The sequence below is a fragment of the Streptomyces sp. NPDC052299 genome (assembly GCF_040679335.1).
GTDB lineage: Bacteria > Actinomycetota > Actinomycetes > Streptomycetales > Streptomycetaceae > Streptomyces.
On record NZ_JBFAUP010000007.1, the window covers coordinates 1 to 56,539 of the forward strand.

The 56,539-nt window shown below is 72.7% G+C and carries 52 protein-coding genes; 27 read left to right on the forward strand and 25 right to left on the reverse strand.

Annotated elements, in window-relative coordinates; translation table 11 throughout:
• Positions 1 to 90 precede the first annotated feature (90 nt).
• Together AB0L33_RS13700 and lanL are read right to left on the reverse strand one after the other, a co-directional pair.
• Positions 91 to 249 (reverse strand): VenA family class IV lanthipeptide, encoded by a 159-nt coding sequence (locus tag AB0L33_RS13700; RefSeq protein ID WP_018104907.1) that lies wholly within the window; start codon positions 247 to 249, stop codon positions 91 to 93.
• Between the two features lie 45 nt (positions 250 to 294).
• Positions 295 to 2,949, reverse strand: a complete 2,655-nt coding sequence (lanL, locus tag AB0L33_RS13705; RefSeq protein ID WP_365680845.1) for a class IV lanthionine synthetase LanL — start codon at positions 2,947 to 2,949, stop codon at positions 295 to 297.
• A gap of 220 nt (positions 2,950 to 3,169) precedes the next feature.
• On the opposite strand from lanL, the gene AB0L33_RS13710 reads away from it, so the two are divergent.
• Positions 3,170 to 3,523 carry an STAS domain-containing protein gene (locus AB0L33_RS13710; RefSeq protein WP_365680847.1) on the forward strand — a complete coding sequence of 118 codons (354 nt, stop codon included), beginning with the start codon at positions 3,170 to 3,172 and terminating at the stop codon, positions 3,521 to 3,523.
• A gap of 28 nt (positions 3,524 to 3,551) precedes the next feature.
• Positions 3,552 to 3,995, forward strand: coding sequence for an ATP-binding protein (locus AB0L33_RS13715; protein WP_365680849.1), 444 nt, complete (start codon positions 3,552 to 3,554; stop codon positions 3,993 to 3,995).
• 21 nt (positions 3,996 to 4,016) lie between these two features.
• On the opposite strand, the gene AB0L33_RS13720 is transcribed toward AB0L33_RS13715, so the two are convergent.
• From AB0L33_RS13720 to AB0L33_RS13735, 4 genes are all read right to left on the reverse strand, one after another.
• Entirely contained in the window at positions 4,017 to 4,385 is a 369-nt protein-coding gene (locus tag AB0L33_RS13720) for an STAS domain-containing protein (RefSeq protein ID WP_365680851.1), read from the reverse strand.
• The gene (locus tag AB0L33_RS13725; protein ID WP_365680853.1) at positions 4,382 to 5,452 is read right to left on the reverse strand and encodes a cobalamin-dependent protein; all 1,071 of its coding nucleotides are present in this window, start codon (positions 5,450 to 5,452) and stop codon (positions 4,382 to 4,384) included. The genes AB0L33_RS13720 and AB0L33_RS13725 overlap by 4 nt, the downstream gene beginning before the upstream one ends.
• Positions 5,449 to 7,125 carry a PP2C family protein-serine/threonine phosphatase gene (locus AB0L33_RS13730; RefSeq protein WP_365680855.1) on the reverse strand — a complete coding sequence of 559 codons (1,677 nt, stop codon included), beginning with the start codon at positions 7,123 to 7,125 and terminating at the stop codon, positions 5,449 to 5,451. The genes AB0L33_RS13725 and AB0L33_RS13730 overlap by 4 nt, the downstream gene beginning before the upstream one ends.
• Before the next feature lie 170 nt (positions 7,126 to 7,295).
• Positions 7,296 to 7,628 (reverse strand): helix-turn-helix domain-containing protein, encoded by a 333-nt coding sequence (locus AB0L33_RS13735; protein ID WP_365680857.1) that lies wholly within the window; start codon positions 7,626 to 7,628, stop codon positions 7,296 to 7,298.
• A 94-nt stretch (positions 7,629 to 7,722) separates the two neighbouring features.
• Between AB0L33_RS13735 and AB0L33_RS13740 the strand changes: the two genes are divergently transcribed.
• The 6 genes from AB0L33_RS13740 to AB0L33_RS13765 all read left to right on the forward strand — a co-directional run bounded on the left by AB0L33_RS13740 (position 7,723) and on the right by AB0L33_RS13765 (position 11,737).
• Positions 7,723 to 8,115 carry an STAS domain-containing protein gene (locus tag AB0L33_RS13740; protein WP_365680859.1) on the forward strand — a complete coding sequence of 131 codons (393 nt, stop codon included), beginning with the start codon at positions 7,723 to 7,725 and terminating at the stop codon, positions 8,113 to 8,115.
• A gap of 92 nt (positions 8,116 to 8,207) precedes the next feature.
• A complete protein-coding gene (locus AB0L33_RS13745; RefSeq protein ID WP_365680861.1) occupies positions 8,208 to 9,041 on the forward strand; it encodes an NAD(P)H-binding protein in 834 nt (277 codons plus the stop codon).
• 84 nt (positions 9,042 to 9,125) lie between these two features.
• On the forward strand, positions 9,126 to 9,596 hold the full coding sequence (locus tag AB0L33_RS13750; RefSeq protein WP_365680863.1) for a DUF2975 domain-containing protein: 471 nt from the start codon (positions 9,126 to 9,128) through the stop codon (positions 9,594 to 9,596).
• Positions 9,596 to 9,817, forward strand: a complete 222-nt coding sequence (locus AB0L33_RS13755) for a helix-turn-helix transcriptional regulator (RefSeq protein WP_365680865.1) — start codon at positions 9,596 to 9,598, stop codon at positions 9,815 to 9,817. The genes AB0L33_RS13750 and AB0L33_RS13755 overlap by 1 nt, the downstream gene beginning before the upstream one ends.
• A gap of 112 nt (positions 9,818 to 9,929) precedes the next feature.
• Positions 9,930 to 10,469: a helix-turn-helix domain-containing protein gene (locus AB0L33_RS13760; protein ID WP_365680867.1), complete on the forward strand. Its 540-nt coding sequence runs from the start codon at positions 9,930 to 9,932 to the stop codon at positions 10,467 to 10,469.
• 17 nt (positions 10,470 to 10,486) lie between these two features.
• Complete coding sequence (locus AB0L33_RS13765) at positions 10,487 to 11,737, forward strand: MFS transporter (protein ID WP_365681407.1); 1,251 nt, start codon at positions 10,487 to 10,489, stop codon at positions 11,735 to 11,737.
• A 28-nt stretch (positions 11,738 to 11,765) separates the two neighbouring features.
• Here the strand turns inward: AB0L33_RS13765 and AB0L33_RS13770 are convergent, their stop codons facing one another.
• Entirely contained in the window at positions 11,766 to 11,975 is a 210-nt protein-coding gene (locus tag AB0L33_RS13770; RefSeq protein WP_365680869.1) for a DUF4287 domain-containing protein, read from the reverse strand.
• Positions 11,976 to 12,019: 44 nt separating this feature from the next.
• Positions 12,020 to 12,835 carry an alpha/beta hydrolase gene (locus tag AB0L33_RS13775; RefSeq protein ID WP_365680872.1) on the reverse strand — a complete coding sequence of 272 codons (816 nt, stop codon included), beginning with the start codon at positions 12,833 to 12,835 and terminating at the stop codon, positions 12,020 to 12,022.
• 153 nt (positions 12,836 to 12,988) lie between these two features.
• Here AB0L33_RS13775 and AB0L33_RS13780 point away from each other — a divergent pair, with 153 nt between their 5' ends.
• Positions 12,989 to 13,597 carry a TetR/AcrR family transcriptional regulator gene (locus AB0L33_RS13780; protein WP_365680874.1) on the forward strand — a complete coding sequence of 203 codons (609 nt, stop codon included), beginning with the start codon at positions 12,989 to 12,991 and terminating at the stop codon, positions 13,595 to 13,597.
• A 12-nt stretch (positions 13,598 to 13,609) separates the two neighbouring features.
• On the opposite strand, the gene AB0L33_RS13785 is transcribed toward AB0L33_RS13780, so the two are convergent.
• The 5 genes from AB0L33_RS13785 to AB0L33_RS13805 all read right to left on the reverse strand — a co-directional run bounded on the left by AB0L33_RS13785 (position 13,610) and on the right by AB0L33_RS13805 (position 17,383).
• Entirely contained in the window at positions 13,610 to 14,404 is a 795-nt protein-coding gene (locus tag AB0L33_RS13785) for a DUF3152 domain-containing protein (RefSeq protein WP_365680876.1), read from the reverse strand.
• Positions 14,401 to 15,087: a VanZ family protein gene (locus AB0L33_RS13790; protein WP_365680878.1), complete on the reverse strand. Its 687-nt coding sequence runs from the start codon at positions 15,085 to 15,087 to the stop codon at positions 14,401 to 14,403. Before AB0L33_RS13790 ends, AB0L33_RS13785 begins: the two co-directional genes overlap by 4 nt.
• Positions 15,088 to 15,157: 70 nt before the next feature.
• Positions 15,158 to 16,237 carry a HAMP domain-containing sensor histidine kinase gene (locus AB0L33_RS13795; RefSeq protein ID WP_365680880.1) on the reverse strand — a complete coding sequence of 360 codons (1,080 nt, stop codon included), beginning with the start codon at positions 16,235 to 16,237 and terminating at the stop codon, positions 15,158 to 15,160.
• Positions 16,230 to 16,925: a response regulator transcription factor gene (locus tag AB0L33_RS13800; protein ID WP_365680882.1), complete on the reverse strand. Its 696-nt coding sequence runs from the start codon at positions 16,923 to 16,925 to the stop codon at positions 16,230 to 16,232. The genes AB0L33_RS13795 and AB0L33_RS13800 overlap by 8 nt, the downstream gene beginning before the upstream one ends.
• 233 nt (positions 16,926 to 17,158) lie before the next feature.
• On the reverse strand, positions 17,159 to 17,383 hold the full coding sequence (locus tag AB0L33_RS13805; protein ID WP_365680884.1) for a hypothetical protein: 225 nt from the start codon (positions 17,381 to 17,383) through the stop codon (positions 17,159 to 17,161).
• Positions 17,384 to 17,529: 146 nt separating this feature from the next.
• Between AB0L33_RS13805 and AB0L33_RS13810 the strand changes: the two genes are divergently transcribed.
• On the forward strand, positions 17,530 to 18,216 hold the full coding sequence (locus AB0L33_RS13810; protein ID WP_365680886.1) for a ThuA domain-containing protein: 687 nt from the start codon (positions 17,530 to 17,532) through the stop codon (positions 18,214 to 18,216).
• 107 nt (positions 18,217 to 18,323) lie between these two features.
• On the forward strand, positions 18,324 to 18,734 hold the full coding sequence (locus AB0L33_RS13815) for a Rid family hydrolase (protein ID WP_365680888.1): 411 nt from the start codon (positions 18,324 to 18,326) through the stop codon (positions 18,732 to 18,734).
• Positions 18,735 to 18,766: 32 nt separating this feature from the next.
• Here AB0L33_RS13815 and AB0L33_RS13820 read toward each other — a convergent pair whose 3' ends face one another.
• Positions 18,767 to 19,306 carry a GNAT family N-acetyltransferase gene (locus AB0L33_RS13820; protein ID WP_365680891.1) on the reverse strand — a complete coding sequence of 180 codons (540 nt, stop codon included), beginning with the start codon at positions 19,304 to 19,306 and terminating at the stop codon, positions 18,767 to 18,769.
• A 105-nt stretch (positions 19,307 to 19,411) separates the two neighbouring features.
• Between AB0L33_RS13820 and AB0L33_RS13825 the strand changes: the two genes are divergently transcribed.
• From AB0L33_RS13825 to AB0L33_RS13870, 10 genes are all read left to right on the forward strand, one after another.
• Entirely contained in the window at positions 19,412 to 20,011 is a 600-nt protein-coding gene (locus AB0L33_RS13825) for an SUKH-4 family immunity protein (protein WP_365680893.1), read from the forward strand.
• A gap of 121 nt (positions 20,012 to 20,132) precedes the next feature.
• Complete coding sequence (locus tag AB0L33_RS13830) at positions 20,133 to 23,426, forward strand: S8 family serine peptidase (protein ID WP_365680895.1); 3,294 nt, start codon at positions 20,133 to 20,135, stop codon at positions 23,424 to 23,426.
• A gap of 133 nt (positions 23,427 to 23,559) precedes the next feature.
• Positions 23,560 to 24,357 carry a helix-turn-helix transcriptional regulator gene (locus tag AB0L33_RS13835; protein WP_365680897.1) on the forward strand — a complete coding sequence of 266 codons (798 nt, stop codon included), beginning with the start codon at positions 23,560 to 23,562 and terminating at the stop codon, positions 24,355 to 24,357.
• 196 nt (positions 24,358 to 24,553) lie between these two features.
• Positions 24,554 to 28,063, forward strand: coding sequence for a S8 family serine peptidase (locus AB0L33_RS13840; protein WP_365680900.1), 3,510 nt, complete (start codon positions 24,554 to 24,556; stop codon positions 28,061 to 28,063).
• Between the two features lie 58 nt (positions 28,064 to 28,121).
• Complete coding sequence (locus tag AB0L33_RS13845) at positions 28,122 to 31,712, forward strand: S8 family serine peptidase (RefSeq protein WP_365680902.1); 3,591 nt, start codon at positions 28,122 to 28,124, stop codon at positions 31,710 to 31,712.
• A gap of 22 nt (positions 31,713 to 31,734) precedes the next feature.
• Positions 31,735 to 35,325, forward strand: coding sequence for a S8 family serine peptidase (locus AB0L33_RS13850; RefSeq protein WP_365680903.1), 3,591 nt, complete (start codon positions 31,735 to 31,737; stop codon positions 35,323 to 35,325).
• A gap of 134 nt (positions 35,326 to 35,459) precedes the next feature.
• Positions 35,460 to 35,909: a universal stress protein gene (locus AB0L33_RS13855; RefSeq protein WP_365680905.1), complete on the forward strand. Its 450-nt coding sequence runs from the start codon at positions 35,460 to 35,462 to the stop codon at positions 35,907 to 35,909.
• Positions 35,906 to 36,913 (forward strand): adenylate cyclase regulatory domain-containing protein, encoded by a 1,008-nt coding sequence (locus AB0L33_RS13860; RefSeq protein ID WP_365680907.1) that lies wholly within the window; start codon positions 35,906 to 35,908, stop codon positions 36,911 to 36,913. Before AB0L33_RS13855 ends, AB0L33_RS13860 begins: the two co-directional genes overlap by 4 nt.
• A gap of 193 nt (positions 36,914 to 37,106) precedes the next feature.
• A complete protein-coding gene (gene rph / locus AB0L33_RS13865; RefSeq protein WP_365680909.1) occupies positions 37,107 to 39,707 on the forward strand; it encodes a rifamycin-inactivating phosphotransferase in 2,601 nt (866 codons plus the stop codon).
• A gap of 39 nt (positions 39,708 to 39,746) precedes the next feature.
• Positions 39,747 to 40,634, forward strand: a complete 888-nt coding sequence (locus tag AB0L33_RS13870; RefSeq protein ID WP_365680911.1) for an NAD-dependent protein deacetylase — start codon at positions 39,747 to 39,749, stop codon at positions 40,632 to 40,634.
• A 14-nt stretch (positions 40,635 to 40,648) separates the two neighbouring features.
• Here the strand turns inward: AB0L33_RS13870 and AB0L33_RS13875 are convergent, their stop codons facing one another.
• From AB0L33_RS13875 to AB0L33_RS13885, 3 genes are read right to left on the reverse strand one after another with little or no spacing between them, the layout of a single operon-like run.
• On the reverse strand, positions 40,649 to 41,083 hold the full coding sequence (locus AB0L33_RS13875; protein WP_365680913.1) for a glutaredoxin domain-containing protein: 435 nt from the start codon (positions 41,081 to 41,083) through the stop codon (positions 40,649 to 40,651).
• Positions 41,084 to 41,094: 11 nt separating this feature from the next.
• The gene (locus AB0L33_RS13880) at positions 41,095 to 41,436 is read right to left on the reverse strand and encodes a hypothetical protein (RefSeq protein ID WP_365680915.1); all 342 of its coding nucleotides are present in this window, start codon (positions 41,434 to 41,436) and stop codon (positions 41,095 to 41,097) included.
• A 37-nt stretch (positions 41,437 to 41,473) separates the two neighbouring features.
• Positions 41,474 to 42,022 carry a hypothetical protein gene (locus AB0L33_RS13885; RefSeq protein WP_365680916.1) on the reverse strand — a complete coding sequence of 183 codons (549 nt, stop codon included), beginning with the start codon at positions 42,020 to 42,022 and terminating at the stop codon, positions 41,474 to 41,476.
• Between the two features lie 120 nt (positions 42,023 to 42,142).
• On the opposite strand from AB0L33_RS13885, the gene AB0L33_RS13890 reads away from it, so the two are divergent.
• Entirely contained in the window at positions 42,143 to 43,045 is a 903-nt protein-coding gene (locus AB0L33_RS13890; protein ID WP_365680918.1) for a DUF3626 domain-containing protein, read from the forward strand.
• A 235-nt stretch (positions 43,046 to 43,280) separates the two neighbouring features.
• Positions 43,281 to 43,529 (forward strand): DUF5133 domain-containing protein, encoded by a 249-nt coding sequence (locus AB0L33_RS13895; protein ID WP_365680920.1) that lies wholly within the window; start codon positions 43,281 to 43,283, stop codon positions 43,527 to 43,529.
• A 90-nt stretch (positions 43,530 to 43,619) separates the two neighbouring features.
• On the opposite strand, the gene AB0L33_RS13900 is transcribed toward AB0L33_RS13895, so the two are convergent.
• On the reverse strand, positions 43,620 to 43,994 hold the full coding sequence (locus tag AB0L33_RS13900) for a VOC family protein (RefSeq protein ID WP_365680922.1): 375 nt from the start codon (positions 43,992 to 43,994) through the stop codon (positions 43,620 to 43,622).
• 139 nt (positions 43,995 to 44,133) lie between these two features.
• Here AB0L33_RS13900 and AB0L33_RS13905 point away from each other — a divergent pair, with 139 nt between their 5' ends.
• On the forward strand, positions 44,134 to 45,384 hold the full coding sequence (locus AB0L33_RS13905; protein ID WP_365680924.1) for a cation:proton antiporter: 1,251 nt from the start codon (positions 44,134 to 44,136) through the stop codon (positions 45,382 to 45,384).
• Here AB0L33_RS13905 and AB0L33_RS13910 read toward each other — a convergent pair.
• The 3 genes from AB0L33_RS13910 to AB0L33_RS13920 are packed head-to-tail and all read right to left on the reverse strand — an operon-like array spanning position 45,381 to position 49,030.
• A complete protein-coding gene (locus AB0L33_RS13910) occupies positions 45,381 to 45,941 on the reverse strand; it encodes a YrhB domain-containing protein (RefSeq protein WP_365680926.1) in 561 nt (186 codons plus the stop codon). The two genes, AB0L33_RS13905 and AB0L33_RS13910, sit on opposite strands and share 4 nt — an antisense overlap.
• Positions 45,942 to 45,974: 33 nt before the next feature.
• Positions 45,975 to 48,326, reverse strand: a complete 2,352-nt coding sequence (locus tag AB0L33_RS13915) for an FtsX-like permease family protein (protein WP_365680930.1) — start codon at positions 48,324 to 48,326, stop codon at positions 45,975 to 45,977.
• Entirely contained in the window at positions 48,323 to 49,030 is a 708-nt protein-coding gene (locus AB0L33_RS13920; RefSeq protein WP_365680932.1) for an ABC transporter ATP-binding protein, read from the reverse strand. Before AB0L33_RS13920 ends, AB0L33_RS13915 begins: the two co-directional genes overlap by 4 nt.
• A gap of 244 nt (positions 49,031 to 49,274) precedes the next feature.
• Between AB0L33_RS13920 and AB0L33_RS13925 the strand changes: the two genes are divergently transcribed.
• The gene (locus AB0L33_RS13925) at positions 49,275 to 50,510 is read left to right on the forward strand and encodes a histidine kinase (RefSeq protein WP_365681409.1); all 1,236 of its coding nucleotides are present in this window, start codon (positions 49,275 to 49,277) and stop codon (positions 50,508 to 50,510) included.
• The gene (locus tag AB0L33_RS13930; RefSeq protein WP_365680934.1) at positions 50,507 to 51,229 is read left to right on the forward strand and encodes a response regulator transcription factor; all 723 of its coding nucleotides are present in this window, start codon (positions 50,507 to 50,509) and stop codon (positions 51,227 to 51,229) included. Before AB0L33_RS13925 ends, AB0L33_RS13930 begins: the two co-directional genes overlap by 4 nt.
• Before the next feature lie 146 nt (positions 51,230 to 51,375).
• On the opposite strand, the gene AB0L33_RS13935 is transcribed toward AB0L33_RS13930, so the two are convergent.
• The 4 genes from AB0L33_RS13935 to AB0L33_RS13950 all read right to left on the reverse strand — a co-directional run bounded on the left by AB0L33_RS13935 (position 51,376) and on the right by AB0L33_RS13950 (position 55,373).
• Positions 51,376 to 51,786, reverse strand: a complete 411-nt coding sequence (locus AB0L33_RS13935; protein ID WP_365680936.1) for a hypothetical protein — start codon at positions 51,784 to 51,786, stop codon at positions 51,376 to 51,378.
• An 82-nt stretch (positions 51,787 to 51,868) separates the two neighbouring features.
• Positions 51,869 to 52,654 carry a restriction endonuclease gene (locus AB0L33_RS13940; protein WP_365680938.1) on the reverse strand — a complete coding sequence of 262 codons (786 nt, stop codon included), beginning with the start codon at positions 52,652 to 52,654 and terminating at the stop codon, positions 51,869 to 51,871.
• A gap of 159 nt (positions 52,655 to 52,813) precedes the next feature.
• Positions 52,814 to 53,677, reverse strand: coding sequence for a GNAT family N-acetyltransferase (locus AB0L33_RS13945; RefSeq protein ID WP_365680941.1), 864 nt, complete (start codon positions 53,675 to 53,677; stop codon positions 52,814 to 52,816).
• 151 nt (positions 53,678 to 53,828) lie between these two features.
• On the reverse strand, positions 53,829 to 55,373 hold the full coding sequence (locus AB0L33_RS13950; protein ID WP_365680944.1) for an MFS transporter: 1,545 nt from the start codon (positions 55,371 to 55,373) through the stop codon (positions 53,829 to 53,831).
• A 206-nt stretch (positions 55,374 to 55,579) separates the two neighbouring features.
• On the opposite strand from AB0L33_RS13950, the gene AB0L33_RS13955 reads away from it, so the two are divergent.
• Positions 55,580 to 56,470, forward strand: coding sequence for a TIGR03620 family F420-dependent LLM class oxidoreductase (locus tag AB0L33_RS13955; protein ID WP_365680946.1), 891 nt, complete (start codon positions 55,580 to 55,582; stop codon positions 56,468 to 56,470).
• The last annotated feature ends 69 nt before the right edge of the window (positions 56,471 to 56,539 follow it).

Below are 56,539 nucleotides of genomic sequence, written 5' to 3' on the forward strand. Positions count from 1 at the left end.
GGGGCGGGCCGGGTCGTGAGCCGGGGGGCGCGGGTGGGGCCGGGGGGGCGGCTGTCCCGGGACAGCCGCCGGCCGGACGGTGGGCCGGTGCTAGGCGCAGCTGATGCCGATGCAGACCGTGTTGAGGACCGTCAGCAGGCCGACGCACTCACAGGTGGCGGAGAAGCCCGCTTCGGCGCCGACGGGGTCGGTCTCGGGGAGGGCGTGGAGGTGGGCGAGGAGTTCGAGGTCCTGGGTCTGGTTTTCCATGGTTCTCTCCTTCTTCTTGTGGTTCGGCGGCAGGTTCTCTGCCGCTCAGCCCGGCAGCTGGGCGAGCCAGTGCCGGGAGCTCGGGTGGCGGAGACGGAGGATGAAGGCCAGGATTCCGGCCGATCCGTCGCTCCAGCTGGTCGAGACGTCTCCGTACTCGTTGGGGAAGACCAGGTGCCGCTGGCGGCGGGCGCCTTCGGTGACGGCGAGGCGGCCCATCGCTTCGGCCATGGCGCGGTGGGAGGGCTCCCCCGTGGCGGCGCTCAGGTCGAGCAGGAAGTCGCCGTTGCCCGCGAGCCCGTGGCACTGGGACAGCGGGGCCCGGGAGGCACGTTCGGTGACGGCCGGGGCGCTGCGGCGGGCGAGGTCGCCGAACCGGTCGTCGCCGGTGACCTGCCAGAGCCGTACGAGGAAGGTGCCGATGCCGGCCGAGCCGTGGCACCAGTACGGGGCGGTGGGTTCGTCGCCGGCCTGGGCCGGCCACTGGACCGCCTCGCCGATCCGTACGGCGCTGTGCAGGAGGTGTTCGCCGACCTCCACCGCCAGCCGCAGGTGGTCCTGGCGCCCGGAGGCTGCCGCGCCGCACAGGAGGAAGCAGCCGATGCCAGCGGAGCCGTGGGCGAAGCCCAGGTACTCCTTGCCGCCCTCGCCGGATACGGCTTCGGCGGGGATTGGCCAGCTCACCGCCGACGGGCCGCGCCGCGCGGCGGTCGCCAGCCGGTCGGCCGCGTCCTCGGCCAGGGCGGCGAAGCGTGGGTCTCCGGTGCGCTGCCAGAGGTGGAGGGCGGCCATGCCGCTCCCGGCGGTGCCGTGGGTGATGTCGTGGTGGAGCGTGGACTCCTGCGGGGTCAGCGCGAGGGTGAGCGCGTGGTCGATGAGCGCCCGGTCGGCGAGGGCCCGGCCGGCTTCGTAGAGCGCCCAGGCGGTGCCGAGGTCTCCGAAGTGCAGGCCGGGGCGGGTGGTCGGCAGGTGGGTGCGGTCCGCGATCCAGTGGCCGGCCGCCGCGAGGACTTCGGGCAGGCGTGGGTCCCCGGTCAGTTCGAAGTACCGCGTCAGGACGGCCAGGGGTCCGGCTGCGCCCTGTTGCACGGTGCACGGGTTGGTCTCGCCGGCCGCGGTGGACACGGGCCAGAGGCGCCGGTCGTCGTCGGGGGTCATGGTGTCGAGCAGGTGGTCGACGAGTCCGTCCACGGCTTGGTCCAGGTCCCCGGACCGTACCGCCGGTGCGGTACGCGTGGGGCGGGCGGTATCCGGTGCGCGGAGGGCTTCGCGCGCCCGGCGCGTGTCCCAGCGGGCGGCGGGCTCGTCCTGCATCAGCCCGGTGATCATCTCGGCCAGGGCGCCCGGGGGTTCGGCGGGTCCGCAGGCGGCGAGCCAGGCGGCGAGCCGTTCCTCGCCGGTCCTGGTGGCGGGTTCCTCGGGCAGCAGGTTGGGCACCTTGCCGGTGAGGACGAAACACGCGGTGGCGCCGAGGCTGTAGTAGTCGGCCGTCACGGACACCGGCGCGTCCCTCAGGCGCTCGGGGGCACTGAAGCCGGGGGTGCCCACGCGGGTGGGCAGGCAGGAGCCCGTCTCGTCGGCGGCGAGTTCCAGGTCGATGAGGCGCAGTTCGCCGTCGGGGCGGACCATGACGTTGCCGGGTGTGAAGTCGCGCAGGACGCAGCCGTGGGAGTGGGCAGCCGTGACGAGCTCCACGAGCCGGGCCACCAGGGCCCGTGCCTCACGGCGGTACTCCTCGCCCCCGAGGTCGCGGAAGCGCTCGGCGACCCAGGTGCGCAGGCTGACGCCGGGGATCTCGCTCTGGGCCAGGAACAGGTGCCGGCCGTGCTCGAAGAGGGCGAGGGCGTCCGGGGCGAGCCCGGTGCCCTTCAGCCTGTCCAGCATCCGGGCCTCGGCACGCAGCCAGTCGCGGACGTCGCGCCCGGAGGCGTCGGCCTCCACATGGGGCCGGGTCTCCTTGATGACGACGGGCGCGCCGGTGGAGACGTCGGTGCCGCGGTAGACGCCGCCCTTGTTGGTGTGCCGGATGGCCTCCCGTACCGCGAAGCGGCCGCCGAGCAGGACGGGGTCGCTCGCCGCCTCCGCCGCCGGGGGCGGCAGGGGCACCGTGGCGGGGAACGGACAGACGGCCCACGGGGGCGGTGCGTAGTGGCCGCTGCGCTCGTCCTCCACGGGGTTGCCGTCGGGGTCCTCGATGTACCAGATCAACAGGCCCTGGTCCGAGAGCCGTTGCCGCCCGGTGAAGGCGCCGTAGCGGTAGTGCACCAGGCTGTACGGGGCGTAGGGCTGGTCGGAGAGGATGCGCGGGCCGGCGAGTCCGGCCGTCGCCGTGTGCAGTTCGCGTGCGAGGCGGACCGCGTCGGCGTCGGAGCGCGGGTAGACGGTGAGGAACTTCCCGGAACTGCCCCGGGGCGTCGCGCGGGAGTTGAGGGTGCTCACCTGGTCGAGGGACCGGGCGAACTTGAACGCCGAGGTGTCCGGCAGCAGGACGTCCAGGGCCCTGACGAGGACGGTCGGTGCGGAGGCGGCCGTTGCCGAGAGGTGGAGCTTCCAGCCCTGGTCGCGCCGGGTCGCGGAACGGGGGGCGACGCGGCACCATGCCTCGTCGGTCCGGGTCGTCCAGCAGTCGCCGGTGCGGGTGGCCTGAAGTGCTCGGTTCAGAAGGCTTTCGAGTGCGGCTTCGGTCGCGTGGCTCGTCATGTGGGGTGTCCCTCCAACGGTGAGTACCGCTGGTCGGAAATTGCCCATGTCACGTGAGCTCGGAACGCGCCCGAGCCGGAATCACCTGCTCCAGCGAGCGTGGGGGGTCGCTGCTGACCGGGTCCGGCGGCGCCCGGCGCATGTGGAGGCGCACGCCCGGAGAACCGTCTCCCGACCCCCGGGCACCGGTCCGGGGGCGTGGCATAGGAAGATACGGCTCATGGCGGAAGACGAGCGGTCGGTCGGCTCCGAGAAGCGGGCCGACGACGTGGTACTGATCCGGGTCCGGGGCAACCTGGACGGGTGGTCGGGCAGCGGCGAGCTGTCGGCGGCGCTGACCGGGGCGGTGGCGGACGGGGGCGTGCGTACGGTCGTCGACCTGTCCGCGGTGACGTTCGCGGACTCCGCGGCGCTCCACTCGCTGCTGGGCGGTCAGCGGGAGCATGTGAAGGCGGGCGTGCCGCTCGTCCTGGCCGGTCCGCTGCAGTCCGGAGTGCGCAGGCTCTTCGAGGTCACGGGCACCGTCGGCGCGTTCCGGTTCGCGGACGACGTCGAAACCGCGCTCACGTGCTGAGGGCGCCGGTCCGCCGGATCGGGGGCGTATGCCGGTGGCGGTAGAAGCGGGCGGGGAAGCGGAAGGGCTGCTGGCGGCCGTTCCCGGGAACGCGGCGGCGGCGCGGGCGATCGTGACCGAGCTGCTGGCCGGGCACTTCGGGGCCGCGCTCGACGCGTGGCCGCCCCATGTGGTGGACGACACGCTGCTGGTGACGTCCGAACTGGTGACCAACGCCTTCCGGCACGGCGGCCGGCTGACCGCGTTCGAGGCCGAGGTCACCGGGGACGGGCTGCGCATCACCGTGGGAGACGCCAGCAGCGAGAGCCCGGCGGAGCTGCCCGCGACGGAGCCCCGGGTGCGGGCGGAGGCACCCAGGATCGGTGGCTACGGCTGGCCGCTGGTGCGGATGCTCGCCAGCCGGGTGTCGGTCGGCGTCCACCCGGGCGGCAAGCGGATCACGGTGGTGATGGCGCTGCCCGCGCCGGCGTGACGGGGCGCGGCCGGAGGGCTGTCAGTCGGTCGTCTCGGTCAGTCCGTCCGCACCTCTCGACTCCTCGGTTCGCGGGGCGAAGAGGTGCCGTGTTCCGGTGATCCTGAGCATCCGCTCCATGGCTGGCGGCGGGTCGTCCAGAACGAGGGTGATGCCGCGCGCGGCGGTGCGGCGGTGGACCATCAGCAGGGTGGCGAGCCCCATCGAGTCGCAGAGCCGGAGCCCGGAGCAGTCCAGGCGCAATTCGGCCGGTCCGGGGTCGGCGTCCACGCAGGCCGTGGCTCGTGTCCCGAACGCGTCGCTGGTGTCGTAGTCGAGCACTCCCGCGAGGCGCAGCCGGGTGGTTCCGCCGTCCGTTTCGACGGTGAGGCTGAGGGACGGGACGCTCATGCGGGTGCTCCGGGGTGTGCTGCGGTGGCGTCGGCCAGTGCGGCCCTCGCCCGCTCCAGCGGTCGGACGGCCCGGGGGAAGTCCTTGAGCTCGGCCGCCAGGATGTCCAGGACGGGCCGCAGGGAGTGGGCGGGGACGCGGCGGGCGGTGAGGATGCCCGCGGTCCACGTGATGAAGGTGGTGAACAGTTCGTCGTCGTCGGTGTAGATGGCCACGGTCAGGAATTCCACGATGTGCGCGATGTCCTCGGCGGTGCGCTCGCGCTGCGCATCGGTGTACGTGGCCATGGCGGGGACCAGCTCGTCCAGTCGCGTCAGCACCTGCTTGACCAGTTGTCCCTGCGACCGCGCGACCAGGGTGTACTCCTGGTCGACCAGATGCGGCAGGTCGTCGATCTGCTGCCGTACGTCGGCCGGGGCCGGCGGGACGAGCCCCGCGGCCAGCAGGTCCGCAGCGGTGCGGGCGTCGGGGGCCCAGGCGTTCGCGCCGAGCATGCGCGCGAAACGGCCGTCGGGCCCGAAGGCCGCCCCTCCTGCGAGGACGGGCACTCCTACGGACTGGCAGGCGGTGATCGCCGCATGGGCGGAGGGCAGCCGGGTGGGGAGGGAGGACGAGAGGGCGACGACGTCCGCGCCGGTGTCGTGGAGGTGGGCGACGAGATGAGGGGTGGGGACCTGGGCCCCCAGGAAGTCGACCTGCCAGCCCCGCAGGGTGAGGACTTCGGCCAGCAGGCGGGCGGGCAGGGAGTGCCATTCCCGCTCCACGCAGGCGACGGTGACCTTCCCGTGCCGGGGCGTGGCCCGGGCGGCCGGGTGGTGGGCGAGCGCGGTGATCACCCGCTCCACTATGGCGCTGGCGGCGTGCTCCTGGGCCACGGTGAGGCGGTTGGCCGCCCACTCGGTGCCGACCCGCGCCTGTACGGGCGCGATGAGGTCCAGAAGTACCGTTTCGACGGGCATCCCGTCGTCGAGGGCGCCGGTGACGAGTCCGGCCGCGGCGAACTCGTCACGGTCGAGGGCGGCTGCGGCGAGGAGGCGGTCACGGAGTCCGGGCAGGCATGTTGTCATGCGGTGTACCTGCCCCGGGTGTGCCCGTCCACCGCGCTGAGGTGGGTGGTCCGGGGCGCGGTGATCGCGACGACGGCCATGTCGTCGTGGCCGCCGCCCCGCACCCACTCGGCGGCGAGCATCTGGATGCGCTCGACCACGGCCTCGCCGGGCATGTCCGCGCATTCCGACAGCGCCCGCTTCAGCCGGGCCTCCCCGAACATCTCGTCGCCGAGCGGGCCGCCCCGGGCCTCGGTGAATCCGTCGGTGTAGAGCAGGCACGTCTCGCCGGGTCGCAGGACGGTTTCGGCGGTGCGGGACTCGATGTCGGGCAGCGCTCCCACCAGGGTGCCCCGGGTCCGGATCTCCTCGACCCGTCCGTCCGCCCGCACCACCAGGGGTACGGGATGCCCGGCGGCCGTGAGCCGCAGGCGCACCAGGTGCTCCGTCCGCCGGACCGAGGCCAGGACCATGGTGGCGAAGCGGGTGTGGTGGGAGTTGAGGAGCGCGTCGTTGAGGAGCCGCAGCACTCGCTGGTGGTCGTCCGCCATGGGGATGAGCGCCTGGAGGGTGTTGCGGATCTTGCCGGTGAGCACGGCCGCGTCGAGCCCCTTGCCGCACACGTCCCCCAGGACCACCAGCGAGGAGCCCTCCTCTTCGGCGCCAGCCGGGTGGACGTCGTAGAAGTCTCCCCCGACGCGCTCGCGGGCGGCGGCGGGGCGGTAACCGCCGGCGAACTCGACGCCGTGCACGCGGTGCAGCCGGGGCGGCAGCAGGTCCTGCATCAGGGTGCGGGTGATGGCGCTCTGCTCGGCGTACAGGTGGGCGGCCGACAGGGCGGCCCCGGCGCGCGCGGCGAACATCCGCGCGACGCCCTGCTCGTCCTCGGTGAACTGGCCGCCGCTCCGCAGCAGCACCAGGGCGCCCGCGGGAACGCCCTGGCCGGGCAGGGGCGCGACGGCGACCGAGGTGATCGTGCCGGTGTACCCCTCGGGGATCACCCACGCGGGAAGCGACGCGGGGTCGATCCAGCGCGAGGGTACGGGCGGGAAGCCCTGGAGCGCTTCGTCCAGCCCGGGCACCTCGGACGGGTCGGCCGCGACGAGGGCGCGCACGGTCTCGCGGCCGGCGACCGCGTGGGCCAGGGGCAGCTTGTCCCCCTTCGCGGGAGAGACGACGACCGCCGCCTCGGCGAGGTACTGGGAGGCGAGCCGGGCCGTCGCGGAGACGCACCGGTCGGTGTTCAGCGAGGCCAGCAGGACGTTGGACGCCTCCGCGAGGAACGCGGTCCTTTCGCGCTCGGTGGCCAGTGCCTCTTCGGCGAGCCGGCGGTCGGTGTCGTCCACCAGCCACCACACCGCGTCACCGTTGTCGCCGGGGCCGGCGTGTGCCTGGTAGCTGCGTCCGGCGATCCACCCGGACGCGGGCGGGGCCGTTGCCGCGTGAGGGCCGGCGGACGTGCCCGCCGTCGGATCGCGCAGCTCCCGGTCGGCCCGTGCGAGCCAGGCCGGGACCGCGTCGGCCATGGTGGCCCCCGGACGTGCGTCCGGGAGGAGCCGGGAGGCCGCGGGGTTCAGCCCGGTCAGCACCCCGTTCGCACCGCTCTCGAGCACCGGGTACGGGGCCGTGGACCAGGCGCCGGATGCCGGGCGTTCGTCGGTTTTCGTAACGGGATTTCCCTGGGGAGGAGCCATGAGGGGGGACCCGCCTGCGGCGAGCCGCACCACCTTCCAACTGGACGGACAAACATTGCCTTGCGGCAACTATCACGCAGGGCCGCCCCCGATGGCAATCGACCCGGTCGCCGCGCAGGTGACGCAGCGTCACACCTCTACCGTCCGCGCACGCCCTCGGTACGTGACGTTCACGACGCCTTCACCGGTTCCCTGCCGCGGTCCGTCTCGTCCTGCACGAGGAGGGTGAGCAGCGAGGCCACGGACAGACCGGCCTCCGCGGGGTGGCGCAGCACCTTGTCCGGCTCGATGCGGTACGTGTTCGCGCGGCCCTCTCGCGTATGGGAGAGGTATCCGTCCTGTTCGAGGTCCGCGATGATCCGCTGGACCGCGCGCTCCGTGAGCCGGCAGCGCGCGGCGATGTCACGGATCCGGACGGTCGGGCCCTCGGCGATGGTCGCCAGTACGCGTGCGTGGTTGGTGATGAACGTCCATCCGGCGTGGGATTCGGGTACTCCAGACATGCCTCCATCTAAGCGCGGCCCCTTGCCCGACCTCAACTACATGACATACTTTTCGTGTATTCATTGACATGGTGAGAGTCACAGGAGGCTCGGGGTGTCCTACGGCAATGCCGTCCCGGCAGCGCGCATGAGCGGGGCCGGGGCAAGCGGTGCACCCTCGGCGGGCCCGCCCCAGGCCGAGGTGACGCAGTACGCACAGCACGGCGCATGGGTCGTCGCGGCTCATGGCTCGTGCGACGCGCAGTCGATCGCGCGACTGGAAGAGGCACTGACCAGAGCGGCCTGGACGCAGCCGAAGGTGGTTCTGGACGCCTCCGGAATCACCTTCGCGGATTCGTCGCTGCTGAACCTGCTGATCCTCACCCATCGGACGGTCGCCCTGCGTGTGGCCGGCCCCGGGCCCCACCTCCAGCGCCTGCTGCGGATCACGGGCCTCGACGCGGTCCTGTACGTACGGGCCACGGTCGAGGAGGCGGCCACCTGCTGACCGGCGGAGTGGCGCGAGGGCACCCTTGACCTGAAGTGCGCTTGAGTTTCTAGCGTGTTCCCCAGTTCATCACCTGACGACGGGAGCACACCATGATCCTCGTGACCGGAGCCACCGGAAACATCGGAAGCGCCTTACTGCGTGAGCTGCACGCGCAGGGGGCGGGGCCCCTGAGGGCTCTGACCCGTGACGCCTCGCGGGCCGCGTTCCCCGCCGGGATCGAAGTCGCCGAGGGCGATCTCTCGGTGCCGGAGTCCCTGGAGTCCGCCCTGAAGGGTGTGCGGTCGCTGTTCCTGCCGTCGCGCGTGGGGCCGGACGCGGACATCATCGCGGCGGCGCGGCGGGCAGGCGTGGAGCACGTGGTGCTGGTGTCCTCCATCACGGTGCTGACCCATCCGCACCTCGGCCCCGCCGCCGAGAACCTGGCGGTCGAACGGCTGCTCAAGGACAGCGGCATGGCGTGGACCATCCTGCGGCCGACCCAGTTCGCGTCGAACGCGCTGCTGTGGGCCTCCTCGATCCGCGCGGGGGAAGCGGTCCGCGCCCCGTTCGCGGATGCGGGGCTGCCCACGATCCATCCCTCGGACATCGCGTCGGTGGCCCGGGTGGCGCTTACCGAGCCCGGCCACCGAGGGCGGGCGTACGCCTTGACCGGTCCGGAGCCGATGCCGGCCCGGCAGCAGGTGGAGGCCGTGGCGGCGGCGATCGGGCGCACGGTGCCGTTCACGGAGATCGGGCGGCAGGAGGCCCGCCGGTGGATGGCCGGTGTCGTCGGCGAGGAGGACGCGGACGCGGTGCTCGACGTCATGGGCGGAGACGCCAACGAGGAACTGCTGGCCGTGCGCGACACCGTCCGGCACGTCACCGGCGAGCCCGCCAGACCGTTCCGGCAGTGGGCCGCCGAGCACGCCGGCGCCTTCCGTTGAGACGGGACCCTCTCCAGGTGCCACACCTTGTCACGCCTATCGTTTTACGATAGCTTTCCATCGTTGCTCGATGGAAGGTGAATCATGGGACGACTGACCGTGGGCGCTCTGCGCGCCATGCTCGTGATGGTGTGCGCCGGCACCCTGTTCGTACAGGCGGGCATGGCGTGGGCACTGATCAGCGGGAACGATCCGGAGGACGGGTCGATGCCGCTGACGCCGTTGCGGGTGCTCACGATCCTGGGGATGATCTCGGTCCAGGTGGTCACCGTCTGCGTCTGGCGGCTCGTGGCAATGGCTCGGCGCGACACGGTGTTCTCCCCCGCCGCCTTCCGTTACGTGGACGGCGTGATCGGCGCAATCTCCTCGGCCGCCCTCGTGTGGTTCGTCGTCACGGCCGTCAACGCGCCGGGACAGCGGGACGACCCGGGGGTCACCGTCATCATGGCCGGGGTGGGCGTGGGCATTCTGGGGGTCGCGCTCATCGTGCTCGTACTACGGGCGCTGCTCGCCCAGGCCGCGCGGATGCGGGCCGAGTTGAACGAGGTGATCTGATGCCGATCACCGTCGACATCGACGTCATGCTGGCCCGACGGAAGATGTCCGTGGGCGAGCTCGCGGACCGGGTGGGGATCACACCCGCCAATCTCGCGGTGCTCAAGAACGGCCGCGCCAAGGCCGTGCGCTTCACGACGCTCGCCGCTCTCTGCGAAGTGCTCGACTGCCAGCCCGGCGACCTGCTGCGCTGGCGGCCCGAGGAGGCGGTGAGCGAGTAGCCCTCGTCCAACAGGCCCCGGGGGGTGCGGATTTCCGCCGCCCGGGGCCTTTTTCGCGTCCGGCCGGGGAAACCTCTTGCGCAATGGTCAAGAAACGTTGACCATTGTGCGCATGCCAACCGACGACGTCCCCGAGACGTTTCATGTGACCACCGACGAACAGCTGCGCGCGGTCTCCAACCTGACGCGCCACCGGATCATGGCCGTGCTGCGCTTCGAACCCGCGACGATCACGCAGATCGCCGAGCGGGTCGGCCTCGCGAAGGGGAGTTCCAGCTATCACGTGCGGCTCCTGGAGCGGGCCGGCCTGGTGAAGGTGGTACGGACGCGCAAAGTGCGGGGCGTCATGGAGCGGTACTACGCGATGGCCGCGCGGTCGATCGAGCTGCCCGACCCCGGCGACGGCGGGCCGGATGTGCTGATGCGGCACGCGGTGGCGGACCTGGAGGCGTCACCGGCGGGCGGCGAACGGCACGTACGGATGGCGCATCTCCGCCTCACCGACGAGCAGTTCGCCGAGCTGGGGGCGCGGTTGCAGGCGCTGGCGGACGAGTACCGGGAGCTCTCCGACCCCTCCCTGCCGGACACCTCGCTCGTCTTCGCACTGTTTCGGCCCGCGCCCGTGCGGCAGACCGAAGGGGACACCAAGTGAAGTTCATTCAGACGAAGTTGCCGGCCGGATTCGGACGGCTGTGGACCGCCCAGACGGTCTCCTCGCTCGGTGACGGCGTCACACACGCCGCGCTGCCGCTCATCGCGCTGACGCTGACGCGCGACCCGATGGCCCTCGCCGTCGTCACGGCCTCGGGCACGCTGCCGTGGCTGCTCTTCGGGGTCCTCGGCGGTGCGCTGGTGGACCGCTGGGACCGACGGCGCACCATGTGGGTGGCGGACACGTTGCGTGCGGTGCTGCTCGCGATACCGGCGGTGGCGGCCGGGCTCGACCTGCTGAGCATTCCGTTGCTGGCCGCCGTCGCGTTCCTGCTCGGCCTGGGTGGGCTCTTCTTCGACACCGCCGCCACGGCCTACCTGCCGGACCTGCTCAGCCGCGACCCCGCGCAGCTGGAGCGCGCCAACTCCCGCTTGCGCGGCGCCCAGACAGCGATGTCCGGGTTCGCCGGGCCGCCCGCGGGCAGCGCGCTGCTGGCACTGGGGCGGGCGGTCCCGCTGGTCGCCGACGCGGTGTCCTTCGCACTCTCCGCACTGCTCGTACGTACGCTGCCGGCCATGCCCCGGCCCGTGCCGGAGGCCCGCGATTCGCTGCTCAAGCAGGCCCGGGCCGGCGCGTCCTACGTCTTCCGCGACCGGTTGCTGCTCGGGCTGGCGCTGCGCCCGGCGGTCGGGAACATCGCCTTCCTCGCCGTGGAGACGGTCCTCGCGCTCTTCGCCCACGACCGCCTCGGCATCGGCACGTACGGCTTCGGTCTGCTGCTCACCGCGGAGGCGACCGGCGGCCTGCTCGGCGCGGCCATCGCCTCGCGACTGGGCCGGGGCCTCGGCACCGGCACCGCCCTGACCTGCACGGCCGCCATCGAGGGCCTGGCGATATTGGGGCTGGCCTCCGCCTCGAACCCGTACGTGGCGGGGCTCGCGCTCGCCGTCTGCGGGGCGGCCATGGGCGCCACGATGGTGCTGGCGCCCTCACTCCGGCAGGCGATCGTTCCGGGACACTTGATGGGACGGGCCGCGTCCACCTCCCGGATGCTCGCGATGTGCGCCGCGCCCATGGGGGCGTTCCTCGGCGGCTGGCTGGCGACCGCGTACGGCATCCGCACCCCGCTCTACGCCGCCGCCGCGCTGCTCCTGACGATGACGGCCGTCACCGCGTCCATGACGAACAACCGTCGCGTCGAAGCGGCGCTGCGTGCGGCCGCCCCGGCCGAGGAGACCGCCCGGGACGGCGCGCCCGACCCGGTGTGAACGTCACCCACCGCCGGGCCGGTCGCACTCACTCGCCCCGCTGCGCCAGCGTGTGGGCGACCAGGGCGTTGGCGTGGCCGTGGCCGAGGCCGTGCCCGGTCTTGAGCCAGGCGACGAGCTCCATGTGCTTGGTCAGACCGGATGCGCGGATCAGGTCCTTCCACTCCTCGATCGGGCGGCCGTACTTCTTCTCGATGGAGGGGAAGTAGCTGGCGGGTCCCTTTACCTGTGCGGTCATGCGGTGCCTCCTTGGGGTGCGGGTGGACGTATTCGTTCCGGGTGCTACGCCTGCCGGCCGCCGAAGAAGGCGGCGAGGACCGGCGCCAGGCTCCGCGCGGCGATGTCGTGCTCCTCCCCAGGAAAGACCCGGAGGGTGAAGTTGTCGCCCGCCGAAGCGAGTTCGCGGGCACCGGCCAGCATGTGCGGATCGCCCACGTCTCCACTGCCGACGAGCACCGGCACGGTCACCGAGGCCCAGCGCTCGACCGGCAGCGGCCGGCCGGACATGGTGTCGCCCATGATCCGGCCGTCGTACGAAAGGGTGTGGGCGACAGCTTCCATGTCCGCCCAGAACGGTGCCTGCCGCATGCCCGCGACCGCCTCGCCGGGCACGCCGACCGCCGCCGTCATGAAGTACGCGACGGCGTCCCCGTACGCCCCGCGGCCGGACAACTCCGTCAGGTGCGCCACGTAGTCGGCGGGCAGCGGCGCCCGGCTGTCGTCCGTGATGAACGGCGGCTCATACAGCGCGAGACGGGAGACGGCGCTCCCCCGGGCCGTCGCCTCCAGGGCGAGCACGGCGCCCGAGGACATTCCGAAGAGCATCGCGGAGCCACCGCCCGGGCCCGCGATGAGCGCGTCGATGTCCTCGATCTCGCGGCGCACCTCGTACGCGGGGCCGTCCCCGCTGTCGCCCCGGCCCCTGCGGTCGTACGTGATCACCGTGAACTCACCGGCGAGCAGCGCGGCGAGTTCCGCGGAGGCGCCGCGGGTCATCAGGGCGCCGCCGACGAGCACCACCGCCGGGCCCGTGCCCTGCTTCTCGAACGCGATGGCCGTGCCGTCGGCGGAGACGACCTTGTCCACGATCCTGCTCATGCGAAATACCCCCAGCGATGCATGGTTGACATGGTTTGTTCCCGGACCGCAGCGCGCCGCGGCCTGGAACTGGACGGTACAGTACTCACAGGAGTACTGATCAGTCCAGTACTCTTCTGGCAGGCAGACGCGGACGTGGAGAGGGAGCCGAAGATGGACAGCCGGTCAGCGCGGAAGCACCAGGCGATCCTGGACGCCGCGACCGATGTGTTCCTGAACAAGGGATACGCGGGCACGAGCATGGACGACATCGCGAAGCTGGCCGCGGTCTCCAAGCAGACCGTCTACAAGCACTTCGCGGACAAGGAGAAGCTGTTCGCCGAAATCGTGCTGGCCACCACGGACCGCATCGACGCCCTGGTCAACCTGGTGGCCGACATCCCCGACGACCCGCAGACCCTCGGCGAGAACCTGACCCGGCTCGCCCGGCAGTTCCTCACGGCTCTCACCCGGCCCCAGGTGATCCAGTTGCGGCGCCTGATCATCGCCAACGCCGACGCCTTCCCGGAGCTCGGCGCGGCCTGGTACGAGCAGGGGTTCGAGCGGGTCCTGGCCACGCTGGCGGACACCTTCCGCCGCCTCACCGATCAGGGACTCCTCAAGACCCCGGACCCGCTGCTGGCCGCCCACCACTTCTCCGGGCTGCTGCTGTGGATCCCGGTGAACCAGGCCATGTTCCACGGCAGTGCCCAGTACACCGACGCCGACCTGGACCGTTTCGCGGACGGCGGCATCAGGGCCTTCCTGGCCGCCTATGCGTGAACCCGCCCCGGCTCAGGGCACTTTGGGGCCGTCGAGGAAGCTGCCATCGGCCGCGTACGGCCAGGCGTTCGAGACGCAGCCGTGGAGGCCCTTGATCTGCTGCATCATCACCGGGGCGGGCCGGCCTGGACCAGGGCATTCGCGGTGGTCGTAGCCCAGCCAGTGGCCGACCTCGTGGTTGATGATCAGTGCCCGGTACTCCTCGGGCGGTCCGGCGAACTCGGGGGAACCGAGCTGCCAACGCTTGAGGTTGACGGCCACCGTCCGCCCGACCCTGCAGTTGAGTTCGCCCTCGGTGTCCAGGCCGCCGGTGGCGCAGATGGCGTCGGCCGTGTCCGGGGTGGCGATGCGGATGACCAGCGTGGCGCTCTCGTCGGCGACCTGCCGGAAGGTGACACCGGCCCCGCGCGCCCAGCCGCGTTCGTCGTCGAGGATCGCGGCGATCTGCCCGGCGGCCTCGTCCGGGTCGACACCCGTGCCGTCCTCGACCTCCACCCGGTACGGCCGCCCCGCCCCGCCGCGGTGCGCGTCGGCCCTCGCGACGGTGAAGGTGCCGGGTCCGGACTCCGGTACGGAGGCGGAACCGTCGGCGGTCGCCTCCGGGGTGGGGTCCGCTCCACGGGGTTCCGGTTTCCCGGCGACGGTGGCCGGCGTCCCGGCCGGGCCAGACGTGCCGGGAAGTCCGCGGCCGGTGAGCAGGAGGACCGCGGCCGCGGCGAGGGCCAGCAGCACCGCCGTGACGGCTGCCCTGGGGCGCCGCCCGCCCGAGGCCCGGTGGCTGCGTATCGCATCCGAGCGGCCGGTCACTTCGCGGCCCCCTCGCGCGGCAGCCACCACCGGGTGGACGCGAGGGCGGCCAGCACGGCGCCGGTCGCGTTGACCAGGACGTCGTCCACCGAGGAGACCCTGTCGAGCCGGAGCACGTACTGCAGGGTCTCCAGCAGGACCGACAGAGCGGCGCCCAGCGCCAGGACGCGTGGCAGCGACGCCAGCGCGGCGTACCGCATCGGGGCGAAGAAGCCGAGCGCGGCGAACACCAGCAGATTGCCGAGCAGCCCGAGCGGCCCCATCGTGACCAGGTCCACCAGCGGGACCAGACTGACGCGGCCGGGGACCTCACCGACGTGTGCGCCCGGCATCAGGATGAGCCACACCCAGGGCACTGTCCCGTGCACCATGCCGACCTCCGCCAGCGAGGCGCGCCGCGCCCGGGCCGGCTCGACACCCGCCGCCCGGCGTCTGCGCGTCAGGAACCACACGATCAGCGCGGACAGCGGCAGCGCGGCGACCATGGCCAGCATCACGCCGTTGAACGTCCAGAACCACGCGTACCAGCCGCCGCGCACGACCATGGGCACGGACACCACGAACATGCGCAGCACGAAGGGGGCGGAGGCCGCCGCGACGACGCCGAGGGCGGTGAGCACGAGCAGGCGTCCGGCTCTTCGGACGCGGCGGGGCGAGGTGGGCAGTGCGGAGTTCTGATCCATGCCCCCCACTCAATACGCGGGGCGGTTGCGAGGGCGTATGCGTATTTCGATACGCGGGCGATATGTGCGGTCAGGGGCCCGGCGGGGACGCGGCGGGCAGTTCGACCGTGACGCGGAGTCCCCCGTCGGGGCGCGCGGTGAGGGTGAGCGTGCCGTCGTGGGCGCGCGTGATGGAGCGGACGATGGCCAGTCCGAGCCCGGCGCCGGGGTGGTCGGTGTGGACGCGTTCGGTGCCGCGCTGGAACGGTTCGGTGAGGCGGGGGACGAGGTCCGGGGGCACGGGCTCGCCGGTGTTCTCGACGGTGAGCAGCACGGTGTCCGGGCGGACCTCGGTGGTGACCCGGACGCTGCCGCGTTCGGGCCGGTTGTGGACGATCGCGTTGTGCACGAGGTTGGTGGTGAGCTGGAGCAGGAGGGCCGGTGATCCGGTGGCGGGGGCGATGTCGCCGTCGGTCTCCAGGGTGACACCGTGTCTTTCGGCGAGTGGCAGGAGCGTTTCGGCGGCCTCCTCCGCCACGAGGGAGAGGTCGACGTCCTCGCGTGTGAAGGTCTGCCGGTCCGCCCGGCTGAGCAGGAGCAGCGCCTCGGTGAGGTCGATGGCCCGGGTGTTGACGGTGTGGAGGCGGTCGATGAGCGGGTCGGCCGCGCGGTCCGGGTCGGCGCGGGCCACGTCGAGCAGGGCCTTCGTGACGGCGAGCGGGGTGCGCAGTTCGTGGGAGGCGTTGGCGGCGAATCTCTGCTGTTCGCCGACGTGCGCTTCGAGTTGGGCGAGCATCGTGTCGAAGGCGTCCGCGAGTTCGCGGAACTCGTCCTGGCGCCCGGGCAGTTGGATGCGGTGGGACAGCGATCCCGCGGCGGCCGTGCGGGTGGCCTGGGTGATGCTGTTGAGCGGGGCGAGCATGCGGCCGGCGAGAATCCATCCGCCCCCGAGCCCGAACACGAGCAGGAACGCCAGAGTCACGGCGGCCAGCGGGGCGAAGTCGCGGGCGACGGCGAGTTGGTAGTCGGGCACGAAGACCAGCCCGATGTGTGGTACGCGCGTCAGGAACAGCCACCCGGTGGCGAGCATCAGGATGCCGGCCAGCAGGACGAACCCGGTGTAGCTGAGGGTGAGCTTGAGGCGGATGCTCGGGCCGGGCCGTCTAGCCACGGTCCGTCGCCCCGCCGCCCGGTTCCGGCGCGGTGTCGATGCGGTAGCCGACGCCCGGCACAGTGGCGATGATCCACGGCTCGCCGAGCCGCTTGCGCAGCGCGGAGACGGTGATGCGCACGGCGTTGGTGAAGGGGTCCGCGTTCTCGTCCCACGCCCGTTGCAGCAGTTCCTCGGCGCTGACGACCCCGCCTTCGGCTGCGACGAGGACTTCGAGCACCGCGAACTGCTTGCGGGTCAGCGCGACGTACCGGCCGTCGCGGTAGGTCTCGCGGCGGAACGGGTCCAGGCGCAGGCCCGCCATCTCCCGCACGGGCGGCCTGCTGTGCGCGCGTCGGCGGTCGAGCGCCCGGAGCCTGAGGACCAGCTCCCGCATGGCGAACGGCTTGGTGAGGTAGTCGTCGGCGCCGAGCCCGAAGCCGGACGCTTTGTCGTCGAGACGGTCGGCCGCGGTGAGCATCAGGATCGGCATGCCGCTCCCGGAGGCGACGATCCGCTTGGCGATCTCGTCCCCGGAGGGCCCGGGGATGTCCCGGTCGAGGACGGCGATGTCGTAGCTGTTGACTCCCAGCAGTTCGAGCGCGGTGTCGCCGTCGCCCGCGAGGTCGGCCGCGATGGCCTCCAGGCGCAGACCATCGCGGATGGCTTCCGCCATATACGGTTCATCCTCGACGATCAGCACACGCATGCGGCCATGCTACGAGCCGCCGCATATCGTCGGCGTATCCGAAACGGCGGGCGTCCGCCGGACGGGGCCCAGGGGCTGTCCGGCGGATCGGGGTCGGGTAGGGCGCGGCGTCTGGTGCGGTGCATCGCAAGGCGCCGGAGCGTCCTCATAGCGGAGCTATGCGGGCGTTTCGGTAACGCTGCGAGGTGCCGTGCCAGACGCCGCGACCCCGGCCATGATCCGCCGGACGGCCCCTAGACGTGGTTGGTGGCGAAGAGGTCGAGGTGGCCGCACTTGGGGCAGCGGAATGCCTCGATCTGCCGGCGCGGCCGGCCCATGCGCTTGGCGCCGCCGAAGACCCCGCGTTCCAGTGCGCCCTCGATCCAGCGGGCGTACCCGCGGGAGTGGTCTCCGGCGTCCTCGATGAAGCCGTCCTCCAGGCCGACGGTCCCGCAGTGGGTGCACGTGAGGTGATTCATGCCGCGAGTGTAGGTAGGCGCCCCGGCCGGGAGGGCCCGGGGCTGTGAACGGTTGCCCAACCGGTACGTACGCGTGGGGCGGCCGCCCTCCGGGGCAGACTGGTGACCGTCGCCCTCGCGCACCACCTGGACCCCGGAGTCGCAGCATGCCCCGTCCCGGCCGCCTGTCGGACGTTCTCGTCTTCACCCGCACCACGGAATACCGCCACGACTCGATCCCCGCCGGGCGGGCGGCCCTGCGTGAGCTCGGCGAGGAGCACGGATTCGGGGTGGAGTGCTCCGAGGACCCCTCGGTCTTCACGGACGCGTCCCTGGCGGGGCGCGGTGCGGTCGTCTTCCTGTCCACCAGCGGGGACGTGCTCACCCCGGAGGGGCGGGCCGCGCTCCGGCGCCGGGTCTCCGGCGGCTGCGGTTTCATGGGGGTCCACTCCGCCACGTGCACCGAGTACGACTGGCCGTACTACGGGGAGCTACTCGGTGCGCGCTTCGCCGGGCATCCCGCCTTCCAGCCCGGCACCGTGCTGATCGAGGACCCCGACCACCCGGCGACGCGCCACCTGCCGCGGCGCTGGGACCGGAACGACGAGTGGTACGACTTCCGGAGCAACCCGCGCCACCTGCCCGGGGTGCGGGTCCTGGTGACGATCGACGAGACCGGTTACGAGGGCGGGGGCATGGGGGCCGACCACCCCTTGGTCTGGTGCCGGGAGTCCGGCGCGGGCCGCGCGTTCTACACGGCCCTCGGACACGCGGAGGCCGCGTACACCGACCCGGCGTTCCGCGCGCACCTGCTGGGCGGGCTGCGCTGGGCGGCTCGGGCCCAGGCTCAGTAGGGGGCTGCCCGCGGCAGTCGGCGTGGTGGCGTAAAAGGAGGGGACGGGCTCGTGGATCGTTGGCAGGATGTCCGGGTTCGGCTCTCTACCGATTGGACCCCCGCACCATGCCCCGCGCCGTCACCCTGATCCGTTCGGCCGCCCTCTCCGACGTCGCCGAGTACGCGTACGCGGCCACGGCCCCCGCCGAGTCCCGGCTGATCTTTCTCGCCGGGGCGTGCCCGCTGAACGACGACGGTTCGACGGCGGCGGTCGGGGACTACGCCGGCCAGGCACGCAAGGCCGTCGCGAACATGGAGGTCGCCCTCCGTGCCGCCGGTGCGTCGATCCAGGACGTCATCAGCACCCGGGTGCTCGTGGCATCGAGCCGTCAGGAGGATCTGGTGGCGGCGTGGCAGGTCGTCAGGGACACCTTCGGCGACCATGACGTGCCCAGCACGCTGATGGGCGTCACCGTGCTGGGTTACAAGGACCAACTGGTCGAGATCGAGGCGGTCGCCGCCGTGCTCGACGCCTGACGGCAGCCGCGCAGCCCCGCAGCCCTCAGGGATTACGCGGCCGGGGGCCGTACGCCCATCCACTGCTCGGCGCCCCACGCCTCGAAGCGGTGGATCCCGGTGAAGCCGAGCTTGCGGGCGAGGCGCATCGAGGGGACGTTGGCGGTCTGCGTGAAGAGCACCACCGGTTCGCCGGGGCACGTCCCGGCGAACCGGTCGAGGACCGCCGTGCACGCCTCGGCGGCGTAACCCCGGCCCCAGGCCTCCGGCAGCAGCAGGTAGCCCAGTTCGGCCTGCCCGGCGTCGGGGCGGACCGCGTCCGGACGGTCCAGGTCGCGCCGTTTCAGCTCGACGGTGCCGATCATCGCGCCGTCGAGCTCGATCACGAAGTGTCCGGGGCGCCTTCCCGGTGTCTTCGGCAGGGCGCGCTCGCACTCGTCGCGCGGGCGGGCGCCGCCCAGGTAGGTGTTCACCTCCGGTGAGGCGAACAGTTCCACGAACGCCGGGCGGTCCCGGCTCTCGGACTCGCGCAGCACGAGCCGCGCGGTGCGTATCGGCGCGGGCGGCCAGGGCAGGAAGCTCGGTTCAGCCATGGTCGGCAACCTATCCCAAGGGCCGTCACGGGCCCGGGGCTCCGGCGTCACGCGTCGTGGGCGATGCTGTACTCCCGCCCGCCGCCGACTCCGGAGCTCTCACCCGTGCTGTTCACCGTCACCCGTACCGAACTCGACGCCCTCTTCGGCGGGGACCGGTTGGCCACCCTGCCCGCCGCCGCGTTTCCGCTCCGTGCCGCCGGCACCGAGGGCGCCCGCCTCCTGCAGACCGTGGGCGCGCCCACCGGCACGCTCTCGCTCCGGGATCCCGATCCGGAGTCGGGACTCCTCCCCCGCGTACGGGAGGTGGCCGACGCCGACGAGGACGCGGGCGAGTGGCCGGTGATCGGGTGGCTGCTCAACGCACACCTCGCGCTCGACCCGGACACCGGGACGGTCTTCGCCGTCGACCCGGACGAGGAGACCGTGCGGGCGCTGCACACGGACGTCTCGTCCCTCATACACGTCACCGTGCGGCTCCAGCGACTGCTGGACACGTTCGCCTTCGGCGGGGACGGGACCGAGGAGGAGGCCGGCTTCGAGCGCCTGGAGCGCGCGGTGGACCACATCCGGCGGACGACGGATGCCGTGGATTCCCTGCCCTTCGCGGACGAGGAGTCGGTCTGGTCGGTGGTCGCCGACGAGATCGTCATGGGGCAGCGCTTCGCGCACGGCAGCCCGGGGGCCGTGTCGCTCCACGGGTGAACGGTTCCGTGGCGGGACTACGACGCGTCGTCAAGTCGCCATGCCGGGGAAGCCGTTGAGGCTGTCGGCGCTGCCAGGATCAGGGCGTTCTCGCTCTTCGTGATCCTTGGGGGTTCTCTCCGTGCAGGTCAGATCCATAGCGACCGCCGCCGGTCTGGTGGCGGCGCTCATACCCATCGGTGCCGCGCGGGCGGCGGGGCCGGCCACACCGGTCACCGCCGCCCCCGCGGCCGCCGTCACCACGCTCAGCGTTCCGTTGCCCACCGGCGACTCGGTGACCGTCGAGCGCGCAGGCGACGATCTCCGGTCGGCGACGGTCACCCCGGCCGCCGGCCGTGAGGGGGTGTCCTTCACCACCAGTTCGGTGGGCGACGGCGACCTCAGCGTCGTACCGGAGGACGCCGAGCCACTGCTCGCCGCCGGGCGCGTCGACCCCCGCCTCTTCGACATCGGCGCCCTGCTGGACGCGGGCTACGGGGTGAAGGGGACCACCGCCCGAGGCGCCCTGGGCGTGATCGTCCAGCACGGCAGGGGCAAGACCGCCGCGAGCAGGGCCCGGGACGCCGTCGGCGGTGCGGCGCGGCCCGGGCGGGCCATCGCCCGGCTCGGCCTGACCGCGCTCGGCCCGGAGGACGGCGCTGACGCGGCCACCACCTGGAAGCGTCTGACCAAGGGGGCCGGCCACTCGCTCGCGGGCGGTGCGACCAAGCTCTGGCTCGACGGGCGCATGCACACCGCGCTCGACAAGAGCGTCCCGCAGATCAACGCCCCGCAGGCGTGGGCCGACGGCTACACCGGCAAGGGCGTCACGGTCGCGGTCCTCGACAGCGGCTACGACTCCGACCATCCGGACCTGGCCGGCCGCGTGACCGTCTCGGCGAACTTCCTGGGCGGTGACAGCGCGGAGGACGACAACGGGCACGGCACGCACGTGGCCTCCACGATCGCCGGGATCGACGGCACGTACCGGGGTGTCGCCCCGGACGCCTCGCTCGCCGTGGGCAAGGTGTGCGACAGCACCGGGACCTGCCCGACCTCCGCGCTGCTGGCCGGCATCGACTGGGCGGTCAACACCGTGCACGCCAAGGTGGTCAACCTGAGCCTCGGTGGCGCGGCGGACGAGACGGACCCTGCGATCGCGGTCATCAACGACCTGTCGGCGAGCACCGGCACGCTCTTCGTCGTCGCCGCGGGCAACGACGGCGAGTTCGGCACCGGCACCGTCGGCGCACCCGCCATCGCGAACGCCGCGCTGGCCGTGGGCGCCGTCGACTCCGAGGACGAGCTGGCCCCGTTCTCCAGCCGGGGTCCGCGCCCGAGCGACAACGCCGTGAAGCCCGACATCACCGCGCCCGGGGTCGCCATCGTGGCGGCGAAGATGGGCGGCGGCCACACCTCCAAGAGCGGTACGTCGATGGCGACCCCGCACGTGGCGGGCTCCGCCGCGCTGGTCGCCCAGGCGCACCCCGGCTGGAACGGTGAGCAGATCAAGACCGCGCTGATGAACAGCGCGGTGCCGAACGCGAAGCGTTCCGCGTACCAGCAGGGCACCGGCCGGGTGGATGTGGCCCGCGCCGAGCGGCAGAAGGTACTCGCCTCCCCGGCGAACCTGACGACGGTCGCGGGCTGGGCGGACGGCGCGGGCAAGGACACCGAGCACACCGTCACCTTCACCAACTCCGGTGACAGCGACACCACGCTCGACCTGGCCGTCGAAAAGCCGATGTCACCGACCGCCCAGCCGGGCAACGCGGAGCAGTTCTCCGTGGACCGGGACAAGGTCACCGTCCCGGCGCACGGCAGTGCCACGGCCACCGTCACCACCCGTGCCGCGCTGCTGCCGCACGGCCCGTGGTCCGCGGTGCTCACCGCGTCGGCAGGCGGGCAGCCCGTCACCCGTACGGTCCTCGCGGTCGACAGCGCCGTGCCCAGCCACCGGGTCACGCTGCACGCGGAGCAGCGGGACGGTACTCCGGCCAACGGTTCGGCGCTGATGGTCAACCGCTGGACCGGCGACCGCTACCCGGTCCGCATCACGTCGGGCACCGGTACGGTGACGGTACCCGAGGCCCAGTACTGGGTCGGGATGACGATCGCGAGCGGCGCCGGTGCGGAGCGCTCGACCACGATGGCCGTCAAGTCGGTCACCCCGCTCGAGGACACCGACGTCGACCTGGACGCGCGCACCGCCGTTCCGGTCGGTGCCGATGTGCACGACGACGCGGCACGGGCGACGGCCGTGCAGGCGGCACTGGCCGTTCCCGCAGGCACGGGGTCGTACACGCTGAGCGTGGTCACCACCGGTGAGCGCGCCGGCCAGTCGCTGTACGCGACGCCGTTCGCGGACGAGGACGCCACGTACCGTACGTTCGCGGTGTTCGCTTCCGAGGGCGCGTCCTCGCAGGCTCCGAGCCCGTTCTTCTACCACGTGGCGCGGACCTGGGACACGGGTGTGCCGGCCAAGCCGTCGTTCTCGGTCAAGCGCGGTGACCTGACCGAGGTGCGCGAGCACTTCAACGCGCAGGGGGCTCCGGCGGCGGGCACGTCGGCGGCGACTCCGGACGACGACGTGCTGCTTCCGCTCTTCATCGACCAGTCGGTGCGGTTCCCGTCGGTCGTGCGTGACTACCGGACGCCGGGTGAGTGGCTCGACCGGGCCACGATCGCGGGCCGCCAGTCCATCGCGACCTCCACGGAGAAGTTCGACGGGCACTCCGTGCACCGGCTGGACTTCGCGGCCCCGGTGATCGGACCCGGGCTTCCGGCGGCGCCCGCGTACCGGCTGAACAACTCCGTGGTCTGGGCCGGTACGCCGTGGTTCGCCGACGGCGACGGCACGCGCGGGGGCTCCGACTGGAGCGCGACCGGTACCCTCACCCTGGCCAAGGACGGGCAGCAGGTGGGCACCTGGAGCGCGGTGGGCAGCGGGAAGACGGTCACGGCCCCGGCCGGGCCCGGCCGCTACACCCTGACCGCGGACGTCACCCGCGATCAGGACTACGCGGCGCTCTCGACCCGGGTGCGGTCGGAGTGGGCGTTCGACTCGGACACCGACGACGGCGCCGGGACGATCCTGCCACTGATGGCCGTCCGCTTCGCTCCGCACGGTCTGGACGACTCGGGGAGGGCTCTGAGCCTCGTCCCGACGCCGGTGGACATCACGGTGCAGCGGGCACCCGATGCGGCAGAGGCCGCTGTCGGCCCCGTCAAGCTGGAAGTCAGCTGGGACGACGGCGGCACCTGGCACACGGTGAAGGTCACCAACGGCCGGAACGGGAAGCCTTCGCGCGCCCTGCTGACCGCGCCGCTGGGTGCCTCGTACGCCACCCTGCGCGCGACGGTCACGGCGAGTGACGGCAGCGCGGTCACGCAGACGGTGACCCGGGCGTTCGGCGTGAACAAGCCTCTGTCGTAAAAGAACTGACGGAACGGTGGGCCGGCCCTCGACCGAGGGCCGGCCCTTCGTCGGCCGGTCGGGGGTGGCGAGGTCACGACATGGCGCACCTTCGCCACCCTCGGCGGGGCGAGCCGTGGACAGACTGAGGCCCATGCACGATCTTGGACGACCGAAGAAGACCGCCGGGGCCCACGCCCCGCCGGAGCAGGTGCGCGCCGTCTTCCAACAGCTGGAGGCCGATGTGCGGCGCGCCGAGACGGCCGTGGCCGAACTGGTCCGCGCCCAGCCGCCGGACGAGGGACCGGTGCGGGTGGAGACCGTGGACGGCGCGGCCGCCCAGGCACGGCGGATCCTTGAGCTGGAGACCGGCGCGCGACACACGTTCCAGGCATTCCTGACGGGCCTGAACAGGGTCACTCCGGTACCCGCGACCCTCGGCCCGCCGGCGGACGGCTCCTCGGACGACGACGGCGCGCAACCGAGCGCTCCGCCCGAGGTCACCTACCAACTCCTGGTCGACCGCGACTTCCTCGCCGAGCCCGCCGCGGTGGTGGCCCTGGAGGAACGGGTGCGGCGCGGCGAGCAGGTCCGGGTGGTCGACAGCCCGCTGCTGAAGCTGGCCGTCGCGGACGGCGAGACCGCGATGGTCCAGTTCAGCCCGGAGCGGGCGGTGCTGTTGCGGCAGCCGCTCACGACGCTCGTCACGGAGCTGTTCGCCACCGCGTGGCGGCACTCGCGGCCGTATCTCCGCGAGGTCGCCGAACTCTCCTCCGTGGACCGGCAGATCCTGCAGCTGATGCTCTCCGGCCTGACGGACGCTGCGACGGCCAAGCAGCTGGGCACCTCGCCCCGCACGGTGCAGCGCAGGCTGCGGGCCCTGATGGACCTGGCGTCGGTGACGTCCCGGCTCCAGCTCGGCTGGTACGCGATGCGCAACAACTGGATCTGACCGGTTCGCGTGATCCGGGGTTGGCGAGTGGGCGCCATGTCGCCAACTCGTCAGCCCATCACCTCCGGTTACTCGGTGTGCCGCTCACATACTGCTGAGGTCACCACCTCGTGATCGTTTGTGTGAAGGAGAGTGCGTGTTGAGGCAAGTCCCTCCACGACGGCGCACCGTCGTCGCAGCCCTGCTGCCGGCTGTCATGAGCCTGCCATTCCTCGGGGCGCTGCCCGCGTCCGCGGCCGCTCCTCCCGAGCCCAGCCCGTACGCGCAGAAGACGGCCGGCCCGGTCCGCGAGCAGCTCGACGCGAAGGACAGGGTGACCTTCTGGGTGCAGCTCGGCGAGCAGGCCGACACCTCCGCGGCACGCCGGAAGACGAAGAAGGCGGACCGGGGCCGCGCCGTCATCGCGGCCAAGAAGGCGGCGGCGGGGCGGAGCCAGGCCGACGTCGTGTCGCTGCTCAAGAAGGCCGGCGCGCCCTACACCTCGTACTGGATCGCCAACACGCTGAAGGTGACCGGCGACCGGGATCTCGCCCGGAAGATCGCCGCACGGCCCGAGGTCGCCTCGATCGAGGAGGACAAGGAACTCGTCCTGCCGCACGCCACCACCGGCGGCCGGGTGAACACGGTGGACGGCGTCGAGTGGAACGTCGACCGGATCAACGCCCCGAAGGTCTGGAACAGCCTCGGCAAGCACGGCGAGGGCGTCGTCGTCGCGAACATCGACTCCGGTGTCGACTACCGGCACCCGGCCCTCGCCGCGAGCTACCGGGGCCACCGGTCCGACGGGACGACCGACCACAACTACAACTGGTTCGATCCGGCGGACGAATGCACCGGTGACAGCCCGTGCGACAACGACGGGCACGGCACCCACACCATGGGCACCATGGTCGGCGACGACGGCACCGGCAACGCCGTCGGTGTCGCGCCGGGGGCGACCTGGATCGCGGCCAAGGCGTGCGAGAACAACGGCTGCCCGCGCGACGACCTGCTGGCGGCCGGCCAGTGGATCATGGCCCCGACCGATCTGACCGGCGCCGACCCGCGCCCTGACCTGGCACCGGACGTCGTCAACAATTCCTGGGGCACGACCACGCTCGACCTCTGGTACAAGTCCATGGTCCAGGCGTGGCGCGACGCGGGCATCTTCGCGTCGTTCTCCAACGGCAACACGGGGCCCGACTGCGTGACCACCGGCTCCCCCGGCGGCTACGACAACGCCTACTCCTCGGGGGCCTTCGACAGCAACGGCGACATCGCGGACTTCTCGTCGCGCGGCGCGGGCGAGGGCAGCGGCATCAAGCCGGACATCGCCGCCCCGGGCGTGGACATCCGCTCCGCCTGGCCGGGCGGCGGCTACCAGTCCCTCAACGGCACCTCGATGGCCGCCCCGCACACCGCCGCGACCGTCGCGCTGATGTGGTCGGCGTCGCCCGAGGTCCGGGGTGACATCGCGGAGACCGAGCGGCTGCTCGACTCCACCGCGGTCGACACCTTCGACCCCACGTGCGGGGGTACGGCCGCGAACAACAACGTGTGGGGCGAGGGCAAGCTCGACGCCTACGCCGCCGTGATGGCCACCCCGCGCGGCCCGCTCGGCGCGCTGAGCGGCACCGTCACCGCCGACGGCAAGCCGCTGTCCGGCGCGACCGTGCGGCTGGACGGGCCGATGCAGGCGAGCGTGCGCACCGCCGAGGACGGCACCTACACGCTGGCCAAGGTGATGGCCGGTGACTACACCGTGTCGGTGTCGCAGTACGGCTACCTCACCGACAAGGCCGCCGTCACGGTCGTGGCGAACGGGAGCGTGACCAGGGACGCGGATCTCCAGCCCGCCCCCACCGGGACGGTGACGGGCACCGTACGCGTCAAGGGCGGAGCCGAGGCGGGTGCGAAGCTGGAGGTCTCCGGCACCCCCGTCTCGCTGACCACCGGCGCCGACGGCCGGTACTCGCTGGAACTCCCCCTCGGTGACTACCAGTTGGCCGTCACCCCGGGCGACAAGTGCGCCAAGGCCGTGGCCTTCACGCTCACGGTCGCCGCCGAGCCCGCCGCCAAGGACCTCGACCTGCCCGTACGGACCGACGGCTACGGCACCACCTGTCAGGTCGTCGCGGACGCCCCGTACCCGACCGGCGGGACGAAGCTGCCGCTGTCGGGGGCTGCGGGCAGCGCGCCCGTGGACCTGCCGTTCCCGGTGGCCCTGTACGGGCACACGTACACCTCGGCGAACGTCACCGTCGAGGGTGTGCTCGCCTTCGGGCCCTCCAGCACGACCAGCATCAACGAGGAGCTGCCGTACACCGGCACCCCGAACGGGGCGCTCTACCCGTTCTGGGACAACTTCATGATGGACTCCTCGTCCGGGGTCTACACCGCCTTCCGTGGCACCGCCCCGCACCGCGAGTTCGTCGTGGAGTGGCGCAACATGGTCCTCAGCGACAACAAGCCCCAGCGGGTGAGCTTCGCGGCCGTGCTGAGCGAGGACGGCGGCTACACCTTCCACTACAAGGACATCGAGGACGGCGCCGCCGAACGGGGCTCCAGCGCCACGGTCGGTGCCGAGAACCACGACGGCACCGATGCCTTCCAGTACTCCTGCAATGAGACCGCCCTCCGCGACGGGACGACCATCGCGTTCCGGCCCGGGAAGACCGCGTCCGTCTCCGGCACGGTCACCGACGCCAACGACCACAAGCCCCTGGCCGGTGCCGACGTGACCGTCAGCCGCGACGGGACGACCGTGGGCACCGGCACTTCGGGGGCCGACGGCCAGTACCTGGTGCAGGTCCCGGCCGCCGACGAGGGCACCTACGAGATCCGGATCGGTGCCGCCCACTACGAGTCCGCGACGCGTTCGGCGGCTCTCGGCGGCGGTGACGTGTCGCGCGCCGACAGCGCCCTGCTCACCGGACTGGTCACGGCGTCGCCCGACGACGGGTGGCGGCTCGTCGTGCCCGCCGGGGAGCACCGCACCCGCACCTTCACCCTCGCCGACGCCGGGCTCGCCGCCGACTACAGGGTCGCCGAGAAGGACGGCGCCGGCTGGCTGACCGCTGCCCCGGCCACCGGGCACCTCGCCTCAGGCGGCACGCAGGAGGTGACGGTCACCTTCGACGCGTCGGACGCCGCACCCGGCACCGTCCTGCGCGGCACGCTGCGGGTGACGTCCGAGAGCGGCCGGGCGCCGGTGCTCGACCTGCCCGTGGTCGTCGCCGTCCCCGCCTACCGCACCGCGATCGACGCCGGATCGGCCACCGCAGCGACCGACTCGGCGGGTGACCTGTGGGCCCCCGACCGGGCCTACGCCGAGGGCTCGTACGGCTACCTCGACCGCAAGGGCACCGTCACCACCCGGAAGACCATCGCGGGCACCGACGAGCAGCAGCTGTTCTCCAGCGCCACCAAGGGCGCCTACGAGTACCGCTTCGACGGGCTGCCCGACGGCGTGTACGAGGTGGAGCTCGGGTTCGCCGAACTGAGCAGCACGGGGCCCGGGAAGCGGCTGTTCGACGTGCTCGCCGAAGGCGTCCAGGAGGTGCCGGACGTCGACATCGCCCTGGAGGCGGGCGGTACCTACCGCGCGCTGAACAAGACGTTCACCGTCCGCGTCGAGGACGGTCAGCTCAATCTGCGGTTCGCGAGCGCGGCCGACCAGCCGCTCGTCAACGCCCTCCGCGTCACCCACCGGCCCGACCTCGGCTGACCCACACCTGATCCCGCCCGGCCACCACTCGGAAATCCTCAGGAAAGAGAGTCCGCACGTGAGACAGCAACTCAGGAGACGCCACGGCCTGCTGGCCGCCGCGCTCACCGTGGCCATGGGGGCGCCGCTCGTCGCGGCGCTGCCCGCGGCCGCCGCTCCCCCGCCCCCGCCCGTGAGCGACCTGCGGGGCAAGGCCGACGCCGCGGTCGTCCGGCAGCTCGACAAGAAGGACACCGCGACCTTCTGGGTGCGGCTCGGCTCGCAGGCCGACACGTCCGCCGCGAAGAAGCAGAAGACGCGCACGGGCCGGGACAAGGCCTTGATCGCCGCCAAGAAGAAGCACGCGGCGAGCACCCAGGCCGGTATCGAGGCACTGGTGAAGAAGGCGGGAGCGCACGCGACCTCGTACTGGATCAGCAACACGCTGAAGGTCACCGGCGACAAGGCCCTCGCGCAGAAGATCGCGGCCCGGCCGGAGGTCACCGCGATCGAGCCCGACCGGTTGTTCCAGCTGCCCGAGGAGTTCCCCGCCGAGCAGGAGCCGGAGGTCAACGGCGTCGAGTGGAACGTCGACAGCATCGGCGCGCCCAGGGTCTGGGACGAGCTGGGCGTCCGGGGCGACGGCGTGGTCATCGCCAACATCGACACCGGCGTCGACTACCAGCACTCGACCCTCATGGGCTCGTACCGCGGCCTGAAGACCGACGGGACCTACGCGCATGACTACAACTGGTACGACGCGACCGCCAGTTGCCCGGGCGACGCGCCGTGCGACGACCACGGGCACGGTACGCACACCATGGGCACCATGGTCGGCGACGACCGGGACGGCAACAGCATCGGTGTCGCGCCCGGCGCCCGGTGGATCGCCGCGAAGGCGTGCACCCCGACCGGCTGCCCGCAGTCCGCGCTGATGGCCGCCGGTCAGTGGATACTCGCCCCCACCGACCGCTTCGGCGGGAACCCCCGCCCCGATCTCGCCCCCGACGTCGTCAACAACTCGTGGGGCGCCGACATCATCGACACCTGGTACAAGGACATGGTCCAGGCGTGGCGCGACGCCGGGATCTTCCCCGCCTTCTCCAACGGGAACGCGGGGCCCGACTGCGCCACGGCCGGCTCCCCGGGGGCGTACAGCAACAGCTACGCCACCGGCGCCTTCGACAGCGACGGCGAGATCGCGTACTTCTCCTCCCGGGGCACCGGAGAGGACGGCGCCGTCAAGCCGGACATCGCCGCCCCCGGCGTCGATGTCCGCTCGGCAGCCCCCGGCGGCGGCTTCGCCGTCATGTCCGGTACGTCGATGGCCTCACCGCACACCGCTGCCACCGTTGCCCTGATGTGGGCGGCGTCCCCGGCGCTGCGGGGTGACGTCGCGGCCACGGAACGCCTCCTCGACCGCACCGCCCACGACGTGGACGACACGACCTGTGGCGGCAGCGCCGAGAACAACAACGTCTACGGCGAAGGCCGGCTCGACGCCTACCAGGCCGTCGCATCCGTCCCGCGCGGTCCGCTCGGCGGCCTCACCGGCACCGTCACCTCCGACGGCACGCCACTGGCCGGCGCCACCATCGAACTCGACGGGCCGATGAACGCCGTCGCCGACACCCACGCCGACGGCACCTACAGCCTGCCGAAGCTCATGGTCGGCGACTACCGGGCCAGGATCACCAAGTTCGGCTACTTGCCCGCCGAGACCACCGTCACCATCATCGAGGACGCCACCGCCACCCGTGACGCGAGCCTCGCCGTCGCCCCGGTGGGCACCCTGACCGGCACGGTGAGCACCCTGTCGGGCCCCGAGGGCGGTGCGGAGATCGACGTGGCGGGAGCCCCCGCCGACAGCGGCACCACGACCGCGGCCGACGGCACGTACACCCTGACGCTGCCCGCCGGTTCGTACCGGCTGACGATCACCCCTGTCTCCCGCTGCGCCACGATCGGCTCCTTCGGCGTCCAGGTCGTCGGAGGCGACGGCAGCAAGGACCTCACCCTGCCCAACCGCGGTGACCGGTTCGGGACCGTGTGCCGGACCACGCACGACACCGCATTCCCCTCCGGCACCACCAAACTCAGCACCAGCAGCGACTACGATGGCTCTGCCACGGTCAGGTTCCCCTTCCCCGTGGCGCTCTACGGCCGGACGTACACCCAGGCCGGCGCGAACGTCGAGGGCTACCTCAGCTTCGAGAGGGCCCTCAACGACGGTAGCAACCGCACCCTCCCCAACGCCGGTCTCCCCAACGGCTCGCTCTACCCCTTCTGGGACAACCTCCAGCTGGCCACTGACAGCGGCGACATCTACTGGTCCGCCCGCGGCACCGCACCGCACCGCGAGATCGTCGTGGAGTGGCGGAACATGGTGACCTCCGCCGCGCGCACGCAGAAGCTCGACTTCTCCGTGGTGATCGGCGAGGACGGCACGTACTCCTTCCACTACCGCAACAACACCGGCGGCGCCTACGCGCTGGGCTCGGGCGCCACCATCGGGGCCGAGAACGCCGACGGCATCGACGCGCTGCAGTACTCGTACAACGACGCCTCGGTGCAGAACGGCCTGGCCGTCGAGTTCCTGCCCACCCGGAGCGCCGCCGTGTCCGGCACGGTCACCGACGGCAACGACGGCAAGGCGCTCGCCGGTGCCACCGTCACCGTCGCCCGGGACGGCGAGACCGTCGCAACCGGAACGACCCTGCCGAACGGCACCTACCTGGTGCAGACGCCGGTGACGATGGACGAAGCCGACTACGAGGTCACGGTCGACGCCCCGCACTACACCGCGCAACACCGCACCCTCACCCTGGCGACCGGTTCCGCGGAGCAGCTGTCCGCAAGCCTCGCGACGGGCAACGTCTCCGTCACACCTACGGGGGCAACGACCGTCATCGTTCCGGCCGACGAGAGCCGGCAGCGCACCCTCGCCCTGGCCAACTCCGGTGCGGAGACCGGCTACACGGCCGCCGAAGCGGGCGGCGCGGCCTGGTTCTCGGCCGCTCCCGCCGAGGGCCGCATCGCCAAGGGCGGTCAGCAGGCGGTCGTCCTGACCTTCGACACGCACGGCGTTGCCCCCGGCACCGTGCTCAAGGGCACCGTCGTCATCTCCTCGGACAGCGGCCGCGCCCCGGAGATCAAGATCCCGGTGACCGTGTCCGTGCCCGGCTACCGCACCGCGATCGACAGTGGCGCGGCCAAGGCGAGCACCGACACCGCCGGGGAGGTCTGGTCACCGGACGTGAAGTACACGACCGGCTCGTACGGCTTCATCGGCCAGTCCACGAAGGTGACGACCACCAACGCCATCGAGGACACCGCCGACGACAAGCTCTTCCGGACGGCCCGGGAGGGTGCCGTCGAGTACCGCTTCGACAACGTGCCCGACGGCACGTACCAGGTCGAGCTGGACTTCGCCGAGCTGAGCGGCACGACCACCGGAAAGCGCCTCACCGATGTGCTGGCCGAAGGGGCGGTGTACCTGCCCGACCTGGACATCGTCCGTACCACCGGCGGCAGTTACCGCGCACTGACCAAGTCCTTCACGGTCAAGGTCAGCGACGGTCAGCTGAACCTCCGGCTGGTCGCGACCGGCACCGAGAAGACCCTCGTCAACGCCGTCCGCGTCACCCAGCGCCCCGACCTGAGCAGCTGACCACATGAGGAGAGCGACAGACGTGAACAGACACAGATCCCGGTGGAGGGGGCTGCTCGCCGCCGCGCTGGCCACGACCCTGGGAGCGCCCTTCCTGGGCACCCTCCCGGCCGCCGCAGCCGATCCGGAACCGAGCCTCCCGTCAGCCCTGCGGAGCAAGGCGGACGGTGCGCTGCTCCAGGACTTCGCCAAGAGCGGCAAGGTCTCGTTCTGGGTGCAGCTCGACTCGCAGGCCGACACCTCGGCCGCACGTGCGGCGTCCACCAAAGCGGCCCGGGGCCGCGCCGTGCTCAAGGCGAAGACCGCACACGCCACGAGCTCGCAGAAGGGGCTGCGGGCCCTGCTGGAGAAGGCCGGCGCCTCCTACGAGTCGTACTGGATCAGCAACACCGTCGAGGTCACCGGCGACAAGAGCCTGGCCGCGAAGATCGCCGCCCGCTCCGACGTCGCGTCCATCGAGGCCGACGACATCGTCCCGCTCCCGCCTACGGCCAACGGCACCAACGAGGCCAAGGTCGACGGCCTGGAGTGGAACGTCGACCGGATCAACGCCCCCAAGGTCTGGAACGAGTACGGAGTACGCGGAGAGGGCACGGTGATCGGCAGCATCGACACGGGCGTCGACTACCAGCACCCCGCGCTCGCCGCCGCCTACCGCGGGCTCCGCTCCGACGGCACGTACGACCACGCGTACAACTGGTTCGACGCGACAGATACGTGTGGCACGGCCAAGCCCTGCGACGACCAGGGGCACGGCACGCACACGATGGGCACCATGGTCGGCGAGGACGGCACCGACAACTCCATCGGCGTCGCACCCGACGCCCGCTGGATGGCGGCCAAGGCCTGTACGCCACAGGGCTGCCCACAGGACGCGCTGCTCGCCGCCGGGCAGTGGATGCTCGCGCCGACGGACGCCGATGGGGAGAACCCGCGCCCCGATCTCGCCCCCGACGTGATCAACAACTCGTGGGGCGCCGACAGCCTGGACACCTGGTACCAGGCGATGGTGCAGTCGTGGCGGGACGCCGGCATCTTCCCGGCCTTCTCCAACGGCAACGCGGGACCGTACTGCGACACGGCGGGTTCCCCGGGCGCCTACACGAACACGTACGCCTCGGGCGCCTTCGACAGCAACAACCGGATCGCCTCGTTCTCCTCACGCGGACCGGGTGTCGGCGGCACCGTCAAGCCGAACATCTCGGCCCCCGGCGTGAACGTCCGCTCGGCCGCCCCCGGCGGCGGCTACGCGGCCAAGTCGGGCACGTCGATGGCTTCACCGCACACCGCAGCCACCGTCGCCCTGCTCTGGTCGGCGGCCCCGGCGCTTCGCGGTGACGTCACCGCCACCGAAGCGGTGCTCAACAAGTCCGCCCTCGACGTCGACGACACCAGCTGCGGTGGCACCGCGGCCTTCAACAACGTCTACGGCGAAGGCCGGCTCGACGCGTACGCCGCAGTCAGCGCCGCCCCGCGCGACCACGTCGGCGCCCTCAACGGCACCGTCACCATCGGCGGCGAACGGGCCGCTGACGTCGAGGTCTCCGTGGCCGGCCCCACGCACGCCACCCTGACCACGAAGAAGGACGGCACCTACGCCTTCCCGCGGCTGGTCTCCGGCGCGTACACCGTGACCGTGACCAAGTTCGGCTACGTCACCGACACCGCCGCGCTCACCGTGACCGACGGCGGCACCGCCACCCACGACACGGCGCTCGCCACCGCACCCTCCGGCACCCTGACCGGCACCGTGCGCAGCGAATCGGGCACCGAGGCCGACGTGGCGATCAAGGTGCAGGGCACACCGGTCCGCGCCGCGACCGCGGCCGACGGCACCTACGAGGTGACGCTGCCCGTGGGCAGTTACCGGATCAGCCTGACCCCGCTCAACCACTGCGCGGCCACCATCGGCATCGTGGCCGACGTCGCCACGGGCACGGCGACCAAGGACATCTCCCTCGCCACGCGCAGCGACGCCTTCGGCACCACCTGCCGTCAGGTCTCCGCGGAGTACCCGACAGGCGACACCAAACTCTCCGTGGGGTCGACTTCCTCGGCGTACCAGGCCGTCACCCTGCCGTTCCCCGTCGCCCTGTACGGCCACACGTACGACAAGGGATGGGTCACCCGCGACGGTCAGCTGACCTTCGCCTATCTCGCGGTGCTCGACAACACCCCGCTACCCGACAAGGCCCCTGCCAACGGTACTCTCTCGCCGTTCTGGGACCGGCTCGTCATGGACGCCTCGTCCGGCATCTACACCTCGGTCCGCGGCACCGCCCCGCACCGTGAGTACGTCGTCGAGTGGCGCGACATGCTCATCGGCCGTGACACGACCCAGCGCATCGGCTTCGCGGCCGTGCTGAGCGAGGACGGCAGCTACACCTTCCACTACAACGGCATAGACCCGAGCGAGAAGGGATTCGAGCAGGGCACGGGCGCCACCATCGGCGCCGAGAACCACGACGGCACCGACGCGTTCCAGTACTCGTACAACGAGCTGTCGCTGCGCGACGGGATGGCGATCCGGTTCCGGCCGGAGGGCCACGCGGTCGTCTCCGGCACGGTGACCGACGCGAACGACGGGCAGCCGGTCGCCGGTGCGACCGTCACCGTCACCCGTGGCACCACGACCGTCGGCACCGCCACCACACGGGCGGACGGCGCCTATCTGGCGCAGGTCCCGGTGGCGGCCACTGCCGATCACAAGGTCACGGTGGCGGCACCGAACTACGCCACCGCGAGCCGTACCGCCGCGCTGGGGAGCCTGTCCGCGCTGCGCACCGAGACGGCGCTGACCACCGGCGCGGTTCGGGCCGACAACAAGGACGGGTGGCAGCTGACCGTCCCCGTGGGTGAGCGGCGCGAGCGCACCCTGACGCTCACCAACGAGGGCTCAACGGCCTCGTACACCGTCGCCGAGAAGTCCGGCGCCCCGTGGCTCAGGATCGACCCGACCTCGGGCACGCTCGCGGCGGGCGGGCGGCGGGCGGTGACGCTGACCTTCGACACGACGGCGGCGACACCGGGGACGGTGTACACCGGCACGCTGGTGATCACCTCGCAGAGCGCCCGGACACCGACGCTCTCGCTGCCGCTGAAGCTGGTGGTCCCGGCCTATCAGCAGGGCGTCGACGCCGGCGCGGACTCCGGGTCGCTGGACGCGCTCGGCGACGCGTGGGGCGCGGACCGCCCGTACGCGGAGGGCACGTTCGGGTTCACCGGCGCGGGCACCGTGCCGACCTACACGCGCAAGGACATCGCCGGCGCCGGCAACTCCCCGGCGCAGCAGCTGCTGCGTTCGGGTCGTGAGGGCGTCGACGAGTACCGCTTCGACAACGTCCCGACCGGTGTCTACCAGGTGGAGCTGGGCTTCGCCGAGGCGGCCGGGACGAAGCCGGGGGCGCGCGTGTTCGACGTGCTCGCCGAGGGGACGGAGAAGGTGCCGGACGTCGACGTGCGTCTGGAATCGGGGGGTGCGCGCACCGCTCTCTTCAAAACGTTCACGGTCAAGGTGACGGATGGTCAGCTGAACGTCGGCTTCGAGGCGATCACCGGCAAGACGCTGATCAACTCCATCAGGGTGACACAGCGTCCGGATCTGAAGGGCTGAGCCGCAGCACACACGCACACGGGCGGGCCCGCTCCGGAGACACCTCCGGGGCGGGCCCGCCGCACTCTTGCCCGGGTGCACCGGGCCCCGTACCTTACTCTGAAGTAAGTTTACTTTAGAGTAAGGAGCTTGCCTTGACCGCCTATCGGACCCTGCTGGTCGGCACGGACGGATCGGAATCGTCGTACGCGGCCGTCGAAGCCGCCGCGCGCCTCGCCGCCGCGTGCGGCGCCGAACTCGTCGTCACCTGCGCGTACGCCCCCATGCGCGGCCCCGAACTCGCTGCGGCCCAGGATCAGTTGGGGGCGGAGGCCTACCAGGTGGTGGGGTCGGCGCCGGCCGAGGAGACGCTGAGAACGGCGAGAGACCGCGCGCGCCTCCAGGGCGCGTCGCAGGTGCGTACGATCGCCGTGGAGGGTGAGCCGGTGCCCTCGCTCGTGCGGACGGCCCGGAAGTGTTCGGCCGACCTCCTGGTGGTGGGAAACCGAGGGCTGCGGTCGCTGGCGGGACGGCTCCTCGGCTCCGTGCCGGCGGATGTCGCCAGGAAGGCCGGCCTCGACGTCCTGATCGTGCACACCACGTGAGCGGGGAACCGGACGGCGCGGGGGCGGGGTCCGTCGAGGAGTTGCTGCTCGGCGGGGGCCGGGTCTGGACGCGGCGGGACGTCGCGGCGCGCGCCGGGGTGGAGTTCGAGCGGGCCGTACGGGTGTGGCGCGCGCTCGGGTTCCCGGCGGTGGACGACGACGCCCGGGTCTTCACCGACGCCGACGTGGAGGCCCTGCGCACCGGGGAACGTCTCATCGCGGCCGGGCTGATCACCGAGCACAGCGAGGCGCTGATGGCCCGGGCCCTCGGCCACCATCTCTCGCGGCTCGCGGACTGGCAGGTGGACACCCTGCGGGACTGGACGGAGCGGGCCGGAGACGCCTCGCCCGGCCGGGAAGCCCTCCTCGCGCACATGGCGGCGCTGCTGCCGGAGGTCGAACGCCTCCAGCGGTACGTCTGGCGCCGCCATCTCGTCGCGCATGCCGGGCACGTGCCCGCCGACGAGCGGGAGGACGGCTCCGCGGCCGGTGACGGCGCGCATGTCCGGGAACGCGCGGTCGGGTTCACCGACATGGTCGGCTACACCCGGATGACGCGTGGCCTGGGTGGTGCCGAACTGGTGGCGGTGCTCGACCGGTTCGAGACCATGACCGGCGACGTGGTGGCCGAGGGCCGGGGCCAGGTGGTGAAGACCATCGGCGACGAGGTCCTCTTCGTCTGCGAGTCCGCGGCCGACGCCGCCGGGATCGGCCTCGAACTGTCGGCCCGGGCGCAGGGCGACCCGAAGCTGCCTCAGGTGCGGACCGGGCTGGCCCACGGCCCCGTGATCAGCCGCTTCGGTGACGTCTACGGAGCGGCGGTCAACGTCGCGGCCCGGCTCACGGCGGTGGCCCGCCCGGCGTCCGTGCTGGTCAACACCGCGCTCGCCGGGGAGCTGGCGGGGATGGCGGCGTACACGCTGAGGCCGCTGCGCCCCGTATCGGTGCGCGGCTACAGCCGGCTGCGACCGGTGCTGCTGCGGAGGGGGAAGCCCGCTTCCTGACCCGGTGAGGCGGCCGGGGCGCGTGCCGGTGGCGCGCGAAGCGCCCGGAACGGCGTACAAAAACAGGAAGCAGGGAGAACCCTCTCCCTGCCGTACCCAACATATAGCGCACCGGGGGGCTTGCGGCAAGGGCCGGGGGGTGCCGCAGAATCATCGGCCTGACCACCCCGACCTGCGGAAATGAGGACGCTGCGTGCGCGAGCGGTACGTGTGGGATCTGAACGAGGCCGAGGGGGCGCCGGTCGCGGCCGTCGGCGGCAAGGGCGCACACCTGGCCACGCTGTCGCGGATCGAGGGCATCCGGGTGCCGGACGGCTTCTGCGTCACGACGGACGCCTTCCGGCGCGTCGTGGGCTCGGAGCCGGCGGTCGCCGCACAGCTCGAACGGCTGGCGGACGTGGACCCGGACGACCGGGAGGCCGTACGCAACCTGAGCGCGGAGATCCGGCGGACCATCGAGGGCCTTGCCCTCCCGGACGACCTGGTGGCAGCGGTCACCGGCGCACTCGCCCGGCACGGCGAGAACACCGCGTACGCCGTACGGTCCAGCGCGACGGCGGAGGACCTGCCGACGGCCTCCTTCGCGGGCCAGCAGGACTCGTATCTGAACGTCGTGGGTCCGGCGGCGGTGCTCAGGCACATCGGCCGGTGCTGGGCGTCGCTGTTCACCGAGCGGGCCGTGACGTACCGCCGGCGGGGCGGCATCGACCACCGCACCGTGCACATGGCGGTCGTCGTGCAGCGGATGGTGTTCCCGCAGGCGTCGGGCATCCTCTTCACGGCCGACCCGGTGACGGGCAACCGCAGGGACGCCACCGTGGACGCCGGCTTCGGGCTGGGCGAGGCCCTGGTCTCCGGCCTGGTCAACCCGGACGTCTTCACCGTGCGCGACGGCGGGATCACCACCCGGTCGATCGCCGCCAAGGAGCGCGCGGTCGAGGCGCTGGCAGGCGGGGGCACGCGGGAGGTGGCCGTCGACGCGCGGCGGCGGGAGGAGCCTGCGCTGACGGACGCACAGGTCCTGGAGCTCGTCCGGCTCGGGCGGCGGATCGAGGCGCACTTCGGCCGCCCGCAGGACATCGAGTGGTGTCTGTCCGACGACGGGTTCCGGATCGTCCAGAGCCGGCCCATCACGACGCTCTTCCCCGTCCCCCAGGCGGCGGACGGCGGGAACCACGTCTACGTCTCCGTCGGGCATCAGCAGATGATGACCGACGCGATGAAGCCCCTGGGCCTCTCGATGTGGCGGCAGACCGCCATGGCTCCGATGCTGGAGGCCGGCGGGCGGCTGTTCGTGGACGTGACGCGCCGCCTCGGCCCGCCCTCGGTCCGGGCCGGGCTCCTGGAGATGATGGGCAAGGGCGACCCGCTGGTCAGGGACGCCCTGGAGACCGTCCTCGCGCACCCCGGCTTCGTCCCGGCGCTTCCGGACCCGGCACCCGCCGCGCCCCCGGCCGGTGGCGCACCCGGCCCCATCGCGACCGACCGGGCCGTCGTCGCCGGGCTGATCGCGCGCAGCGAGGCGTCCGTCGCCGCCCTGGCGCGCGACATCCGGACGCACACCGGTCCTGCCCTGTTCGACTTCCTGCCGACGGCCTTCGAGGAGCACAAGCGAGTGCTCGGCGACCCCGTGAGCATGCAGGCGATCATGGCGGGCATGGAGTCCACCTGGTGGCTCAACGACAAGCTGCTCGAATGGCTCGGCGAGAAGAACGCGGCCGACACGCTCACCCTCTCCGCGCCCGACAACGTGACCTCGGAGATGGGCCTCGCGCTCCTCGATGTCGCCGACGCGATCCGCCCGCACCCGGAGGCGGTGGCGTATCTGCGGGGCGTCGGGGACGACGACGGCTTCCTGGACGGCCTGGGCGAGATCGCGGGCGGGGCGGAGGCGCGCGCGGCCATCGAGGCGTATCTCGACCGGTACGGCATGCGGTGCGTCGGTGAGATCGACATCACCCGGCCGCGCTGGAGCGAGCGTCCCACCGCTCTCGTGCCGGTGATCCTGGACAACGTGCGGCTCTTCGGGCCGGGTACGGCCGCCCGGCGCTTCGAGGAGGGGCGGCAGAAGGCTCTGGCGAAGGAGCGGGACGTGCTGGCACGGCTGCGGGCGCTTCCGGACGGGGACCGCAAGGCCGACGAGACCAAGGCGATGATCGACCGGGTCCGCACCTTCATCGGCTACCGCGAGTACCCCAAGTACGGGATCGTCTGCCGCTACTTCCTCTACAAGCAGGCCCTCGTGCGGGAGGCCGACCGCCTGGTCGGCGCCGGGGTGCTGGCCGAGCGGGACGACGCCTTCTTCCTCACTCTGGAGGAGTTCGGTGACGCCGTGCGCTCCGGCGCGGTGGACCAGGAGCTGATCCGGCGGCGCAAGGAGGAGTTCCGGGCGTTCAGCGCGCTCACCCCGCCCCGGGTGCTGACCTCGGAGGGTGAGGCGGTGAACGGGGCCTACCGGCGCGACGACGTGCCGGAGGGGGCGCTGAACGGGCTGCCGGTTTCCGCCGGGACCGTCGAGGGGAGGGCCCGCGTGATCCTGGACGTGGCCGAGGCGGACCTCGAAGCGGGCGACATCCTGGTCACCACCTTCACGGACCCCAGCTGGTCGCCGCTCTTCGTCGGGATCGCGGGTCTGGTGACCGAGGTGGGCGGCCTGATGACCCATGGCGCGGTGATCGCCCGGGAGTACGGCCTCCCGGCCGTCGTGGGCGTCGAGCACGCCACGCGCCGCATCCGGGACGGACAGCGCATCCGCGTCCACGGCACCGACGGGTACATCGAGCTGCTGTCCTGACGGCGGGGCGTCGCGGGGCCGGTTCCGTACCCTGGACGCATGCGCATGCGCCCGACACTGAGCTGGACCCCCGCCGAGGGGCTGCCCCCGGCCACCACCGACCTGGAACCCTTGGTCGAAGCGCTCGGCCGGGGCGGTGTGCTGGTGCTGAGCGGGGCCGGTCTCTCGACCGAGTCCGGCATCCCCGACTACCGGGGCGAGGGCGGAAGCCTGAGCCGGCACACGCCGATGACGTACCAGGACTTCACGTCCGGCGCCCAGGCCCGGCGGCGGTACTGGGCGCGCAGCCACCTCGGCTGGAAGACGTTCCGGCGGGCCCTTCCGAACGCCGGTCACCGGGCGGTGGCCGCGTTCGGGCGCGGCGGTGCGCTGTCCGGGGTGATCACCCAGAACGTCGACGGGCTGCACCAGGCCGCCGGCAGCGAGGACGTGGTGGAGCTCCACGGGGGCCTGGACCGGGTCGTCTGCCTGAACTGCGGCACGTTCGTCGCGCGCCGGGAGGTCGCGCGGCGCCTCGAGGAGGCGAACCCCGGGTTCCAGCCGGTGGCGGCCGGGGTCAATCCTGACGGCGACGCCGACCTGACCGACGAGCAGGTCGGGGACTTCCGGGTGGTGCCGTGCGAGGTCTGCGGCGGCATCCTCAAACCGGACGTGGTGTTCTTCGGCGAGTCGGTGCCCCCGGCCCGGGTCGAGCACTGCCGCGAGCTGGTCCGGGCGGCGTCGTCGCTGCTCGTCCTGGGTTCCTCGCTGACGGTGATGTCCGGTCTCCGGTTCGTCCGGCAGGCGGCGCAGGCCGGGAAGCCGGTGCTCATCGTCAACCGGGAGCCGACCCGGGGCGACGCCCAGGCCGTCGCGCGGATCGGACTTCCGCTGGGGACGGCCCTGGGGACGGTGGCGGACCGGCTGGGGCTTCGCGTGGAGGACTAGGGCCGACTTGTCGATCAGGGCTGGGCGACGTGGGCCCGTACCCACGACGGGTCCGGGTTCGTGTGGGCCTGCCCCGCCACGAGCACGGTCGGCACGGTCTCGTTGCCGTCGTTGACCGCGCGCACCGCTGCGGCGGCCTCGGGGTCACGCCAGATGTCGACCCAGTGCAGCCGGCGGGCGTGCCGGCGGAGCCGGAACCGCAGCCGCAGGCAGTACGTGCAGCCCGGTCGCCAGAAGACGATGGGCCGGCCGTCCGCTGCGCTGCGGCGCCGGGCCTCCGCCACGCCGACCGACCTCGGGAAGACCAGGGGCGAGTTGAGGCCCGCGAGCAACGCGAAGGCCACCACGAGGGCGATGCCTTCGCCGGTGCTGCCCCTGGCGATGAGTCCGGCGGCGACGGCCGCTCCGGAGACGAGGAAGAGGATCGGCAGGAGCCAGGCACGCATCATGGCGCCCCAGGCTACCGGCGCGCCGTTGCGGCCCGGGAGCCGGGCCGCCGCAGCCGCCACCACCGGCGCGGGCTCCCGTCGGGGTCCTCCTGCCCGGGGGCCGGCAGCGGCGGGATCTCATAGGTCCGAGCGATGAGCTCCGCCGCCAGGCCGACGCGGCCGGGGTGGACGCAGACCGGGGTCCGGCCCTCCAGGGTGTACCGGAAGCCGTCCGCCGCGTCGAACGGCCAGTCCCGGCTGGGCCGGTCCGCGACGCGGAAGCCGGTGCGCGGCAGCCGCAGCGCGGGGCAGAACCAGCAGCACGGGTAGTCCGACTCCGGGTCGATGAAGGGTGCCTCGGCGTCGTCGTCCATATCCCGAGGAAGGTAGCGCACGACGCGCAGGCGCCGCTCAGCCGGCTGAGGGCCGCCAGTCGTCCGGCCAGGGCACGGCGCGGGCAACGGCTCCCGGCACGCCGAGGCTGGCCCGGGCGCGGTCGACGTAACGGTCGCGCGCCTGGCGGAACTGGCCGTACGCCTGGTCCCAGTCCTGCTCGGCCGTGGTCTCGACGCCCCGGGCCAGGGCCTCCAGCCGCCACAGGCAGTGGTCCACGGACTTGGACGCCGTGTTCGCCTCCGTGTCGCCGAGCAGGCCCAGGGTCTCCGAGAGCGCGGAGCGCCGCGATTCCAGCTGGCCGACCTCGGCCAGGACCTCGGGCGTCGCCTCCACGGGGATGGGTCCGGTCGTGAGTCCCCGGCCCGCGGCGAGCATCTGGTAGCGCGCGGCCAGTTCCTTGACGGCGTGCGCGTATTCGGCGTAGGCGGTGAGGCGGCGTTCGTCCCACCGTACGGACTGCTGTCTGCGCCATCTCGTACGCTCGTTGGCGCTGGTCACCAGGTACGAGGTGACGGCCCCCAGGGCGACGCCCGCGAGCGGCAGTATCTGTGCGGTCAGACTCACGAAGGCCCCCCGGTCGGTCCTGTTGCACGGCGGGGAAACCATAACGTTCCGGATCGCGCCGCCGGTTGGGCGGTGAATATCCCCGTGCGCCCGTCGTCCGCCTGCGAGGAGAATGTGCCGATGAGCTCCCTCTCCTTCGGCACGTCGCAGCAGCGTGCCCTCGCCCACGTCGCGGCGCTGGCCTCGGGTCCCCCGGCGGACCCGGACCTGCGTGTGACGCTCAACTTCCACCCGGACCGTCTGCTGGACGGCAGGCCCCTGCTGGAGACGATGGCCGAAACCGGTGTCTACTCCTCGCAGTTCGTGACCGGTACGAGCAACGGCGGTCTCACCGCCCATCCGGGCGGCGACCGGTGGCGCTGGGAGAGCAGGATCTTCGGCGGTGCGTACGACAGCGCGGCGGCGGCGGAGCGGCCCGTCTACGGGGCGTTGAACTTCCGGCGGTACCCGGTCGGCGGGGCGCCGAGGTTCGGCTCCGCGCACTTCCGGCTGGACGCCGGAGCCGTGGGGCGTACGACCTTCTGCTATCCGGACAGCTTCCTCGAACCCACGGACTTCGGGGTCGCCGCGCGCATGGGCCTCATCGCCCTCGCGCTGGCCGATGAGCAGGACGTGCTCGACGACTACGTCGAGGCTCAGGTGCACGGACCGGTGCGTCCGGACTCCCATGTGGAGGCGCTGGTTCTGGACCCCTGCTACCGGGGCACCGACGTGGAGGCGGCCGCCGGGCGCCTGGGCTGTGCGGTGGAGTGGCACCCCGGGTTCCGCCTGACGGTAGACGAGTTGCGGCGGCATCCCGGTTACCGGGGGCAGGAGTTCGTGGACCTGGGCGCGGCCATCGCCGTGGACGGCGTCCTCGATCCCCGGATCGTCGGGGACGCGGCGCGCTCGGGGCGTTTCGACCCGCAGGCGGTCAAGAAGGTGTGGCACTGCCTGGCACGCTTCGGCTTCCCGCACGAGGACCGGAGCGCGGCGGTCACCGGGTCGTCAAGCGAGCCGGTGCCGGCGGGGAACGGCGGATGACCGGGGGGCCTGCCGTGCGGGGCTGGGTGTCCACATCCGCAGGGCGGCCGCCCCGGCCATGGGGCACGTGTGCCCCGTAGCAGCGCTGTCAACGGTGTCGCGGGAAATCTTCTTCGACCGAAAACGGTTGGAATGGTCTGCGTATGACGGGGAATCCGATGATCGTCGTCAGCGACGCCCCCGCCCCGGCCGCCCATCGGCTCGGGAGGGTCAGTTCAGTTGAGAGGAGTTGGCTGTGCTGCTTCCCACGCCCGCAGACCTGCGTGCCGCACTGTCCCGATACGCCGACGCGGTGATCGAGGACGAGCGCCGTTCCACCCCGGAGACCATCCGGCAACGGGAGGACACCGCGTACACCCTGTGCGTCATGACCGGCGTCAGTGACGTGCGCGAGGCCCTGAGCACCGCCGACGCCCTGCTGAGCCGAGGCGCCGTCGCCGCGGAGGCCGAGCGACCCGACCACTCGGGGGCCGTCCCCGTCTGAGGTACGTCCAGCACGTGGAGCGGCCGCCGGTGCCCCTGGAGATCAGGGGCACCGGCGGCCGGCCTGTGACGGTCCGGGCCGCGGGTCGCGTCAGGCCCCCGGGAGGAACAGGCAGAAGGGGTGGCCGTGGGGGTCGCGCAGGACCCGCACGTCCCTCTGGGGCTGGAGCTCCTCCAGAGTGGCGCCCAGGGCACAGGCCCGCCGGGTCTCGGCCTCCAGGTCGTCCACCTCCACATCCAGATGCGCCTGCATCTGCTGGGTGCCCGGGAGCTGCGGCCACACCGGAGGTGTGTGGTCCGATTCCAGCTGGAAGCTGAGGCCGGGGCGCTCCTGTCCGGGAGCCCGCAGCCGGACCCATACGGGATCCCGTTCGGCCTCCTCCCAGCCCAGCAGGGCACGGTAGAAATCGGCCAGGGCGCGAGGGTCGGGCGTACCGAGAACAAAGGCACCGAGCTTCGTCGTCATGTCCCTCACGTTGCCCCGGCATCCGCGCCCATGCATCCGGGGTGTGGGAACCGGGCCGCCGGGTACGCGGGGGTCCTCCCGCCGCATACGGGGCCGGCGTGACCGGCCGCGGCAGACCCGATGGAGGACGCGGTACCGGATGACGTTGGTGCACGGCATGTACGCGGCTGCGGGGATCGGCATCCTGATGGCCGCCGTCCTTCCCCCGCTCGTCCGTCGGCGTCCCTTCTCGATGCCCATGGTGTTCCTCGTGGCGGGTGCGGTGAGCGCCCTGCTGCCCCTCGGCGTGCCCGTGGTGGATCCCGTACGGGACCGGGCATGGGTCGAGCATCTGACGGAAATCTGCGTGATCGTCTCGCTGATGGGGGCAGGGCTCGCGATCGACCGCCCTTTCGGATGGCGGGCCTGGGCGGGGACCTGGCGCTTCCTGGGTCTCGCCCTCCCCTTGACCCTCGGGGGTGTGGCACTGCTCGGTCGGTGGCTCATGGACTGGCCGCCTGCGGTGGCCCTGCTGCTGGCCGGAGCCCTGGCGCCGACCGATCCGGTGCTGGCGGCGGAAGTCCGGGTCGGGGAGCCGACGAGCGGGGAGGACGAGGAGGACGAGGAGGAGGTGCGGTTCACGCTGACCTCGGAGGCCGGTCTCAACGACGGGCTCGCGATGCCGTTCGTGCTGGCCGCCGTGGCGCTCGCGGCGGCGGGGGGCGGCTGGTCGGCGGGGTGGATCGGCAACTGGCTGCTGGCCGATGTGCTGGGGCGGGCGGCGGTCGGACTGTTGGCGGGGGTGGCGGTGGGGCGGCTGCTCGGCCGGCTGTTCTTCCGCTGCCGGCACGTCCGTCTCTCGCAGCAGACGGAGGGCTTCACCGCGCTGGGAGCCACATTCACGGCGTACGGGCTGACCGAACTGTTCCACGGATACGGTTTCCTCGCGGTGTTCGTCACGGCGTGCACCATCCGGGGCGCCGAGCGCAGCCACGGCTATCACCAAGTGCTGCACGGCTTCAGCGAACAGATCGAACGTCTGCTGACCGTCGTGCTGCTGTTCCTGCTGGGCGGCTATCTGGTCACCGACGGGCTGGCGGACCTCCCATGGGAGGGGGCGCTCCTCGGCCTCGCGCTCATCCTGGTGATCCGCCCGGCCACCGGCGCCGCCGCACAGCTGGGCTTTCCGGCCGGGCCGCGCGAGCGGGTGGTCACGGCCCTGTTCGGCATCCGGGGCATCGGCTCGCTCTTCTACCTGGCGTACGCGCTCGGCGAAGGGCCCTTCACGCGCTACGCGGACGAGTTGTGGGCGGTCACGGCCTTCACGGTCATGGTCTCCGTACTTCTGCACGGTGCTACGGCGACCCCGGTGATCCGGCACCTGGACCGGCGGCGGGAGCGCGTGCCCTAAGTCGCGGGGCCCGGCCGGATGGTCCGCACCCTGTCGACCGGGTCGACGGGCTCCACCAGCTCCGCCGTCGCGGCGGCCACGAGGTGCGCGGGCGGCTCGCCGTCCAGCAGCGTACGGGCGTAGTGGGCGGCCTCCGAGAGCGCGAGGCCCGGCAGCTTCCGGCGCAGCATTCGCACCGCGTCCAGCCGTCCGCGCTCGGCTGCGGCGGCCCGTACGGCGTCGTGGAGGTCGTCCACCGCGGTCCGTACGGGCAGCCCCCGGATCCGGCCGCGGTAGTCGTCCATCCACGCGCCGGACATCGCCGAGACGACGCCGATGGAGTGCAGGCTCCCGTCGACGCGGTCGACCAGATAGGGACCGGTGCCGAGCAGCATGTCCTTGAAGGACCCGGTCCGCAGGTACTCCACGGACTGCCAGGAGACGATCCACACCAGCTCGTGCTCCTCGGCGCCGGCCACGGCAACGGCCGGCTGCTCGACGCCCTTGGCCAGCCACTCGCGGTGTTCGCGCTCCAACTGCTCCTCGACGAGGCGCACCGCCGCTTCCCGATCGATCACCCCCGCAGCCTCCCGCACGCGCCCGCCCCGCGTCTACTCGGTCCGCAGCGCCACCGCCGTGCGGGTCCTGGCGGCCCAGCCCGCGGGCAGCAGGGCGCCCAGGGTGGCGATCACGAGGCCGCCGAGTACGAGCGGGAGCACCCCGGCCGGGGGGTAGACCGCGAGGACGGACTCGGGGAGGCGCAGTCCCACGCTCCCACCCATCGCGGGGAGGACCCGGCGGTGCAGGGCGATGCCGAGCGGTACGCCGAGACAGCCCGCGGCGAGGCCCGTGGCGGCGACCGAGGTGAGGACCATGGCGACGGTCTGGCGGGGTGTCATGCCGAGGGCCTTGTGGATGCCGATCTCCCGGACGCGCTCGCGGGTGTCGAGGAGCACGCCGTTGAGCACGCCGAGCGCGGCGACGGCGATGAGCATCAGCGTGAGGATCGCGGACAGGGCGTTGAGCGTGGCGACCATGTCGCCGCCCGCGCCGAGCCCGCCGGTCCTGGCCGTGGCGCCCAGCGGCTCCAGGCGCTTGTTGAGCGCGTCGGCGTAGGCGTGCACGTCGGTGCCCGGGGCGACCGCGATGTGGTGGCTGGTGTCCGTCAGGTCCGGGTGGGCGGCCCTGAGCGTCGCCGCGTCGGTGAAGACCTGCATGCCGTCGTTGCGCGGGTCCAGGACCTCGCCGACGATGCGTACGGTGACGGGCGCGCCCAGGCCGCCCAGGGTGAGGGTGTCACCGATGCGGGTGCCGGTGGCGGTGAGGAAGGGGGACGGGACGGCGGCCTCGCCGGGCCGGGCGATCCAGCGGCCGGCGACCATGGTGTAGCCGCCCCAGGACGCGTCACCGGTGAAGGCGACGACGTCGGTGGTGCCGGTGAGCCCGTCGACCGTGGCGCGGACCGTGGAGGCGCTGTAGTGCTTGGCGGTGCCCGGGGCCGCCTCGACCGCTGCCGCGACGGCCGCCGGGTCCGCCGGGGTCCGCCGCGCGGGGCGTTCGGCGCCCGGAGGCCCGAAGTCCGGCAGGGGTGCGGGCACGACGACGTCGGCGGTGTCGTGCGCCTTGGCCTTCATCACCTCGCCGAGCGAGGCGGCCATCCCCACGGTGAACGTGACGGCGACGGTGCCGAAGAGGATCGCGGTGCCCATGGCCAGCGCGCGGGCGGGCCGGGCGAACGGCCGGACCAGGCCGAGTGCGACGGGCTGCGGCAGCGGCAGGCGTGCGGCGAGGCGGGCGGCCCGCCGGCCGCGCCCCGCCGCCGCGGTGCGCCCCACGGCGAGCGCGTCGACGGTACGCATCCGGCCGGCCCGCCGGGCCGCGGCCCAGGCGGTCGCCGACACGAGGCCGAGCGCCCCGGCGACCACCGCCGCGTCGACCCAGGGTGCGACGGCCAGGGACGTGGTGCCGTACGCCTCTTCGGTCTCTGCCATCACGGGGACGGCGAGCAGGTGTCCCGCGACGACGCCGAGGACGGTACCGGCGGTCGCGGGGATCAGCGCCTGGCCCACGTACGCCCGTACGACCTGGGCGGGGGTGAAGCCGACGGCCTTGAGGATGCCGATGCGACGCGTCCCCGTACCGACCGCGGAGGCGACGACGTTGCCGACGGTGAGGAGCGACATGACCAGGCCGAGGGCGCCGAAGGCGAAGAGGAACGGGACGTACAGGGCGGTGTCCTGCTCGGCGTTGCTCCTGACGGTCAGCCAGGACTGCTCGCCCGTGGCGGCCCTGGCGGGCAGGGCGGCCTTCACACTCCTCGCGCCTTCGGAGACCCGCGCGGCGGTGTCCCCCTCGGTGAGGCGGTAGAGCATCTGGTAGCCGCCGGCGCCGGGCGGGGTCAGGGCCGGCATCTGGGCGGGGACCACCCAGGCGTCGGAGGTGCCGGTCACCGAGCGGGCGACACCGACGACGGTCAGCGCGGGGTCGCCGGCCAGTCCGGTGAACCGGAGCTCCTTGCCCAGGACGGGGAAGAGGGAGGAGCCGGCGGAGAGGACGATCTCGCCGGGGCGCGCGGCCCAGCGGCCTTCGGTCAGGTCGACCCGGTCCACGTCGCTGCCCGGGTCCGCGCGGCCCGTCACGGTCAGGGGCCAGCCGGGGCCGGTCGCGTCGGCACGCGGGGTGACCGTCGCCGTGCGGAAGGGGCCCGCCGCCCGTTGTACGCCTTCGGCGTGCGCAGTCCGCGCCAGCCGCGCGGCGCTCACCGCGTGCGCGTCGAACCGGACGGACAGGTGGGCCCCGTGCTGTCGGGCGAACGCGTCGTCGAAGGGGGCGCCGGAGACCACGAGCAGCGATCCGGCGAGTACGGACGCGGCCACGGCCATCATGGCGGCAAGTCCGATGACCAGCGTCTGCACGCGGCGCCGCGCCACTCCGGAGCGCACCACTCCGCCGAGCGCGCTCATCGGACGGCCTCCGGTGTGACGGCCTCCGACGGCAGGTCGTGGGTGATACGGCCGTCGGCGATGCGAATCGTGCGGCGGGTGCAGGCCCGGGCGAGCGCGAGGTCGTGGGTGACGAGGACGATGGTCTGGCCCTCGGCGTTGAGCTCGGTGAGCAGTCGGCTGACGTCCTCTCCGGCGGCGGTGTCCAGGGCTCCGGTCGGCTCGTCGGCCAGGAGCAGCGCGGGGCGGTTCATCAGGGCGCGGGCCACGGCGACGCGCTGGCGCTGGCCGCCCGAGAGCCGTCCGGGGTGGGCGCGGGCGTGCCGGTCGATGCCGAGTTGTTGGAGGAGTCCGGCGGCCCGGCGGGCCGCCTCGGCCCGGGGCATGCCCGCGAGGCGGGCGGGCAGGGCGACGTTGTCGGCGACGGTCAGGTCGTCCAGCAGGTTGAAGAACTGGAAGACCATGCCGACGCGGGCACGCCGGTACAGCGCCGACGCGGCCTCGCCCAGCCGGTCGACGCGCACGCCGTCGACGGTGACGGTGCCGGCGTCGGGCCGGTCGAGCCCGGCGAGGAGGTTGAGGAGCGTCGACTTGCCGCTGCCCGAGGGGCCGAGGACCGCGACGGCCTCCCCCGGCAGCACCGTCAGCGATGCCTCGCGCAGGGCGGGCGGTCCGTCGTCGTAGCGACGGCTCACCTCGCGCAGTTCGATCAGCGGGGTGGTCATGGCGGGGCTCCTCGGTGATGTGCGGTCCGGTGGCGTGAACGCTAGGAGCGGACCGGCTCCGGGCGCGTCGGCCGCACGGCCCCCTTCGCGGTCCGGCGCCGGGATGAGCGGCGTGCTCGTCGTCCTTGAGACGTAGGCGGGCGGTGTACGCGCCGTCGCCGGAATGGGTACGGGGGCGGACTCCCCGGGGCGGCGCCGCCGGGACAATGAAGCGGTGACGGATGTACGTACGAAGCTGGGCCTGATGTGGGAGGACGCGGTCCGGGCGGGAGGTCCGCCGCCCCGGCCCACCGCGCGTGCCCGGTGGTTCGACGCGCTGGTGGCGCTGGTCCTGGGCGTCGCCACCGTGTACTACGGCGTGGACAACGCGGACAACGTGGTCGTGCGGGTGGTCGGCGGTACGGCCTATGCCCTGGAGCGACCGTCCGGGACCGGCGGGATGGCCTTCATGGTGACGCTCGCGGCCGTCGCCTCGGGCGCCCTCGTGCTGCGCCGCCGCTGCCCGCTGGCCGTGCTGTGCGTGGTGACGGCCGCGACGCTGGCGACCCCGCAGAGCGTGATGCGCCTGACGTTCTACGCGTTCGTGATCGCGGTGTACAGCGCCGCCGTGTACAGCCCGCACCGGGTGGCGACGCTCGTGGCGCTGCCGGTGTCGGTGGTCCTGGTCGGGACCTCCGGGAACTCGGTGACGCCGATCGTCCCCAACGAGTACATCGCGCTGCTGATCCTGGTACCGATGGCCGTGGCCGCGGTGGGGCTGCGGACGTGGAAGCTGCGGTCCGACGAGGGGCGGGCGCGGCTGTCCGTCCTGGAGCGCGAGCAGGAGGAGGCGCTGCGCCGCGCCGTGGAGCGGGAACGGGCCAGGATCGCCCGCGAGTTGCACGACGTCGTCACGCACAACGTCAGCGTCATGATCATCCAGGCGGGTGCCGCCCGCACGATCATGAAGTCCTCGCCGGAGCTGGCCGGTGAGGCGCTGCTCGCCGTGGAGGCGGGCGGCCGGGCCGCGATGACCGAACTCCGGCACGTGGTGGGCCTGTTGACCGCGACCGACGAGGACGGCGCGGCGGATTCCGGTGCGGGGGTGCCGGCGCCGCAGCCCGGACTCGACCAGCTGGAGGTGCTGGTGGGGCGGGTCCGGAACGCGGGACTGCCGGTCGGCCTGACGGTGACGGGGCGCGCCCGCCCGCTGGCACCCGGGATCGAACTCGCGGCGTACCGGGTCGTCCAGGAGGCTCTGACGAACACGGTGAAGCACGCGTCCGGCGCGTCGGCGGCCGTGTCCGTCGCGTACGGGGCCGACAGGCTGCGGGTGGAGGTCACCGACACGGGCGGGCGGCCGGGAGCGGGGGCCGGGAGCGGCCGGGGCCTCATCGGCTTGCGAGAGCGCCTGGCCGTGCACGACGGCACCCTGAGCACGGGTCCGCTGCCGGGCGGCGGTTACCGTGTGGAGGCCCTGATCCCCCTGGAGACGCCGTGACCGAGCCGCCCCGTGTACTCATCGCCGACGACCAGACCCTGGTACGCACCGGCTTCCGGCTGATCCTCGGCGCGGACGGCATCGACGTCGTCGCCGAGGCCACGAATGGCGCGGAGGCGGTCGACGCGGTGCGCCGGACCCGGCCGGACGTGGTGCTGATGGATGTCCGGATGCCCGAGATGGACGGCCTGGAGGCCACCCGCCGCATCCTCACCGGTGACGCCGGACAGCCCCGCGTCATCATCCTGACCACCTTCGACCTCGACCGCTATGTGTACGCGGCGCTCTCGGCCGGGGCCAGTGGCTTCCTGCTCAAGGACGTGACGCCCGAACAGCTGACGGCGGCGGTGCGCACCGTCCGTACCGGTGACGCGCTCCTGGCACCCGCCATCACCCGCCGCCTGGTGCAGCGATTCACCCGGCGCGGCGGCGACACGGCCGCCCTGCACCGCGACCTGGCCGCGCTCACCCCGCGCGAACTGGAGGTCCTGGGTCTGCTCGCCCGGGGCCTGAGCAACGCGGAACTCGCGGCGCGCCTTCAACTGGCCGAGACGACCGTGAAGACCCATGTCGCGCGCATCCTGGCCAAGCTGGGCCTGCGGGACCGCGTTCAGGCGGTCATCGTCGCGTACGAGACGGGGCTGGTCGGCGTGGGCGAACGGGAGGCGGGCGAGCAGGACGACGAGGCCGTGCCGGAGTCGCGGACCGCGTTGCCGTAGGCACCGTGGTCTCCTCCGCGGGGGCTCGGCCCCGGCTCAGAAGATGAACACCCAGAGCACGAGCCTCAGCAGGACCAGGGCCGCGAGGAACGTCGCGGCCCGCAGGGAGGGGTTCGGCGCTCCGCGGCGCAGCAGGCGGATTCCGCTCAGAGTGCGTACCCGGCCAGGCAGGCCGAGACGACGAGGATGGTGCCCTGAAGGGGCATGCTCGCACCGTTGCGGGCTTCCAGACCGATGATGAAGTAGGCCAGGACCGCCTGGGGCAGCCCCAGCAGCCAGACCATGAGCACGGCCCGGACCGTCTCCTCGGCCCGCGCCCCCGCCTGCCGGGGCGGCTGCGGAACAGCACCGGATGCGGCTCGCCCGCGCACCCCCGGGGCGGCGGCGGACACGGGCGGAGTCGTGCCGGCGGCAGCGGGGAGCGCGGACGCGCCGAGATCGCTGCGGCCCAGCCGGCCCCACACCAGCTCCTGGACGGCAGACTTGCTGCCGCTCGCGACCGGGCCGTCCTCGGCCATCACCCGTACCGCCGCAACGGCCAACTCCGAAGCGTGCATGGCCGGCTCCTCCCCCGTGTGCCCCCTGTTGGTGCGAGCGCAAGGGGTGAGCGCGGACGGCGCCCAGGGTCCGGTGGGCCGCTCAGGCGGTGTCCAGCATCGCCGGGCCCCAGGGGGCCGCGCCCGAGCCCTCCGCCCAGGCGGCGAGCGCGACGCCGTCCACGCAGCGGATGCCGCACGCCTCCGCGTACTCCAGGGCGGGCGCGGTGAACTCGCTGGTCGTCACCACGGCGGCGAGCTGCGCGCCGTGGACCGTCCAGCAGGTGCCGCCGAAGCGCTGGAGGTCCTGGGAGCCCACCTTGTGCTCGGGGCCGTACTGCTTGCACTGCACGACGACGCGACGGCCGTCCGGGGCCGTCGCGAGGACGTCGGCGCCCAGGTCACCCGCTCCGCCGACCACTTCGACCCCCTGGCAGCCGTCCCGCTCGCACAGCGCGGCCACCGCCGCCTCGAAGCCGTCCGGGTCCAGGGCGGCGAAGTCCGGCGGGGTGAAGTGCGGTGCGGGCGGCGGGAGTACGGCGGTGAGTCCGTCGTGGGCTTCGGTGGCGGCGTCCAGGACCGGCTGGGCGGGAACCGGTGCGGGGGCGGGCTCTTCCCCGGCCGGCGGGGTCATGCCCGCGCGGGCCGCCCGGCGCAGCTCACGGGCGCGAGGCATGGACCGGAACAGGACGTAGAGCACGGGCAGGGCGAGCAGCGCCAGCAGCACGGCGGTCACCGGGTGGGCGCCGGCCCAGTGCGCGAAGCGGACGAACAACAGGACCGCCGCGCCGGTCAGGGCACCGGCGAGGGCGAGGGCGAGCAGAGGGCTCCGCACCTCGCCCGTGGCGCGGGGGCGGGGTGTGGCGCCTCTCGTTCTGCGTATCGGCACCGGCGTCTCCTTCGGCGGGTCGCGAATGTCATCGCCCTCCGTCTGCCCCGAACACCCGGGTCCATGATCGACACGACCTGGGGCCCTGTCACGACCTCGGGCGTGTTTCGAAAGTCCCGCCTGTCCGGCGGGCGGACGGCGCTACATTCGAAACACGCCCTAGGGGCGGAACCGGTCGTGGATCTCGGGGCGGCGCTCGAAGCCCGCCGACACGTAGGCGGCGACGCCCGCGGTGTTGGAGCTCGGGGTGCATACGAGCGCGCTGGACGCGCCCAGTTCACGGAGCGCGGCCGCCGCGGCCAGGGTGATCGCTCTGCCGTGGCCCCGGCGGCGGTGGTCCCGGTGCACGCCCATCGGTTCGAGGAGCCCCGGCCGCCCCGGCCCCGCCGACCACACCGTCACCGTCGCCACCGCGTCACCCCGCTCGTCGCGTCCGATGAGACAGCGGGCGTCGGTGAACAGCGGCCCCCCGGCCATCGCGTGCCACCCGGCGTTCGTGAACCGCGAGCCCGGGAACGCGGAGCGATGGACGGCCACGACGAGGTGGGCCAGGCCGGGGCCGGCGGTCTCGACGGCCGACTCCGGTTCGGGCACCGGGCCGGTCAGGTCGCGGCGCAGCGGTGTCCACGGCTCGTCGATGCCCCAGCCGCGCTCCCCCAGCACCTCCCGGACCAGCGCGTCCCGCGGTGCCTCGACGGCCGCCCGGCCCTCCGGCAGCACCCCGCGCCCGGGAAGGACCACGTCGTCGGCCAGCCGTCGTGCGAGCTCTTCGTCGCAACGGGCGTCCGGCGCGGTCGTCAGCCGGACGAGGCCGGGGCCGTCGAGCAGCCCGACGGCGAGCATCCGGCCGGCCCGGCTCCACGTCCTGACCGCGCCGGCGGTGGCCCGCGGGCCGTTGCGGCCGTACCAGCCGAGGTCGCCCGGGTGCAGTTGCATCGGGGCCCCCTCGGCCTGCCAGTCCCGCAGCGCGTCCGCCGCCGCGACCAGTCCCTCGGTGTCCGGTGTGCCGAGTGCGATCGTCATGCCCCGATCCCACACCACCGCACGGCCCGGCCGCATCCGGATTCCGGGCCACCGGAGCTGCTCCCGTACATCGGTCGCCGTGGCCTTCTCGTGGCAGCGGCGGAGGCGCGGCCGGCATCATCAGGGCCGGCCCGAGTGAAGGGCCCAGGCGTTAAGAGGTCTGGGACAAGGGCTTGGCGATGTCCTCCAGGGAGCGCTGCTCCGCGTCGACCGCGAGGAAGGCGGCGACCAGGCCCGCCGCGCACATCAGGGCCGCGCCGATGGAGAACGCGAGAGCGGTGTCGCCGGGGACGCCCGACTCGGTGAGGTCGGCGAAGATCAGGGGGCCGCTGATCCCGCCGGCCGCGGTGCCGATCGCGTAGAAGAAGGCGATGGCCATCGCCCTGGTCTCCATGGGGAAGACCTCGGAGACCGTGAGGTACGCGCTGCTGGCGCCTGCCGACGCGAAGAACAGCACCACGCACCAGCACGCGGTGAGGGTGTTGGCGGTCAGCGAGCCGCGGTCGAACAGCCAGGCCGTGATGAAGAGCAGGATGCCCGGCAGGATGTACGTGCCGGCGATCATGATGCGCCGGCCGATGGTGTCGAAGAGCTTGCCCAGCACGAGCGGGCCGATGAAGTTGCCCGCCGCGATCACCGCGAAGTAGTAGCCGGTGTGCCCGCTCTCCACGTCGTAGAACGTCGTGAGGATCGCGCCGAACCCGAAGGTGATCGCGTTGTAGAGGAACGCCTGCCCGATGAAGAGGGAGAGGCCGAGCACCGCGCGCTTCGGGTAGCTGTGGAAGACGGTCTTGGCGATGAGCCCGAAGCCGATGCTCTTGCGCTGGTGGATCGTGATCTCTCCGGCCGGCGGCGGCAGCTTCTCGTGCTTCTCCGCCTCGACCTCCCGCTCGACGGAATCGACCAGTTCGTCGGCCTGCTCGCCGTGCCCGTGGATGAACTGCCACCGCGGGCTCTCCGGGACGTGCCGGCGTACGAGGAGGATCACCAGGCCCAGGACGACGCCGAGCGCGAAGGTGAGGCGCCAGCCGAGGTCCTTGGGAAAGATGTCCGTGTCCAGCATGACGATCGACAGCAGCGCGCCGCCGACCGCGCCCAGCCAGTAGCTTCCGTTGATGATGAGGTCGACCCGGCCCCGGTACTTCGAGGGGATGAGTTCGTCGATGGCCGAGTTGATCGCCGCGTACTCGCCGCCGATGCCGAAGCCGGTCAGAAAGCGGAAGAGGAAGAACCACCACGCGCTGAACGACAGCCCGGTCATGGCGGTCGCGGCGAGGTAGACCGCCAGCGTCACCATGAACAGCTTCTTGCGGCCGTACCGGTCGGTGAGCCAGCCGAAGAACAGCGCTCCCGTACAGGCGCCCGCCACGTACAGGGCGGCGGCGAGCCCGGTGACCTGGGCGGACGTGATGTCCAGGCCGGAACCGTCCTCGGAGAGGCGGCTCGCGATGTTGCCGACCGTCGTCACTTCGAGGCCGTCGAGGATCCACACCGTGCCGAGGCCGATGACGATCATCCAGTGCCACCGCGACCACGGCAGCCGGTCGAGTCTGGCCGGGACGGCGGTGGTGACGGTGCCGAGTCCGGAGTCGCCGGGCGCGGCCGCCTCGTCGCGCTCGTCGCGCCCCCGGGCCCCTCCCCCACGTGGGCGATGCGCCCTGTCTCCAGGTCCCTCCGATGCGGCGGGGGTCGTCACGGCAGCTACCTCCTCGTCCGGGCGGGTGTGTCCTGCGGAGCCGCAGGGCCTCCAATATCCGCCAGTTGCCCCGGCGTCGCCGCCGCACACGCGGCGACTGCGCCACATGGCTCCCGCGCATGGTCCGCTGACGGCGTGTCGGCAATGGACTCACCCGTTCGCCGCAGGCGCGGGAATAGTGCGCGCCTGGCGCTGTTGTCCCCGGCATGACTTCTGAGAAGCGTGAGACGTTCGGCCGGATCGGCATCTGGAGCGGCGCCCTGCACTCGTCGCGGGTGGACGCCGACGGCAGGAAGGCGATCGCTGAGGCGGCCGCCGAGATCGAGGCGCTGGGTTACGGGACGCTGTGGCTCGGCGGCAGCCCCTCGCCGGAGGACGCCGCCGAGATCGTCGCCGCCACCCGGACCATCACCGTCGCTACGGGCATCCTGAGCATCTGGAACCACACCGCCGAGGAGGTGGCCGCCCGCGTCTCCGCGATCGGCGCCGGCGCCCGGGACCGCTTCGTCCTCGGCCTCGGGGTCAGCCACGACGCGCTGGCCCCCCAGTACGCCAAACCGTACAGCGCGATGGTGGCCTACCTCGACGCACTGGACGCCGCCGACCCGGCCGTGGGCACCCGGCACCGGGTGCTGGCGGCGCTCGGCCCGAAGATGCTGAAGCTGGCGTCCGACCGGTCGCTGGGCGCGCACCCCTACCTGGTCTCGGCCGCGCACACGGCGGAGGCGCGGCAGGCGCTCGGCCCGGACGCTCTGCTGGCACCCGAGCTGTCCGTGGTGCTCGACACGGACCTGGACCGGGCCCGGGACACGGCGCGCGGGATGCTGGCGATGTACCTCAAGCTGCCGAACTACACCTCGAACCTGCTGCGCCTCGGCTTCACGGAGGCCGACTTCGACGGCGGGGGCAGCGCGCGCCTGCTGGACGCCCTCTTCGCGCTGGGCGACACGGAGCGGGTGAAGACGCGGACGCGCGAGTACGTGGACGCGGGGGCGGACCACGTGGCGCTCCAGGTGGTCACGGCCGACGGCGGGAGGACGGGGCTGCCGCTGGCCGAGTACCGCGAGCTGGCCGACGCGTTCGGCGACGAGCTGTAGAACCTCTTCGGAGCCCCGGTCCGCGGCTGCGCGGGCCGGGGCTCTTGCATGCGCGGAGACGTCCTCGTA

Bases quoted from the DNA above. Each gene is read 5' to 3' on its own strand.
- AB0L33_RS13700 (WP_018104907.1), bottom strand. From the start codon at position 249: ATGGAAAACCAGACCCAGGACCTCGAACTCCTCGCCCACCTCCACGCC.
- lanL (WP_365680845.1), bottom strand. From the start codon at position 2,949: ATGACGAGCCACGCGACCGAAGCCGCACTCGAAAGCCTTCTGAACCGA.
- AB0L33_RS13710 (WP_365680847.1), top strand. From the start codon at position 3,170: ATGGCGGAAGACGAGCGGTCGGTCGGCTCCGAGAAGCGGGCCGACGAC.
- AB0L33_RS13715 (WP_365680849.1), top strand. From the start codon at position 3,552: ATGCCGGTGGCGGTAGAAGCGGGCGGGGAAGCGGAAGGGCTGCTGGCG.
- AB0L33_RS13720 (WP_365680851.1), bottom strand. From the start codon at position 4,385: ATGAGCGTCCCGTCCCTCAGCCTCACCGTCGAAACGGACGGCGGAACC.
- AB0L33_RS13725 (WP_365680853.1), bottom strand. From the start codon at position 5,452: ATGACAACATGCCTGCCCGGACTCCGTGACCGCCTCCTCGCCGCAGCC.
- AB0L33_RS13730 (WP_365680855.1), bottom strand. From the start codon at position 7,125: ATGGCTCCTCCCCAGGGAAATCCCGTTACGAAAACCGACGAACGCCCG.
- AB0L33_RS13735 (WP_365680857.1), bottom strand. From the start codon at position 7,628: ATGTCTGGAGTACCCGAATCCCACGCCGGATGGACGTTCATCACCAAC.
- AB0L33_RS13745 (WP_365680861.1), top strand. From the start codon at position 8,208: ATGATCCTCGTGACCGGAGCCACCGGAAACATCGGAAGCGCCTTACTG.
- AB0L33_RS13750 (WP_365680863.1), top strand. From the start codon at position 9,126: ATGGGACGACTGACCGTGGGCGCTCTGCGCGCCATGCTCGTGATGGTG.
- AB0L33_RS13755 (WP_365680865.1), top strand. From the start codon at position 9,596: ATGCCGATCACCGTCGACATCGACGTCATGCTGGCCCGACGGAAGATG.
- AB0L33_RS13760 (WP_365680867.1), top strand. From the start codon at position 9,930: ATGCCAACCGACGACGTCCCCGAGACGTTTCATGTGACCACCGACGAA.
- AB0L33_RS13770 (WP_365680869.1), bottom strand. From the start codon at position 11,975: ATGACCGCACAGGTAAAGGGACCCGCCAGCTACTTCCCCTCCATCGAG.
- AB0L33_RS13775 (WP_365680872.1), bottom strand. From the start codon at position 12,835: ATGAGCAGGATCGTGGACAAGGTCGTCTCCGCCGACGGCACGGCCATC.
- AB0L33_RS13780 (WP_365680874.1), top strand. From the start codon at position 12,989: ATGGACAGCCGGTCAGCGCGGAAGCACCAGGCGATCCTGGACGCCGCG.
- AB0L33_RS13790 (WP_365680878.1), bottom strand. From the start codon at position 15,087: ATGGATCAGAACTCCGCACTGCCCACCTCGCCCCGCCGCGTCCGAAGA.
- AB0L33_RS13800 (WP_365680882.1), bottom strand. From the start codon at position 16,925: ATGCGTGTGCTGATCGTCGAGGATGAACCGTATATGGCGGAAGCCATC.
- AB0L33_RS13805 (WP_365680884.1), bottom strand. From the start codon at position 17,383: ATGAATCACCTCACGTGCACCCACTGCGGGACCGTCGGCCTGGAGGAC.
- AB0L33_RS13810 (WP_365680886.1), top strand. From the start codon at position 17,530: ATGCCCCGTCCCGGCCGCCTGTCGGACGTTCTCGTCTTCACCCGCACC.
- AB0L33_RS13815 (WP_365680888.1), top strand. From the start codon at position 18,324: ATGCCCCGCGCCGTCACCCTGATCCGTTCGGCCGCCCTCTCCGACGTC.
- AB0L33_RS13820 (WP_365680891.1), bottom strand. From the start codon at position 19,306: ATGGCTGAACCGAGCTTCCTGCCCTGGCCGCCCGCGCCGATACGCACC.
- AB0L33_RS13835 (WP_365680897.1), top strand. From the start codon at position 23,560: ATGCACGATCTTGGACGACCGAAGAAGACCGCCGGGGCCCACGCCCCG.
- AB0L33_RS13840 (WP_365680900.1), top strand. From the start codon at position 24,554: ATGAGCCTGCCATTCCTCGGGGCGCTGCCCGCGTCCGCGGCCGCTCCT.
- AB0L33_RS13870 (WP_365680911.1), top strand. From the start codon at position 39,747: ATGCGCATGCGCCCGACACTGAGCTGGACCCCCGCCGAGGGGCTGCCC.
- AB0L33_RS13875 (WP_365680913.1), bottom strand. From the start codon at position 41,083: ATGATGCGTGCCTGGCTCCTGCCGATCCTCTTCCTCGTCTCCGGAGCG.
- AB0L33_RS13880 (WP_365680915.1), bottom strand. From the start codon at position 41,436: ATGGACGACGACGCCGAGGCACCCTTCATCGACCCGGAGTCGGACTAC.
- AB0L33_RS13890 (WP_365680918.1), top strand. From the start codon at position 42,143: ATGAGCTCCCTCTCCTTCGGCACGTCGCAGCAGCGTGCCCTCGCCCAC.
- AB0L33_RS13900 (WP_365680922.1), bottom strand. From the start codon at position 43,994: ATGACGACGAAGCTCGGTGCCTTTGTTCTCGGTACGCCCGACCCTCGC.
- AB0L33_RS13905 (WP_365680924.1), top strand. From the start codon at position 44,134: ATGACGTTGGTGCACGGCATGTACGCGGCTGCGGGGATCGGCATCCTG.
- AB0L33_RS13915 (WP_365680930.1), bottom strand. From the start codon at position 48,326: ATGAGCGCGCTCGGCGGAGTGGTGCGCTCCGGAGTGGCGCGGCGCCGC.
- AB0L33_RS13920 (WP_365680932.1), bottom strand. From the start codon at position 49,030: ATGACCACCCCGCTGATCGAACTGCGCGAGGTGAGCCGTCGCTACGAC.
- AB0L33_RS13925 (WP_365681409.1), top strand. From the start codon at position 49,275: ATGTGGGAGGACGCGGTCCGGGCGGGAGGTCCGCCGCCCCGGCCCACC.
- AB0L33_RS13935 (WP_365680936.1), bottom strand. From the start codon at position 51,786: ATGCACGCTTCGGAGTTGGCCGTTGCGGCGGTACGGGTGATGGCCGAG.
- AB0L33_RS13945 (WP_365680941.1), bottom strand. From the start codon at position 53,677: ATGACGATCGCACTCGGCACACCGGACACCGAGGGACTGGTCGCGGCG.
- AB0L33_RS13955 (WP_365680946.1), top strand. From the start codon at position 55,580: ATGACTTCTGAGAAGCGTGAGACGTTCGGCCGGATCGGCATCTGGAGC.